We start from the raw sequence: 55,825 nt of genomic DNA, 5'->3' as shown, positions 1-55,825 counted from the left end.
GGTGTTCGACGACTCGCTGCACGACCGCTGGTACACGGCCGAGGAGGCGCGTACGTACGGGTTCATCGATCACATCGTCGAGACCTTCGACCAGGTAATGCCACGACAGCCGGCCCAGGCAGGAGCGAACGGATGAACAACTACATGATCCCCAACGTGATCAGCCCGCACCCGCGCGGCGAGCGCATCATGGATGTCTACTCGCATCTGCTGACCGAGCGCATCATCTACCTCGGTACTGCGATCGACGCCGGCGTCGCGAACGCCCTGATCGCCCAGCTGCTGCATCTGGAGGCGAGTGCGCCCGACCAGCAGGTCAACCTCTACATCAACTGCGAGGGCGGCGACCCGACCGCGATGCTCGCGATCTACGACACCATGCAGCTCATCCGTCCGCCGATCGCCACGTACTGCGTCGGCCAGGCGATCGCCGGAGGCGCAGTACTCCTGGCGGCCGGTGCGCCCGGGCGGCGCGCGGTCCTTCCGCACAGCCGGGTCGTCCTGCACCAGCCCGCCGCTCGCGGCCAGGGCACCATTCCCGACCTGATCCTGCAGGCCGACGAGCTGGTCCGGGTCCGCAGTCAGCAGGAAGCGATCCTGGCCGCTCACACCGGCCAGCCGATCGAACGCCTGCGCCACGACACCGACCGGGACCACGTCCTGACCGCGCAGGAGGCCTGCGACTACGGCATCGCCGACGAGGTGATCCAGCACAACTCCGCGGTCACTCCCTTCCCCGAAACCCCTGCCCTGACGGCCTGACCCGAGCCGTCATCCGCCTCTACGGCTGAGGAACTCACCCACCGGGTAGCTGTACGTCGCCGCTATCCCGCGATGCGCCATCGCGGATAGCGGCGCCGGTACTGCGCTGTCAGTGAAGTGCGTCGCGGTGAAGCTCCCGTCCGGCGCACACGTCAGCGGTGGATTCGCAAGCAGAAAGGCACGCGTCGCAGCCGAATCCACCCGCGCGGAAAGCCACAACCGGTACGCCGACAGCCCCGGCGCATGAGTGACCGTGGCCCCCAGGAGCACCTTCGCCTGAAAGGTGCCGTTGCGAAGAAACGGCTCACACCCCTGAAAGTCGACGCTGCGATAGCCAGCTTCGCAAGCCCACTCCAGCAGATACCGCCCAGTCGCCTTCAGTACGCCGTTCCTGAAGTGTTCCGGCGCCCCACCCAGTACGCCGACCAGCCGGCCCATCACTTGCCCACGCTCGCGATCCAGGAAGTTCGCAGTACCGCCGACCGATCCGTCCTCGGTGCACACCAGCAGCAGATTGCCCTTCCGGAACACCCGTTCCAGAGCTTCCTTGGCCCCCACGGATCGCGCGTTCTCCGCATGGCGCGCCCGCATCGTGGGCGCGTACATCCGCTCGTAGAACCACAAGAACTCGCCCTCGTCCTCAGTGACCCGATAGGTGTACCCATGCTCCCGGATCTGCCGCCGCACCCGGGCCCGCTCCTTGCGCGGCACCAAACCATCCAGCTCCTCAACCGAGCCAGGCAGCTCGGTGACCATATGGACGTGCATCGGCAACACCACCGAAGCCTCCCGCGGCAAGACCCACACCTGCTCAGCGTTGCCCTCGACAACGACCAGATCCGCCCCGTCCCACTCCGCAGGGTCGAGCGGATCGTCGATCGCCCGTTCGCTTGCCGCAGCGCCAAGCAGCTCCTGCAGATAAGGCACGATGCACAGGCGCCCAACCGCCGTACCGAGGAACCTGACACACAACGGCAACCCGTCGACCGACCCGCGCAACGTCACGGCAACCGTCGGCCGGTTCATCGTGAGCCTGCCCAGTACGCGAGCCCACCCGGCACACTCGGTACGTCGATGGTCGCCACCACCTCGACGCCGTCGAGCACGGACACCGACGGCCCACCGGTGTTCGCCACGAAGACCTCACCACCGCCGGCCACCACATTCTCCGGCCGCACCCCGACCCGTACGGCGCCCTGACACCGACCGGTGACCGTATCGAGCACGGTCACCGAGTTGTCGTAGTAGTTCGCCGCGTAGAGCCGATCGTTGCCCAGAGCAACCCCGAAGCAGCCCTCACCGACCGCCAGATTGCCGACCACCTCGAAGCCTTCGAGCACCGACACCCGCCGCTCACCGCGACCGGAGTTCGACACGTAGACCCGTCCGTCCGGCGCAATCACCACGCCGTTCGGATGGGTGCCGACCGGGATCGTCGCGATCACCCGGCAGGTCGTGGGATCGAGCACCGACACGTCGTCACTCTCGAAGTTCGTCACGTACACCGCGTCCGCACCAACCGCCAGCTTGGCCGGATTCTTGCCGACAGCAACCACCGCGACGACCTCACCGCGCTCGATCACCGACACGCTGTGACCGTGGTAGTTCGTCACGTAGACCCGCTCGCCGGCCACCGCCACGTCCCCTGGTGCCGCGGCGACCTCCACCCGCCTGAAGACCTGGTCCAGCGCCGGATCGATCACGTGAACGGCGGTTCCGCCGAAGTCGGTGACATAGATCCGGTCAGCCGCTGCTGCGACGCCGTACGGGCGGCCGCCGACCGGGATCACCGCGACGAGTTCCCGGCCCGGTACGTCGATGACGTAGACCTCGCCGGTGCGCAGGCTGGCGACATAGAGCAGTTTCATGCGGCGTCCATCGATCCGGCTGACCAGAGCCGCGCGTAGTGGCCGTTCTTGTCGAGCAACTCCTCGTGGCTCCCAACCTCGACGATGCGACCCTGCTCGAGTACGACGATCCGGTCCGCCTGGGCCGCGGTGGAGAGCCGATGCGCGACTAGAACGGTCGTTCGCCGTCCCGCTAGCAACCGGCTGTCGGTCCCACCGTCCAAAGAGGCGGTCGCTTCATCGAGCAGCAGCAGGTCAGGATCCACCAGCTCTGCACGGGCCAGCGCGACCAGCTGCCGCTGCCCGGCTGACAGCCCGCGTCCACGCTCACCAACCGGCTGCCCGAAGCCACCCGGCAGACCGGTGATCATCGGCAACGCCCCGACCTTGCGCGCCGCCGCCTCGACCAGCTCCTGCGACGCAGTGGGCCGTGGATACCTGATGTTGTCGGCCACCGACCCGCTGAACAACTGCACCTCCTGCGGTACGACGCCCAGCCGCTGCCTGTACTCCGCCAGCCGGTACTCGCGCAGATCCACCCCATCCACCAGCACAGACCCACTCGCCGGGTCGTAGAACCGTGCCAGCAACTTCACCAGCGTCGACTTGCCCGCTCCCGTGCCACCGACCAGAGCGACTCGCTCCCCCGCCTCGATCCGCAGCGAGATCCCTTCCAGCACAGGCCTCTCGCCGTACGCGAAACTGACGTCGACCAGCTCGACAACTCCTCGCAGCCGCCCCTCGATCGCCACCTCCCCAGTGGGAGTGACCGGTGTAGCGAGCACCTCGCCGAGCCGCTGCAGCGCCACCCGGGCCTGCTGGTGGTAGTCGAGCAGACTCGACAGCTGCTGAATCGGGGCCGACAAGCGGTTCAGGTAGAGCAGGAAGGCGATCAGTACCCCGGGTGTCAGCCCGCCAGACGCCAGACGCCCAGCAGCTAGCCCCAGCACGACCACCTGAGCCAGGTCCACCAGCAGCGTCATCACTGCGATCCAGCCAGCCAGGTAGCGCCGCCCCCGCAGTCGCGACCGGCGGTACTCATCACTACGCCGCACAAAGCCTGCTGTCGCCCGGACAGTCGCACTGCCGGACTGAGAGACCCGTACTCCGACCAGGTTCTCCTGCAGGTCGGCATTCACCGAGGTGCCCTTGCGATCCGCCTCTGTGTGCGCATCCAGGCTGGTACGACGGAACAGCCAGGTGGTGATCACCAATGGCGGCAGCAACCCCAGTGTGACGAGCGCCAGCGGTAGATCCGTCACCAGCAGGATCACGCCGATCCCCACCACCGTCGGCAGACTCACAGCCAACCCGGTCAGTGCTGTCGGCAGGTAGATGCCCAGTACGGCGGGGTCGCTGGTCAGCCGGGTCATGATCCGCCCGGCCGGCTCTCGGTCGTAGTACTCGAGTCCTAGCCGCTGTAGACGGGCGAAGACGCCCAGACGCACGTAGTACAAGGTCTTCTCGACACCGGCCGCGCTGGCCAGGTTCCGGCCGACGACGGCTAGTCCCTGCGCGCCCACGACGAGGAAGCCCAACGCCGCAAGGGCCCAGAGGACCGGCGCCCGTCCTGCGAGCACTCCAGTGTCGAGCGCCCTGCTGATCAGGGTTGGCAGGGCCAGTGCCGCCAGGGCCTCCAGCACCATCAAGCCAGCAGCCCCTGCCAAGGTCCACCGCGCAGGCCGCAGCCAGTGGCCGACCTGATGGTCTGGCTCGAGCTCCTCTGCCACAGCCAGCTCACCAGGCGTCGACAGCCTAGAAGGCTCGATTTCAGCTCCGTCCAGTAGTGACGCCAAGAGTGGCTCAAGCTCCGCCACAGTGCCTTCGTCCACCACGCGCCCCTGGTCCAGTACTACGACCCGGTCCGCCAGCGCCAGGGTCGATCGCCGATGCGTGACCAGCAGGGTGGTTCGACCCCGGGTCGCGCCGGCCAGCGCGGTGTTGATCGACGCCTCGGTCACCGTGTCGACCGCCGAGGTGGCGTCGTCGAGCACCAGGATCCTCGCGTCGGCCAGCAGCGCGCGGGCCAGCGCGAGCCGCTGCCGCTGCCCACCGGACAACGTCAGCCCTCGTTCACCGAGCACGGTGTCGAAACCGTCGGGCAGTTCCATGATGAAGTCGTAGGCGGCCGCGGCCCGGGCAGCGGCTTCGACTTCCGCCGTCGAGTAAGCACGTCCTTGGGTGAGGTTCGCCGTGACCGTGTCCGCGAACAGGAACGCATCCTCGTAGGCGACCCCGATAGCCGACCGCAGGCTCGCCAGCCGCAGATCGCGTACGTCGGTGCCGCCGACCCGGACTGCGCCCGCCTGCACGTCGTAGAAGCGTGACAGCAGCAGGGACACCGTCGACTTCCCCGATCCCGCAGTACCGACCAAGGCGACACACTCCCCCGGGTGCACCATCAGCGAGAGGCCGTCGAGAACAGGCTCGCCCGGCAGGTAGCCGAAGCTCACCTCGGCGAGCTCCACCGACAGCGGGCCAGCCGCCACGTCTACTGCCGACGCGGACTCGACTACTGCCGGCCGGGAGTCGACTAGCTCGAACACCCGCTCGGAGGCGGCCCGGGCGAGCTGCATCGTGAGCATGGTCGACGACAGTGTGCCGATGGGTCCGACCAGGATGGCGATGTAGCTGGAGAAGGCCAGGAAGGTTCCCAGGCTGATCTGGCCCTCCATGGCCAGCCAGCCGCCGAGCGCGAGCATCCCCACCTGGCCGAGCCCAGGCAGTACGGCCAGCAGGAACGACGGCTGGGAGGTGAGCCTGACGACCTGCAGCCGTGCCGCAAGGAGCCGCCGGGCGCGCTGCCGGAAGCGGGCGATCTCCCGGTCCTCCTGCCCGAACGCCTTAACCACCCGTACTCCGGCCACGGTCTCGTCGACCTGCTGAGCCAGCTCGGCGGCCTGCTGCTGAGCTACTCGGCTCGCACCGGCCAGTGTCTGCCCAGACCTCGCAGTGACCACCCCGACCAGGACAAGCACGACCAGCGCGACCATGGCGAGCAGTGGCTGAAGTACTGCCATCACAGTGAACGCCACGAGCGCCAACACGATCGTGCCCAGGGTCAGGGGCAGCGCGCAGACCAGCCCGTAGACGACCTGCAGGTCGTTGGTCATCCGGGACATCACGTCGCCGCCACGCAGCCGGTCCTGCTGCCCACCGTCGGACCGCTGGATCACGGCGAACACCTCCAGTCGGAGGTCGTGCTGGACGTCAGCCCCCAGCCGGTCAGCGGCGTACCGGGACAGGAAGGACCCGGCGAAGCGCACGATGGCGATCACCACGAGACCGAGGAGTAGTGGGATCAGCCCAGCAGTACCGCCGGCCACGGCTTCGTCCACGACCTGTCGCGCGATCAGTGGGGTCAGTGCGGCTACTCCGGCGAACAGAACAGCGGCACCGACCGCCAGCAACGCAGTACCGAGGTGTCGGCGGCAGACCCCGGCTAGCCGCCCAAGCCAGCTCACCAGGTCACCGGCAACGCAGTGACCCCCTGCAGGCCAACTGCTCCCTTGATCGGCAACTCCTCGGCCGGTACTGCGAGGCTGAGGCCGGGCAGGCGGTCGAAGAGCCGGGTGAAGACGACCTCGAGCGCAGTACGGGCAAGGTTCTGGCCGAGGCACTGGTGGAGCCCGTAGCCGAAGGCGACGTGATGCCTGGCCGCCCGGCCGAGGTCCAGCTCATCCGGGGCAGGGAAAGCCTGCTCGTCGCGGTTGGCGGCGGCTGTGCTCAGGACGACGCCTTCACCGGCCAGGATCGTTTTGCCGCCGATCTCGATGTCGGCGATCGCCACCCTGGGGATGGTGTCCGCGATCGACACGTAGCGCAGGAGTTCTTCGACGGCTGCCGCCGGATCCGCCCGGAGCTTGGCTTGCTGGGCCGGATGGTCGAGCAGCGCCAGGGTTCCGAGCCCGATCACGTTCGCGGTGGTCTCGCTGCCCGCGACGACGATCATCATGGCCAGGTTGATCAACTGCCGCCGGTCCAGCTCGTCGCGGGCTCGCAAGGCGGACAGCAGGTCATCACCGGGCTCCTTCGTAGCGGCGAGCCGGTCGAAGTAGCGCGCAAGCGTGGGCAACCCAGCGCCGTTCTTCTCCTTCACCGCCGCGGTGAACGCGGGCCGATCAGCCGCCGGCACCCCGAAGAGCTCCGCGAGCAGAAACGCCGGTACATCGAACGCGAGCGACTCGACCAGATCAGCGGGCGGCCCGGCGGCGACGATCTGATCGAGCAGCGACTCCACGGCTTGCTCGATCCGTGGTCGCAGGGCGCGGATCCGGCGCAGGCTGAAACTCGGAATCGCCATCCGGCGGTGTTCGCCGTGCTCGGGCTGGTCCATCTCGACGAATGTGCGGACCGCCCGGATCGCCTCCGGGTCGGCCCGGCGTCCGGTCAGTTCGGGATAGTGCGGATCGGCCCGATCGGCGGACAGCCGCGGATCGGCGAACAGCGCGCGGGCTTCGGCGTACCCGGTCACCACCCAGGCCTCCTGGCCGCTGAGTAGCGTCACCTTGGCCAGCGGGCCGCCGAGCTCGCCGTACCCGGCTGGCGGGTGGTAGGGACAGCCGCGTGGCATCGGGAAGCCGGTCATCGCCCACCCCAGGTGACCGGGAGCCGGGTGATCCGATGCACGCCGACCCCACCGTCGATCAGTACTTCGTCCGCCGGTACTGCGAGCCGCAAGTCGGGAATGCGGGTCACCAGCGCACCGAACGCGATCTCCAGCGTCGCCCGCGCGAGGTTCTGCCCGACGCACTGATGGACGCCGTATCCGAAGGCGACGTGATGCCGCGCGGACCTTTCAACCTCGAGTTCATCGGGATTGGCGAAGGTGTTGCCGTCACGGTTGGCCGCGGGCGTGGCCAGCAGGACGCCGTCGCCGGCCCGGATCACCTCGCCGGTGATCTCGACATCCGCGAGTGCCACTCGGGGCACGCTGTCGGCGACGGACAGGTACCGCAGCAACTCCTCCACCGCCGCGGGAACGCGACCCGGATCGGCGACCAGCGCCTCCCACTGATCGCGATGAGCCAGCAACGACAACGCACCCATGGCCAGCATGCTCAGCGTCGATTCGTTGCCTGCGACAAGCGTCTGCAGCGCGAGGTTGAGCACTCGCCGCTGGGTGACCTGGTCGGCTCGCCGCCCACTCATCAGCCCGCTGAGCAGATCGTCGCCGGTTCCGTCCCTCGACCGGAGCAGGGTGTCGAGATAGTCGCTCAGCTCACTCAAAGCCCGGCCGCCGAAGCGTCGATCAGTCGCGGCCTGCTGCACCCGCTGCTCGAAGTACTGGCGATCCGGGATGCCGTACAGCAGGGAGAGCATGATCGATGGGAGTGGAACAGCTAGCGCGGGGACGAGGTCAGCTGGCGGTCCCGCTGCGAGCAGGTCGTCCACGATGTCGTCCACTGCCGATTGCAACGCGGGCCGAAGCGACTTGACGCGGCGGACGGTCAGGCTCGGGATCGCCAGTCGCCGGTACGCCGCGTGCTCGGGATCGTCCAACTGGTTGAAGCTCTGGGTCTCCCGCAGCTGCTCGAGCTGCTCGGGCGTCGCGGCGGCCGAGCCCGGATAGCCGGGGTTGGTGCGGTCGACGGACAGCCGCGGATCGGCGAAGAGCGCGCGCGTCTCGGCGTACCCGGTGACGAACCAGACGATCTGCCCGTGCGCCATCGACACCTTGGTCAGCGGCCCAAGCGCTGCGGCTTCGGCGTACCCGGGGTGTTGCCGGAACGGGCAGGTACCGCGCGGCATCGGGAAGTCAGGCATGGCTGATCGCCCCCGCCGGACAAAGGTGGACGGCGTCCCGCACGGCGGCGTCGTCGGGATGATCCGGCGCGGTCACCACGACCAGCCCGTCGTCGTCCTGGTCGAACACCTCCGGCGCGGCGAGCACGCACTGCCCGGCGCCGACGCAGACCTCGCGGTTCGCACTGACTCCCATGCTCTTCACCAACTCACCGGCAACGCACTGATGCCCTGTACGCCGATCGCGCCGCGCACCGGGATCTCCGTCATCGGCACGGCCAATCGCAGCCGCGGCAGCCGGCCGAACAGCCCGATCACCGTTGCCTCCAGCACCTCCCGGACAAGATGTTGCCCAAGGCACTGATGGACGCCATGCCCGAAGGCGAGGTGGTGGCGCGCGGGCCGGCCCAGGTCGAGCCGGTCCGGATCGGGGAACGCCCCGGCATCCCGATTGGCGGCCGCGACCGGCAGGATCACGCCGTCACCGGGCTGGATCCGTTCGCCGGCGATCTCGATCTCCGCGATCGCCAGCCGGGGAACGGTGTCCGCGATCGACAGGTAGCGGAGCAACTCCTCTACGGCGGCCGTCGGGTCCTTGCGCAGTACCAGGCGGTGCTCGGAGTGTTCCAGCAAGGTGAGCGTGCTCAGGCCGATGAGGTTGAAGGTGTTCTCGTGGCCGGAGACCAGCAGGGTCATGCACATGTTGAGCAACTGCTTCTGGGTCAGCTCGCCGTCCTTCAGCGGCCCCGCGACGAGCGTGCTGAGCAGGTCGTCGGCAAGCTCCGCCCGCCCCTCGGCCAGCTCGGTGATCCGGCGGTCGAAGGACTCCTGGATCTGGTAGAGCGCCTTGCCGGACGTCATCCGCTCCGCCGCCAGCCGCATCAGGTCATGGAACCGTCCGGCCTCCCTCGCCGGTACGCCGAACAGCCGCGCGAACACCTTCGCCGACAACGGCACGGCCAACTCGGCGAACAGATCCACGGGCGGTCCGAGGACCAGCAACCGGGTGACCAGCTTCTCCACGTCGGCGTCGATCGCCGGCCGCAGCGCGCGAGTACGCCGTACGGTGAAGCTGCCGACGACCATCCGCCGATGCGTCGCGTGCTCGGGCTCGTCCATGTCGACGAAGGTCTGTACGGCCTTCATCGCCGCCGGATCGACCGGGCTGTGCGCGAGTCGCGGGTAGTCCGGGTTCGACCGGTCGACCGACAGCCGCGCGTCCGAGAACAGTTGCCGCGCCTCGGCGTGGCCGGTGACCACCCAGACCATCCGGCCGTCGAAGAGTTGCGCCTTGGTGATCGGGCCGGCTTCGCGCAGTACGGCGTACTCGGGCGGTGGCTGGTACGGGCAGGTGCGTGCCATCGGGAACTTCATCGCGGTTCCACCTTCAGCAGGACCCGGTGATAGCCGGGCGGGTAGGGCTCGCCGACATCGCGGCCTTCCGCGACCACCCAGGCGTGCGCCCCGAACGGCGGAGTCACCCGTACGCCGGCACACCAGGTCGGGAACGTGCCCTGCAACCGGCAGAGCACCGCGGTCGCGATGGACCTCGGCAGACAACCCTCCGGGCCGGTGCAGAGGAGGCTCGTGCCGACCACGAAGTCCCGGGCCCGGGCGGCCTCGTCGTACCCGGCGGGTCTTGCTCCCTTGGAGAGGCGTCGCAGGACGGTCTGGATCTTCTTCGGCGGTTTGTTCTTGAGCCACCGCGCGACGAGGACGGCGAGGCGGGCGGCGAGTTTGGTGCGAAAGCTGAAGGTGGTGTCTTCCGGCATCACCTGGGAAATACTCATGCGAGCACCAGAATTCCGGCTTTCAGTAGCTTCTGGAGAACCTCGTCGGCGTCGGCGGTGGCCATTTCGGAATCCACGGCGAATTCCCGCATCACGGCCGCGGCGGCGGATTCCACCGTGCCCGTGGCTAACAGGGCGTCGAAGACCAGCGCGCCGCTAGGGTTGAGATTCCAGAACTTGCCCGTCGCCTCGTTCAGCAGCACAACCCCGTAGTCGGTCCTCGCCACCGAGTGCTCATCAGCCAAGCTGTACACGGCTCTCCTCCTGGTTGCGTAGCCACAGTTCGCAGCCGAGCGTCGGCTCGAGCCTGCGGTGGGCGGTCTGGACGTCGATCGGGCCGGCCACCACCGCGCGCAACCGGGCGTCGTCGATCAAGCCGAACTGGGCCAACCGGGAGTCGTCGACCGCGCCGATGATCTGGTCTCGGTGCTGACGACTTCCCAGTACCGCGGCGGCCGCCGTCTCGGCCTTGGTCACGCGGCGCAGGGTGGCGTCCGGCACGATCCCGCGCATCGCCTCGACCAGCAACGGCTTGTACGCCGCCGGGTCGTGGCGGGCCGCGATCCGGACCGACAAAGTTGCCTCAAGCACCTTGTCGTCGAAGAACGGCGCCGAAGCCCTGATGCCGTGGAAGTCCGCTAGCTGCTGGAAGCCGCGCGCGACCTGCGCGCCGGAGTACACAGCGGCCAGGTTGTGGTGGAGTCCACGGTCCGGCGAAAGGCCCGGATCGGTCGACGCGGCGGTTAGCAGCTCGGCGCGGACCGCCTCGACGATCTCCGGCGCCACCCACGCAGGGAGTAGGGGCGGAGTGCTCCAACCAAGGTAGAGCTCACGACGTTTCGGCTGCTCCAGCTCGGCTGCGGCGGTGCGGAGCCAGTCGGAGTACGTACGGTGGCGCAACAGCCCACGCGCTGCGCGGGTCAGCGGCGTACGGTGTCGCGCGGCGGCTGAGCGGATCGCTCGGAGGCCGGTCAGCGGCGATTGCCTGGCGATCGTGGCGAGCCAGGCCGGGCCGGGCGCGCACAGCTCGTCGCCGCCGAATCCCATCAGGTGCAGGCTTGGCGAGTACTGCTCGCCGCGTTCGAGGATGTGCACGAACCGGCGCCGGTTGTGGACGTAGAGGAACGGCTCGTCGAAACGGTCGCCGGTCGTCAGCAGTCCGTCGTACACCAGTGGACACTCGTCCGCGGGGATCACGTCATGCTTGACGGTGTGGCCGGATTCGCTGAGCGCGGCGACAGTCCGGCCGGCCCAGGTGACGTCGTCGTCCATCGCGTCCGGCTGGGCGGCGGTCAGCGCGACCACCTCGGCGCCTTCGTGGACCGCGAGCGAGCAGACCGAGCTGGAGTCCAGGCCGCTGAGATGTGAGACCACTGTGCGTCCGTCGAGCTGCCTCGCGCGAGTAGCGTTGATCAAGGCCGCACGCAGCGCCTCGCCGCCTTGCTTCAGGTCGAGTCGCGCCTCGGGCGGCTGCCACCAGCGACGCTCCTCGGGCGGACCGGCAGGCCGCAGTACTGCGAAGTGGTCCGGCCTGACCGCGTGCACAGCCGGCCAAACGGACTGCCACCCCAGCGGCCAAGGCGCACCGGGGAACAGGAGTCGGGTGGCGAGCCGAACGCGGTCCACTGACGCATCGAGCAGCTCCGCCAGTACTGCGGCGTTGTCACTCGCGATGGGCAGACCGTCAACAGTGGCGGTGAAAACGCGACGCAAGCCAGTCGCGGTACCGCGTACTGCGACGCTGCCGTCGATCGCGGTGATCAGATGCGCACTGCCGTCGAAGGTCTCCCGCGGATCGAGGTCGAGCATCCGCTCAGCGACCGCGTCGAGAGAGCGGACATCGTGTTCACCGAGCAGGGCAACCGCCTTGCCGCTCGCCCTACCGACTATTAGTTGCTGTGAGCAAAGGATCCACGGCCGACCGGACGGATGATCCACTCGCTCCGGCGCAGCCAGCCGGGCCGCCAGGGTCTCGCCGCGCTCAGCGTCCGGGAGGACCACAAACCAGTTCATCGCGATCCTCCTCGAACGCCGGCACTCAGTTGTAGAACGCGCGCAGCAAGGCGCCCTTACGCGGGACCCAGCTGCACTCGAAGGCGGACCAGGTGCCCCGGTGGCGGCCGTACTCACCGGCGCCGACGCAGTCCTGCATGGTGGCGAAGTAGGCCACGTCGGCCCAGAAGCCCAGCACGCCGACGGTCGAGTCGGAGGTGGTCTGGATGGCAGCCTGCGGCGCCGGAGCGGCCGAGGCGGGAGCGGCAAGCATGACCGGCGCCAGCACGGCACCGACAACGGCGACGCCGCTCAGCAGAAGCTTCTTCACAGTGGTTCCTTTCTGCGAGGTGTGGTACTGATGCGGATGGTGGGCGGCGAGTAGGGTTCGCCGCCCACCACCTCAGCCGGAGGGGTGGTTCACCAACCCCAGGCGTCGATCCACTCCCAGTTGTGGCCACCGGAACCAGCGGTCTCCTGACCGAAGTCGCCGGCCTCGATCACCGTCGGGCGCTCGTACTCACGCATTTTCTCCACCTCCCCACCGTTCTCGGTTGATGGAGAAAGCCTATTCAGCAAGGCTTTCGGCCCGCTTTCGTCCGGCCGTCGCCGGCATTCGGCGCACGAAAGCCACCGAGGTGACAAGGAAGAGAAAGTGAATAGCAGGAGTTCAGCAAGCCTGCTGGTCGCGGTTGTCGACGTGTTCGGTCAGCACCGGCATGATCAGATCGCTCAGCCGCGCGGCCACCTCGTACTCACCACCGCGGAAGCAACGCAGGATCGTCGCGGCCAACTGCTCCTTCTCCGTGATCACCCAGCCGAGCGAGTCCTCCCGCACGCGCCGCGCCACCGACTCACTGACCGCCAGCCCCATGGCCGCCATGCGATCACCGAAGGCCAGCTCGGCCAGCCCCAGCTGCGCTTGGTGGTAGCGGGCGATGGCCGGGCCGGTCTCCTCGTCGTCCGCGGCCAGCTCGGCAGCGAATGCGGCCGGCAGCGGGCTCAGCCGGTACCGCGGTACGCCCAGCCGGTCGAGACCCGTCGAGGTGAGCAGATTCGCCTGCACCAGCAGGTCGAACGGATGCTCATCGGCCAGGTCGCCGAACATCGCATCGGCCGCCCAGCTCGGCACGCTGGTCATCCCGAGCGGGCCGAGTCGCCGGAACGCCTGCTGGGCCAGCGGATCCAGGGCGCAGTACGTCTGCTCCAGGATGGCGCGGACGCCCAGGTTGTCGATCGTCAGCTCCGACAAGATGCGGCGCTCCACCAGCCGATCCGCGAACGACTCCACACTGGCCGGATGCCTGGCCAGGACTCGCGCTCCCGCGATTCGCAGCGCCAACGGGAGTCCACCGCAGGCCGCGTTGATCCGGAACACCGCGGTCCGCTGCTCGGCGATCCAGTCGGGGTCGGTCATCCGGCCGAGCAACTCGACCGCCTCGTCATCGTCGAACGGGTCCAGCCGCACTTGATGCGCACCGGCCAGCCCCGCCAGCAATGACCGGCTGGTCACCACGACGGCGGCGGACGGCGTACCGGGCAGGAAGGGACGGACTTGCTCGGTGGATGTCGCGTCGTCCAGGAGGAGCAGTACGCGACGGTCGGCCAGCGCGGCGCGGAGGGCGGCCGAGCGCTGATCCAGGCCATCGGGGATCGTGGAGCGTGGTACGCCGCAGGACGCCAGTACGTCGGCCAGCCGGTCCTCGATCGAGCCGTGCAACTGGACGTAGAGCTGCCCATCGGGGAACTGTGGCCGCAACCGCTGCGCGAGATGTACCGCGAACGCGCTCTTGCCAACGCCCGGCATCCCCGAGATCGCGGCGATCCGCACGGCAGGGCTGGTCTCGGCGAAGAGGCCGGTGAGGTGCTTGAGCGGCTCTTCGCGGCCGACGAAGTCGACGGTGTCCGCCGGTAGCTGGTACGGCGTCGGCCAGGCAGCGGGTGCGTCACGTACTGCCGGAGCGAAGACCGGGGAGATGCTGTGGCTCAGGACTCGCTGGTGCAACTCACTGAGCTCAGCGCCGACGTCCAGCCCGAGTTCCTCGCGGAGCGTCTCCTCCACCTTCCGGTAGACCTCGAGCGCCTCCACCTGCTGGCCACAGTGGTAGAGAGCGAGCATCAGCTGGACACTGAACCGCTCGCGGGTCGGGTACTGCGTGACGAGATTGCGCAGGTCGCCGACGATGTCCTGGTGATTCCCGAGCGCCTGCTCGACGTCGAAGCGCCGGTGCAGAGCCTGGAACCACTCCTCCTCCAACTGCGGGACGATGTCGCGCTGCAAGGAGTCCGACGCGATGTCGGCCAGCGGGCGGCCCTTCCAGAGACTCAGCGCCGCTCGCACCAGCTCGGCTTCACTCGCTATATCGCCGGCCGAACGAGCGCGGCTCATCCGGTCGCGGAAGTCCAGGATGTCGAGCTCGCCGACGGCCACCTCGATCAGATAGCCGTCCTGCTCGGTCCGGATCGGGGCCGAGTCACCCAGCGCGGTCCGCAGCCGGCTGAGGTGGATCTGCAGTGCGCCCCGCGCGTCCGACGGCTCGGAGCCGGCCCACAATCGATCGATCAGTTCTTCGGCCGGTACCACCCGGTTGGCCGACGACAGCAGCGCTGCCAGCAGAGCACGTTGTTTCGCGGCACGAATCCGCACCGGCCGCCCAGCGGCCTCGACTCGCAGCGGCCCGAGCAGCGCGAACCGGATCGTCATCAGGAACCCCCAGCCCCTTATGAACCCCACCGGGGCCGATAGCCCCCCAGCGCCTGCGACTATGCCTGATCCGCAGGGTCCTAGCAGACCCTTTCGATCCTGCCGCAACTCATCACCCAGTGACTTAGGCCACCCACCTGAACGCCCGGCAAACACCGCATGACCCGCACCCGAGAACCCCCTGAGAAACAAAGGATTTGCCGTCCGGGGCCGCAGGCGCGAGGGTTCGGGGGTGACAATCTCTCATCAGGTAGTGGGGACCGGGCCGGCCGTGCTGCTGGTCCATGCAGGCGTTTGTGATTCGCGGATGTGGGCGCGGCAGGTGGCAGATCTGCGGGTCGACCATCGGGTGATCACGGTCGACCGGCGCGGGTACGGCGAGACGCCGCTCGAGGCGGGGGCGAAGTACGCCGACGCGGCGGACGTGCTAGAGGTTCTCGACGAGCTCGGGGTGGAGACCACGTCGGTGGTCGCCGCGTCGTACGGCGCCTATGTAGCGCTGCAGGCGGCGAGCAGGCAGCCGGAGCGGTTCAGCCGGCTGGTGCTGATGTCGCCGCCAGCCGACGGGGTCGTGCCGACCGACGACCTCCGGGCGTTCGGGGCCGAGGAGGACCGGCTACTGGAAGCCGGCGATGTCGGCGGTGCCACCGAGCTGAACGTGCGGGCCTGGGTCGGGCCGGAGGCGAATGACGAGGCGCGCGAACTGGTGCGGATGATGCAGAAGCACGCCTTCGAGGTCCAGCTGGCCGCGGGGGACGTGGACAACGACGAATGGGAGGTCGGCGGCATCACGGCGCCGGTCAAGCTGTTCACCGGCGCCCACGAGTTCGCCTTCTTCGCGGCCTGCGCGAAGCAGCTGAGCGAGATCCTGCCGAACGTCGACCACACCGAACTCGCCTGGGCCGGCCATCTCCCGTCGCTCGAACGCCCGGACGAGATGACCGCGCTGATCCGCGCGGCACTCACCGCAACAGCCTGACCGCCCAACTCCCTGATCATTCGCCCCCTTTTCACCCTCGTCATCCTCCCCACGGGACCGGATAGTCCGCAGGAGGGTGAAAAGGGGGCGAATGATCAGGGAGTTGGCGTAGTACGGGTCAGTCGGCGAGGGCGCCCATCGGGTCCCACGCGGGGAGGACGATCGGGGCCTCGTCGAGGCGGGCCTGCAGGTCGGCCGGGAGGGCCGACTTGCGGACGGCGATCTCGAAGACGTGTTCGGCGAACCACGAGTCGTTCATGGTCCAGAAGCCGTTGTCGGCCTTGTCGTCGCCCCAGCTGTTCTCGACCCGCCAGCGGCGCGGCTTGCCGTCGACCAGGTCGACGCCGGTGAACAGCATCGCGTGCGTCATCAGCGTCTCGTGGTGCAGCAGCCGCTCGGCCTTGTCCAGGCTGAACTCGGTGTCGTAGACGGCGCCGAGGTCGTACAGGTTCGCGTCCCAGTAGCCGAGGTCGGCCGACATCTGCTTGCCGACGTCGCACCCGAACCAGACCGGCTCGCCTGCGACGATGGCGTCCTGGGTGAGCTGCTTCATCAGGTCGATCTCGACGTTCAGGTAGACCACCGGCGGCGCGTCGATGACGTTGCCCAGGTAGTCGACGGTGAAGGTCTTGCCGGCCGGGCTGGACTCCCGCGGGTCGTGCACGATGCAGACGTACTCGTCGACCGGCAGCGTCACGTACGCCGCGGCGAACTCGGCCGGGGTGGTCCAGCCGTCGCGGTGGAAGCCCTTGTCGCTGTCCTTCCACTGCCACAGGAACTTCTGCGGCGGCGTCCCGAGGTGGATGCTCAGCACCCGGTGGATGGTGGTCAGCAGTTCCTGCTTGTGCGCCCGCTGCGCCTCCGCGCCGTCGATCTTGCGCAGGTCGCGCGCGCCCTGGCGGAGCAGCTTGCGCAGGCTGTCGTTCAGCTGGGCGGTCGCCGACGAACTCTCGGTCTCGGGCATCGCGGACTTCGGCACCAGGCCGTGCTTGCGAACCAGCGCGACGAACATGTTCCACTGCCCGCCGTCACCGATCGGGTCGGACAGCAGGTGCGCGACCGTGCGGTCGTCGACGTCGCGGCCGGCGGTCTCGATCATCGCCTCGAGGAAGAAGTTCGCGCGCTCGAACTTGTCCCAGAACAACAGGTAGTTCTGGGAGAACTCGAAGTCCTTGACGCCGAGCTTGTCGGCGGCGCCGGCGCGGAGCAGGTTCAGGCCGGCGAACAGCCAGCACCGGCCGCTCTTCTTCTGGTTCGTCACCTTCCAGTCGTCCAGCAGATTCGACACCGAATGGTCGATCGAGGTGACAACCTGGCGATCCAGGGCGATCTTGGCGATCGGCGTCTCCGTGACGGCGTTCTGCATCACCCGGTACTGCGGGTTCGACGCGAACTCCTTCTCGAAGAGCGCGAGCTGTTCAGCTGTGAGATTCCGCTCCATGAGAGTCGACGGTATAACAGTCCCAAAGCCCGCTGCGCGGCTGTCGGGGTGGCGAATTTGTGCCCTGGCCGGATCTCGCCACCCGCCCGCACTTGCACCGGCCAGCCGCATCGGACCGATCCGGTCAGTCGATCAGCCCACGCTGGTACGCCTTGACCAGCCGCCGCGGTACTCGCAGTTGCCGGCCGTTGACCGTGATCGGCACCAGATCGACCGGCGCCGCCTTCCACTGCGCCCGCCGGCTGCGGGTGTTCGACCGGGACATCTTGCGCTTCGGTACCGCCATGGACCCAGCTCCTTCGTCGACGTCAGCAACGGCTATGCTAGTTGAAAACGATTATCAACAGCAAGAAGGGTTCGACGATGGTACGACGTGACAAGGCGGCCGATGGGCGCGGACGTAAGCCGAAGCAGAATCCGTTCAAGCGCGACGGCATCGAGTTCGTCGACTACAAGGACACGGCGCTGTTGCGGAAGTTCATCTCCGACCGCGGCAAGATCCGCTCCCGCCGCGTCACCGGCCTCACCGTGCAGCAGCAGAAGCAGGTCTCCCGTGCCATCAAGAACGCTCGGGAGATGGCCCTGCTCCCCTACAGCTCCACCACGCGCTGAAGGGGTCGGGGCTCAGACCAGGCGGCGGTCGGTGGCCCAGCGGGTCAGTTCGTGCCGGTTGGAGAGCTGGAGTTTGCGCAGTACCGAGGAGACGTGGGTCTCGACGGTCTTGACCGAGATGAACAGTTCGCGGGCCACTTCCTTGTAGGCGTAGCCGCGGGCGATCAGCCGCAGGACCTCGCGTTCGCGCTGGGACAGCCGGTCCAGGTCCTCGTCGACCGAGGCGATGTCGATCGCGCCGGAGAACGCGTCCAGGACGAAACCGGCCAGCCGCGGCGAGAAGACGGCGTCGCCGTCGGCGACCCGGCCGATCGCGTCGACGAGTTCGGTACCGCTGATGTTCTTGGTGACGTAGCCGCGGGCGCCGGCCCGGATCACGCCGATCACGTCCTCGGCCGCGTCGGACACCGACAGCGCCAGGAACTTGATGTCCGGGTGCCGCTGGTGCACCTGCTTCATCACCTCGATGCCACCGCCGCCGGGCAGGTGCACGTCGAGCAGCACCACATCCGGCTCGGTCCCGGCGATCGCCTTCACCGCGGACTCCACGTCGGCACCCTCGCCGACGATGTCCACCGAGGCGCCGATCTCGCTGCGCACACCCGCCCGGAACATGTCGTGGTCGTCGATGACCACCACTCGCCTCTGCGTCATCTGTCCATCTCCAGTCGCACTTCGGTGCCTGTTTCCGGGTTCGACCGCACCGTTGCGCGGCCGCCGTGCCGTTCCATCCTGCCCATCACGCTGTGCCGCAGCCCCAGCCGGTCCTCCGGCACCCCATCGGTGTCGAAGCCCTTGCCGCGGTCCCGGACGAACATCTCGGCCCGGTCCCCGTCCACCTCGACGAATACGTCGATCTTGTCAGCTCCGGAGTGTTTGGCGGCGTTCACCATCGATTCCCGCGCCGCCCGGACCATCGCCGACAGCCCTTCGGTCAGGTCGCAGTCGCCGACGGTCACCACCTCGACCGGTACGCCGTGGGAGTCCTCCACCTCAGCGGCGGCCCGCTTGGCCGCACCGGACAGCGTCTGGTCGGTGTTGTCGTCCTCGTCGTACAGCCAGGACCGCAGGTCACGCTCCTGCGCACGAGCCAGCCGTACTACGGCCCGCGGGTCGTTCGCCTGCTTCTGGATCAGGGCCAGCGTCTGCAGTACCGAGTCGTGCAGGTGCGCGGCCATGTCGGCGCGCTCCTGCGACCGGATGCGTTCGCCGCGCTCGGCATTGAGGTCACGGCTGAGCCGGTGGATCCACGGCCCCGCGATGACGCCGATGCCGACCACTGCGAGCAAGAGAGCGACCAGCACGTCGCCGGCCTGGGACAGCCGGCCGTTCTGCACCAGGAACACGGTGACCGCGGTCCCGAGCAGGATCAGCCCGACCGTAACCCGGATGACCGACTTCCAGCCGCCCTTGCCGAACAGTGCGCCGAGCGTCGGAGCCTTGCCGACCCAGGCATTGCGCTGGCCTTCGTCGGCCTGCCGCCAGATCAGTGCCAGCCCGGTGCCGGCGAACACGAGCGGCCAGAACATCTTGCCGGCCACTCCGAACCCGGCCACGTTCAGCAGCAGCAGGACGCCGACGGCAACGACTGCCAGTGCGGTCAGCTGGCCGCGGTTCTTCTCCTTGCGGCGTTCCTTGTGCGCCGACGCCAGCGGCGGTTGCGGAGTCTCGGGCCGCATCCCGCTCCGCGTGGCCGCGGCCAGACCGGGCGCGTTCGGGCCGGTCGGTACCTCCAGCGGCATCAGGAACCACAGTGCCGCATAGATCAGTACGCCGAAGCCGCCGAACACCGTCGCGCCGATGAAGACCAGCCGCACGACGGTGTCGGACACATTGAGGTGGTCTGCGATGCCACCGGCCACACCACTCAGTACACGGCCGTCGGTACGCCGATAGGCGCGGCGTACGGGCGGTGGCTCGGTACCGGGCGGCTGCTGCGAGCCGGGAGTGCCGTACGGCGCCTGCGGACCGTATTGGGTATGCGGACCGCCGACCGGACCCCCTGGCGCAGGGGACCCGCCCGTGGGCGCGGCAGCAGCTGGTTGTGTCATCCCCACGATCGTCACATGCCGGCAGTCCGCGCACCAGCAGGCTTCTCCCCGGCTGACTCCTCAGCCGTCACTCCCTGCGCTCAGGGTCGGCCCGGGGACAACCCCTAGCAGCTACCTCTCGACCGTGTTGTCGCGCTTCCCCGCTTGTCGCCCACCCTGCGCAGAAGTCTCCTGGTCGGCAGCCTCCTGTACGGCCCCTTGCTGCTTCAACGGAGAGGCAGCCGGCCCACCCACCCCAGTAAGCCGCGCAAGCCGAGCCAACTCCGGATCAGCCGCAACGGCCGAAGCCGCCTGCTGGCCAGCCAGCGGCGCTTGAGCTTGGAGCCAGCCGGGCGGGCCGGGGCGGGATGCGAGCCGGGAGGCTTGCTGCGTCGGGAGCGGTCTGAGGCCAGTCGCTCGGCGGTACTCGGCGAGCTTCGGCTCCGCCATCCCATCCAGCCGTTCCAGCCGGGAGTCCCACTCCGGGTGCAGCCCGCTGGGCAGCTCACCCCTCGTCCGCACGAACCACTCCGCCTGCGCGTCGGTCCACGGCTTGTTCCACTCGTTCTGGATGCTCTCGGCAGCGGGCAGCTCCTCAGCCCACCGCCCATCCACCAACTCGTGGTGCGAGACGATCTCCGGCCCACGCCGATAGACGTCGATCTGGTCGGCCAGCTTGTCCTGCTGGACGACGTATGCCGTGTCCAGCAGTCCGAGTGCGAACCGGTGATTGACCTCCGGCGCCGCCTCCCGCCCGAACCCGACCTGCTGCCGCCCGGTCACGAACCGGTCCATCGCCCCGAGCTCGCTCTGCGCCTCGTGCACGGCCGCGACCGCCATCACGACCTGGTAGTCCTCGCGCAGCCGGCCCATCCACTCGGTGGCCAGCTCGTGCTCACCCATCGGGTGCGCCAGGATCAGGTCCCGCCGGCCGTCGATCAGCTGCGTGATCGCCTGGTCGCGCCACTCCCGGATGTCTGGCCTGCACAGCCCGGCCGCGGTCACGTCGTTCTCCCGAGACAGCCGCTGGTAGTACGGATGCAGGTCGAGCAGGTCGTCGCCGTCGAGGAAGTACGCGTCCTCCAAGCCGAGCCGGCGGATCGCATCCTGCTGCATCGTGGTCTTGCCGGCACCAGGCTGACCTGCGACGAACAGCGCCGTCGGCCGCTCACTGGCCGGTCCGACCAGGTGCGGCAGGACGTCCTTCTCGTAGATCGTGCGGAGCTGGTGACCGGTCAGCAGGTGCCCGCCAGGGCCGGGCACTATCGAGGTCTGCTCGCTCAACCGCGAACCCGGGCCAGCAGTGCCGGGAACTCGGCGGAGATCTTGGCGATCTCCGCGCTGTCCTCGATGGTCAGCCGGGCGCGCAGCTCGAGGTACGGCGTCCGCGCCGCGCGCAGGTGGTCGGCCTGCTCCGGGCCGCCGGCCGCGTCGATCCGCTCGCTGTACGCCGCGATCACCGCGCTGACCAGGTCACGCGCCGAGACGAATTCCGCTTCCGCGTCAGGTGTCCAGCCATTGTCGCCACTCACCGTCATCCTGCCCCCAGTCCCAGCGCCATGAATGCGCCTCAGAATTCCAAGGATCTCACTCTAAGCGACGTCCGGGGTCAGCGAGGGTGATCCCCGATGGCGTCACCGCGACGGGAAGGACACTATCGATGGCATGGAGCAGAACTCGAGCGGGGGATTCGACCGCGGACAGCTGAAGGACGTGCAGAGTTGGCGTCGCAGCCGGTCCGACCGGATGCTCGCTGGTGTCTGCGGCGGCATGGGCCGCGCACTGAACGTCGACCCGGTGCTGATCCGGGTAGTAATGGCAGTCCTCGTCCTCAGCGGTCCCGGCATCATCTTCTACGCCGCCGCTTGGGTGCTGATGCCCGACGAGGGCAGTGACCGCTCCGCCGCGCAGGGCCTGCTCGGTGACCGCGTCCGGCACGACCACCCGTGGCTGTGGCCGGTGGTGATCGGCCTCTGCGTGTTCTCGGCCATCGCACTGATGTCCTCCTTCAACTTCGGCAAGCTCATCCCCGGGCCGCTGGTGGTGCTTGGGTTGCTCTGGCTGTTCGTGTTCCGCCGCAAGGGCCGCAACCACTGGGGTCACCGCAGTGGCCAGTGGGGTGAGCGAGCCCAGCGCACCGCCGAGCGCGCCCAAGCCAATGCAATGCGCAGCGCCGAGCGAGCCCAGGCCAGCGCCATGCGGAGCGCCGAACGGGCCCAGGCCAGCGCCATGCGCAGTACTCGCTGGGCCGGTCAAAGCGCCCCTCAGACCGACGGACCCGCCCAGACTGGCCCGCTACCTCCCCCAGCGGGCCAACCGTCCTCGGCCACGCAGCGCCCCCAGGACCGGGTGACCGAGCCTGTCCAGCCTGTGTGGACCGAGGACGACCCCCTCGGCCTGTACGTCGACGAGCCGTCGGCCCCGGCCACCCAGACGGCCGCAGCACCACCGGTGAAGGGCTACCGCGGCGTGAAGCCCGCGATTCTCCTGCTGACGGGTGCCGCCCTGACCATCGCCTGGGCGGCCGGAGCCCAGACCACGCTGATGCTGGTGATCGGGCTGGCCACGCTCGGCGTGGGCATGCTCATCGGCGGGTTCCTGGGCAAGACGCTCGCGCTGTTCCCGCTCGGCCTGCTGCTGGCCCTGTGCATCGCGGCGAGCACGATCTTCCCGGAGGTCCCCCGCGACTTCGCCGACGTGAAGTATGTGGCCCCCGCGCAGAGCACGATCGACGCGACCAATACGGCGTACCGGTTCGACGCGGGCTCGGTGCACCTGGACCTGACCAAGGCGACCTTCGCGAAGGGCGCCAAGGTGTTCGTCAACGGCGGTGCCGGCGAGGTCGTCGTCAAGCTGCCGCCGAACGTCGACGTGACCGGCAACCTGGTCGCCGACGCCGGTCAGGTGGACGCCTTGGGCAAGACCAAGGGCGGGCACCCTGCGAAGATGACGGTGACCGACCTGGGCGCCGACGGTACGACAGGACCGCAGTCCGTCGTCCTGGACGTGCACCTCAAGCTGGGCAGCATCAAGGTGGAGCGCTGATGAGGAAGATCAAGCCGGACGTCCCGGGCATCATCGCCGGCACCGTCCTGTCCGGCGGCGCCACCATCTGGATCCTGAACGACAACGGCGTGGTCCAGACCGACGACCTCGGCCTGACCGCGGCCCTCCTGTTGGTTGCCGCAGGCATCATCGGCCTCGCCGCCTCCCACCGCAGCTAGTGTCCTGTGCTTCTCGCACGTTGTATCGGGCGCTGAGTTAGTCTTGTTGACCGCTCGGTCAACCGGTTCACCGGTGCCGGGCACCCGAGGGGTCCGGTCAGCGGGTTCCGTTGAAGGTTTACGGGAGTTGGTATGGTGCGCGGCACCGTGAAGTGGTTCAACGCCGACAAGGGCTACGGCTTTCTCGCCGTCGACGGCCAGGACGACGTGTTCGTCCACTGGAGCAAGATCGTCTCCGACGGGTACAAGACGCTCGAGGACGGCCAGCAGGTCGAGTTCGAGGTCGTGGACGGACCCAAGGGCCGCGAGGCCGACGCGGTGAAAACGGTCTGATCGACTCGGCGGCCCTGCCGAGCCGGAGCGGAGTACCGGCGGCCAGGGCTTTTCCTACCTGCGCGGAGCGTGGTCAACCGGTAACCTGACCTCTCACCTTGGGAGGGGTAACAACGTGACCGACGAGCCGGTGCATGTGATCCGCAAGCTCGAGCAGGCGCTCGCCGACGACGACTTCGCCTGGTCGCTGGTGCTGACCGGCGAGGATCAGACCGACAAGCTGGCAACGTTGACCGGTGACCTGCGCGGGCCGTTCTCGCGGACCGGCGACGGCAAGCAGATCACCTCGGGCTTCTCCTACTGGGGTATCGGCCCGACGATCGCCTGGGCGAACGCGACCAAGGACCCGTTCTACCTGGTGATGAAGGCCGGCGCGGAGTCGTTCCTGCGGCACTGGCGCCGGGTCCGGCCGCACGTGGACCGGGGCGGCTTCCACTTCGTCAGCCTTGGCGTCGGGACCGGCGTGAAGGATCGCACCATCCTGTCCGACCTGTACCAGCGGAACCCGAACATGTTCTACATCCCCGTCGACATGAGCTCCGAGATGCTCCGGATGGGCAGCCTGGAGCCGGTCCGTGGCGTCGGCTTCCCGACCACGCAGGTGCTGCCGGTGCAGCTCGACTTCTCGATCTGGGACAACATGAAAGAGCTCGGCGAGATGCTGAGCCGGCTGGTCGGTGACGATCCGATCCTCTACACGCTGACCGGCAACACGCTGGCCAACTTCGAGAGCGACCAGGAGATGCTGGCCACCATCACCCGGGCACTGCGGCCGCAGGACCGGCTGTTGCTCGAGGTCGCCAGTACGAGCAGCCTGGACCAGGCGGCGGCGAACGCGGCCGCCGACGAGTACCACCAGACGCGGGCGTTCGCGGAGTTCGTCACGAGTACGCTGCGGTACAACACGGATCTGAAGATCGACTACGACCGGATCGACTTTCGCGGCGAGGTCGAGAACAACGACGCACTGCGGGTCAAGATCGTGTGGCACAACAACACCGACGAGCCGATCGTGATGGGACTGCCCGATCACACCGAGGTGGTGCTCGATCCGGAGGACACGATCCTGCTCTACACCACCCGGAAGTTCTCCACCGAGCGGCTGAAGAAGCTGACCGCCGAGTGCGGCCTCACCCCGATCGAGCACGCCCACTCCGGCTTCCGCTACACCCACCGCCCCACCCCGTTCGGCCTCGACCTCCTCCTGCTGGCTCCCGGCACCGCCGCCGAAACCATCAACACCCTCGCCGACGACATCTGGGCGCAATGACCCAAGACCCCCGTACGCCGAAACCCGACCCGGCAGCCTCGCAAGGCGAGAGCAACGCCGGTGGCGCGACCGGAGCCGGAGGCGGCGCGGCTGGCGGTGCTGCGGCTGGGGTTGAGAGTGCCGTGGCTGACGTTGGGAGTTTGCGGCGGGATCGGTGGCGGGTGCTTGCAGGTTTGCGGGTGCTGCTGGGGGTTCTTCGATCCGCGCGAGGAGATGCGCGGTGGGCGGGGTATCGGCGGACGGTGGTGACGGCGGTCAGCTATGGGTTGCTGGCTTTGGCGTTCGTACTGGGCGTCAGCTGGTTCTTCTGGCCGGACAACAGTCGCTGGGAGCCGGCGGTCAACTCGCTGACCCTGGTGGCTGGATTGACCGGCATCTTCGTCGAGCGGCTGACCGCGGAGGCGGAGCGGCGTACCGGCGTACTGCGGGCTGTGGCTGACGAGTTGCAGGAGAACACCCGGTTGCTGTCCGACGAGCGGTTCGCCCCGCGGACCCCGACCCAGCGCCAGGTCTATCCCCGGCTGGTCGTCTCGGCCGTCGACCTCGCGCTGGTGTCCGGCGCGCTCAGCCGGCATCGCGACGCCGACCTCGTCACGTTGCTGCACCGCTGGCGCGACACCGTGCACCTGTTCAATCGCCGCCTCGACCTGACCGAGATCAGCACCTTCTCGAACACGATCTCCCCCGCCGAGCTGGCCGCCTTCCACCGCGCGCTGACCCGCGAGAACAGCTACTTCGCCGCCACCCGGGAGATGCTCGAACGGCTGCTCAGCCGCCTCCCCAATCCCTGAGCCACTCCCCGGCCCAATCCCCGGGCACTTATCGGCCGAGGCCGAAAACCCGGCGGTCCAGGCGATCAACGGTCGTCACTACTGGTCGTCATCGAAACCTTGACTCGATCACCGACCGGAGCTGTACTTTCGGACAAGACCGTTATTCATTTCCCCTGGAGGCATCCCCGATGCGATCAGCGCGTGCGCTCCTGACGACGGCACTTGCCGTCCTGCTCATGGCCCCCCTGACCGCGGCGGAAGCAGGTAACCCACCACCGCCGCCCACCGCAGTACCGCTGGGGATCCCACTCTCCGACGTGCTCCTGATCGGCGGCACCGTTGCCCCCGGCCCGAACGGCAAGGCAGCCATCTGGAACATCTCCGCCGGCAAACCGGGCTACCTGAACGCAATCGACCCGGCCACCGGCGCCAGCCTGGTCTCGGCACCGCTCCCCGGCGCCGACGCCGGTTACGCCGTCACGGCAGCCCCCGACGGCACGATCTACGCCGGCACCTACAACAACGGGCACCTCTACCGTTGGCGTCCCGGCAGCGGCAACACCGTCGAGGACCTCGGTCGCCCGATCGCCAGCGAGGGCTTCATCTGGCGGCTGACCACCGACCCCCAGGGCAACGTGTACGGCGGCACCTACCCGGGCGGCCGCATCTTCCGGTACGACGCCGCCAGCGGCGCGGTGCGCGACTACGGCCAGATCATCGCGGGCCAGCCGTACGTCAAGAGCATCGACTATGCCAATGGCAAGGTCTACGCCGGCACGAACCCCGACGCCCACCTCGCCGAGCTCGACCCGGTCAGCGGCGCAGTGACCGAAATCCCAACCCCACCAGGGCTTCCGGACATCAAGAACGTCGCCGTCTACGACCTCAACGCCCGCGCCGGCAGGCTCTACGCGCGCTTCAGTACGGCGTACCCGGGTCCGACCTTCGTCTACGACCTCGCCACCCGCGCGTGGGTCGACGAGATCCCCGCGTCGCACGGCCTCGACATCTCGCCGGTCGGCGACAGCGGCGAGATCTACCTGATCCAGCAGAGTGAGCTCAAGCGCTACGACCCGGCGACGAAGACGCTGACCGGCACCGGCCTCACCTTCACCGGCCGGATCCAGAACGCCCGCGCGATCGGCTGGGCCGAGCTCGGCCTGCCCGACTACCCGGGCAAGAGCATCGTCGGGACGCTGTGGCGCGGCGAGCTGTTCCGCTACAACCCGCAGACCGGAAAGTCCGAGATCTTCCAGTCGGCGGTCCGCCGCGAACCGATCGAGATCCTGTCGGTGGCCGGCGGCAAGGAGTCGGTGTACGCCGGCGGCTTCCTCAACGGCGGTGTCGCGATCGTCGATCCGGCGACCGGCGCGTCCACCTTCAACCGGTTCTCGCAGACCGAGGCGATCCTGGAGGCGTCCGACGGCAAGGTCTGGATCGGCAACTACCCCGAGGCTCGCGTCTACTCCTACGACCGCACCAAGCCGTGGAGCAGTCCGGAGTACTCGCCCGGACCACCCGGTACGCCGGACAACCCCAAGCTCCGGGTCAACATGAAGGCAGACCTGCAGATGCGGGCCCGGACGATCGTCGAGGTGGACGGCAAGATCGCGATCGGCACCGTCCCCGAGGGCGACCGGCTCGGCGGCGCGCTGGCGATCCACGACCCGGTGGCGGGCACGACGCAGGTCTTCCGCAACGTCGTCCAGGACCAGAGCGTCTTCGGCCTCGCCGCCGACAGGAACATCGTGTACGGCGGTACTTCGATCACCGGCGGTCTCAGCACGACCCCGCCGACCCGGACCGAGGGCACCGTCTTCGCCTGGGACGTACGGCACTCGCGCAAGCTCTGGGAGACCCCGATCACCGGCGCCGGCACGGTCAGCTCGGTCGCGCTGGGCCCGGACGGGCTGCTCTGGGGTGTGGCCGGCAAGACGATCTTCGCCGTCGACACCCTCCGCGGCCGGCTCAAGCGCCGCTTCGACCTGGGCACGACCACGGCCGGCGGTGACATCGTGGCCACCCGCGACGCGCTGTACGCCGGAATCGACGGCAACCGGATCTACAAGCTCCAGCCCTGGCAGCGCACCACGCCGCCGGTCTTCATCACCCACCCGAACCGCCGCCTCGCGGTCCGCGGCAACAACCAACTGTTGGTCACAACCGGGGCACAGCTGTTCCGGATCGATCTAAATCGTTGACAGCTTAAAACCCGCCCCAGTAGTTTCGGCCAGGACCGTTATTAGTCCGGGCACTCGTCAGTCGGTTCATCTCTGGACAAAAGGGGTCCGATGAAAACCAAAGTCAGCCGCTACCTGGCTCCGCTCACCGCGTTCGCGGTCGCGGCATCGCTCACGGCCTGCGGCGGCTCCGAGGAGTCGCCGTCGTCCTCCGGCACCGTCACCGTCTGGATGTATCCGGTGATCGCCGACCAACAGGCCAGCAGCGCCTACTGGTCCCAGATCGAGAAGGACTTCGAGGCGGCCAACTCCGGGACCGACCTGAAGATCGAGCAGCAGCCCTGGGACCAGCGTGACCAGAAGCTCGCCACCGCCTTCTCCGGCGGCAAGGGCCCGGACGTCGTCGTACTGAACCCCGACCAGGTCCCGCAGTACGTGAAGAACGGGTCGCTGTCGCCGGTCGACAAGGTGCTCGAGCCGGCCAAGAGCAACTTCCTGCCCGGCGCGATCACCGCGCTGACCGTCGACGGCAAGGCCTACGCCGCGCCGATCTACCACACGGTCACCACGACGATGTACAACAAGAAGTTGCTCGACAAGGCCGGGATCACGACCCCGCCGCAGACCTGGGACGAGATCAAGGCGGCCGCGCCGAAGCTCAAGGCGGCCGGCGTCGCCACGCTCGACTACTCGGCCTCGCCGAGCGCGACGCAGAACCTGAACTTCTACCCGCTGCTCTGGCAGGCCGGCGGCAAGGTCTTCTCCGACGACGGCAAGAAGGCCACCTTCAACGAGGCACCGGGCGTCGAGGCGCTGACCTTCCTGACCAGCCTGTTCAACGAGGGCGCGATCCCGAAGAGCGCGCTGACCAACGGCAACGTGGTCGCCGACGCGGCGCTCGGCAAGCAGCAGGTGGCGATGGGCTTCACCAACACCCCGTCGGACGCCAAGATGGCAGCCACCACCTGGGGCGCCGACAACGTCATCATCGGGATGCCGCTGCAAGGCAAGAAGCAGGTCGGCTTCGGGTTGCCCGGTGGGCTGGGCGTGAACGCCGCGTCGAAGAACATCGCCGGCGCGGAGAAGTTCCTGTCCTTCATGATCGACCCCAAGCAGGTGGTCAGCCTCGGTACGACGGCCGGCTTCCTGTCGCCGCGGACCGACGCGAAGGTACCGGCCAAGGACGCGGTGGCGGAGAAGTTCTCCTCGGCCCTCGAGTTCGCCTTCCCCGGTGAGCCGAACGCGGTCGCCCGGCAGGTGAACTCGCTGCTCGCGGCCGAACTGCAGGCCGCGCTGACCGGCAAGAAGACGCCTCAACAGGCCCTGGATGACGCTGCGAAGCAGGCAGACGAACTGCTGTCGAGACAGCGGTGAGCCCGAGGGGAGGTCGCGCGGCAATGACGGAGGGAGGCCGCGCGGCACCCCCTGGGGGCGAGAGCCAGGCGACAGGCCCGGCCGCGAGGGCGGCGCGCCGGGACCTGTCGCCGTGGCGGCGGTCGCTGGCCGGATTGTTGTTCGTGGCACCGATGCTGGTGCTGTTCGTGATCTTCCGGTTCGTCCCGGTCATCGGCGCGTTCCTGCTGTCACTGACCGACTACCGGCTCAGCGGCCAGTGGACTTTCATTGCCTTTGACAACTATTCGCGACTGCTCGAGGACAAGCTCTTCCACGAGAGCCTGCTGGTCACCTTGACCTACACGGTGATCTTCGTTCCGCTCACCGTCCTGCTCTCCCTCGGTACCGCGCTGCTGCTGCAGCAGGTGGTCTGGAGCCGCGGCTTCTTCCGCGGCGTCTTCTTCCTGCCCTACGTCACCAGCATCGTGCTCGCGGCCGTGATCTGGAAGTGGATCTACAACGCCGAGGACGGCCTGCTCAACGGCCTGCTCGGCTTGGTCTCGCTCGGCCCGTTCGACTTTCTCGGAGAGGCCGGTACGGTGCTGTCGTCGATCGCGGTGACGTCTGCCTGGAAGGGTTTCGGGTACTCGATGCTGATCCTGCTGGCCGGCTTGCAGGCCGTCCCGCGCTCGTACCTGGAGGCCGCGATGATCGACGGCGCCGGGATCTGGCAGCGGTTCCGCTACGTCACGTTGCCGCAGTTGCGGCCCGTGCTGTTCTTCGTGCTGGTGATCGAGACGATCGGCGCGTTCCAGGTCTTCGACGCGATGTACGTGATGACCGCCGGCGGCCCGGTCCGGGCCAGCTACTCACTCGTCTACCTGCTCTACGACTCCGGCTTCAAGTTCTTCGACTTCGGCTACGCGAGCGCGATCGGGCTGGTGCTGTTCTTGATCGTGCTGATCGTCTCGCTGATCCAACGCCGGCTGGTCGGGAGGGACGACTGATGCGGCCTGCCCGGCTCACCCTGCCGACGTTGCTCGTGCTGACCGCGGTCGTCACCATCCTTCCGTTCGCGGCGATGGTGCTGGTGGCGTTCGCGCCGCCGAGCGGCCAGACCTTCCCGGACGCGCTCAATCCGTCCCGGTGGACGTGGCAGAACTTCTCCAACGTGCTGTCCAGCTCGGACATCCCGCGCTGGACGGTCAACTCGCTGATCTACTCGCTCGTCTCGGTGCTCTTCATCCTGCTGTTCGCCGCGATGGCCGGCTATGCCTTCGCGAAGAAGCGCTTCCCGGGCCGGGAGCTGATGTTCTGGGCCTTCCTGGCGACGCTGATGGTGCCGTTCCAGGCGACCCTGATCCCGTCGTACATCCTGGTCTCGAAGCTGGGCTGGGTGGACGGCTACTGGGGGCTGGTGGTGCCGACGCTGGCGAACTCGCAGGCGGTCTTCCTGATGCGGCAGTTCATCAGCCAACTGCCGGACGAACTGTTCGAGGCGGCCGAGATCGACGGCGCCTCGGAGTGGCGGACGTTCAGCACGATCGTCCTGCCGCTGGTCCGGCCGGCGCTGGCGACGCTCGGCATCTTCGTCTTCCTCTGGCACTGGAACGACTTCCTCTGGCCGCTGGTGATCGGCCAGTCGGCGCAGATGCAGACGCTGACCGTCGGCCTGGCCAGCCTGCAGAGCGAGGCCGTACCGATCAACCAGGTGATGGCCGGCGCGACCATCACCGTCATCCCCAGCCTGCTCGTCTTCGGGTTGCTGCAGCGCTACCTGACCGACAGCATCGCGATGACCGGGCTCAAGGCCTAGCCACCCATCTCTTGCGTTCATTCGCCCCCTTTTCACCCCTTCGATGGCAGATCATCGGCGGGCTGGGTCAAGTAGGGGTGAAAAGGGGGCGAATGAACGCCGGGTGAGGCTTGGGCGAGAAGGTTGCCGAAGGCCTCGATCGAGCGGAGGGCGTCGGCTTGGGACATCCCAGGCGGCTGGATCCGGAGAATGATGCCGTCGGCACCCATCTCTTCGTAGTACGAGAGCCGCTCGGCGCATTCGGCCGGTGAGCCGATCACGCTGCGGGCGGCGATGTCGTCCCAGCCCTGGCTGTACCGCGAGCCGTCGGCCGAGGTCCGCTTCCAGCCGGTGTAGGCGTCGTACAGGTCGCGCAGCGGCTCCTCGAGCGTTTGCCGCGCTTCCTGCGAGGTCGGGGCGCAGAAGCCCTCCCGGCAGATGATCACCTCGGCGCCGAGCGTGCCCTCGCCGCGCGGATAGGACCGGTACTCCGCGATCTTGGCCGGCAGGTCGGCGTCCAGCTCGTTGAACGACGTGGTCCAGCCGTCGCACATCCGCGCGGTGCGTTCGAGCATCGCGGAGACCCGGCCGCCGTTCCAGATCCGCGGTCTTGGGTTCTGCACCGGGCGCGGCGACAGGAAGGCGTCCTCGATCTGGGTGAACCGGCCTTGGTGGCTGACCTTGTCCTCGGTCCAGAGCTTGGTGAGGATCTCCAGACACTCCTCGAACCGCGCGACCCGCTCGGCCTGCGTGACGCCGTAAAGGGCGAACTCCTCCGGCCGGTAGCCGAGCACGAAGCCCGCGGTCAGCCGCCCGCCCGACAAGACGTCCAGATGTGCGAGCGTCTCGGCCAGTACGACTGGCTGGTAGAGCGGCGCCACGATCCCGGCGGTGGCGATGCCGATCCGCTCGGTCTTCGCCGCCAGCCAGGTCAGCGAGGTGAGGATCTCGTGGTAGCCGGCGCGGTGCAGATGCCGCTCACCCAGCACGACCCAGTCGAAGCCCGCCTGCTCGGCCAGCCGGGCCTGTTCGACCCCGTCCTCGAGCGACGGCCGGTCGCCGTCGGCGCCGTACAGGTTCAGATAGAGACCCAGCCGCATGGCTGCCGCCTTCCCGTCCATTGACATCGACCGACCTGGCTACTTACGGTCTTGACCGTAAGTCCTTTTCTCGCGTGGCGCGACCTTTAGGAGCAGATTCGTGAGTGTCGCATCGCAGCCAGTGGGATTGCCGGCCGCCGCGGCCGCCGGTTCGATCGCCCAGATCCGGACCCGGGTGGTGCGCGCGCCGTACCGGCGGCCGTTCCGGATCAGCAGTGGCGTGAGCAACGAGCTCATCAGCTTGGTGGTGGAGGTCGAGACGACCGACGGTGTCATCGGCGTCGGCGAGACGTCACCGATGACGGCGTACACGGGTGAGACACTGGCCGGCGTCAGGACGGCGATCGAGGACCACCTCGCGCCCGCCCTGATCGGCCACGACCCGCTCGACCGGGCTGGGGCGCACCTGGTGATGGACGTCGCGCTCCGCGGGCAGCACGTGGCCAAGGCGGGCCTCGACATCGCCCTGTACGACCTGGCCGGGCAGCTCAGCGGCTGGCCCGTCCACGTCCTGCTCGGCGGCAGCATCCGCATGCGGGTGGAGACGGCCTGGGTGGTCGGGCTCGGCACGCTGGACGAGATGGCGGCGGAGGCCGCGGAGTACGCAGAGCGCGGGTTCCGGCACCTGAAGGTCAAGGGCGGCGAGGACCCGGCCAGGGACATCGAGCTCGTCCGGGCAGTGCTGGCTGCGCTCCCGCCTGGCGCGGAGCTGTGTCTGGATGCCAACGAGGGGTACGACTCCGCTACTGCGCTGCCGGTGCTCGCCAAGATGGCCGACGCCGGTCTGGCGCTCGTGGAGCAGCCGCTGCCGCGCTGGGACCTGGCCGGCCTGGTGAGACTCCGGGAGCGGCTCGACCTGCGTGTGATGGTCGACGAGAGCATGCAGTCGCTGCAGGACGCGTTGGAGATCGTCCGGCGGGGTGCGGCCGACGTACTGAACATCAAGATCCTCAAGGTGGGTGGTCTGCACCGTGCTCTCCAGATCGCCCATCTTGCCGAGGCAGCCGGGTTGGCGGTGAAGGTGGGGTCGATGCCCGAGCTAGGGGTGGCGACACTCGCCGCAGTACACCTGGCAGCGGCAGTGCCGGGTGCAACCGTCCCGGCCGACCTGGTTGGGCCACTGCTGGTCCGGGAGGAGCCGCTGGCGCCGAAGACCTTCGCTGACGTCAATGGTTGGGTAGAGGTACCGACTCGGCCAGGACTGGGACACGACCTCTGATGCACGCACTGGTAGAGCAACTCCGCGGCACACTCCTCCCTGCTGTCGTCACACCGATGGACAGCGAGGGTGTCGTCGCATACGACGCCCTGGCGACGTACGCCTCGCGGATCGCGTCCGGGCCTATCGGCGGGGTGGCCGTGTGGGCTCATACCGGGCGCGGGCTCTACCTGAGCGAGGCGGATCGCGGGAAGGTGCTGGCGACTTGGCGGGCCGCTACTAGTGCTCCGCTGGTGGCAGGGGTCGGCGTGCCTCGCAGTACTGGGGTGGAGACCTTGCAGGAGGCTGAGGACGCCACGGTGACGATGGCTGTCAACGCGGCCGGTCTCGGGGCCGACGCGGTGATGGTCTATCCGTTGGCCGCCTATCGAGAGTTGGCGGACGGACAGGCTGCAGCCGTGCGGCTGCATCAGCGGGTGGCTGCTGAGAGCAGGCTGCCGCTGGTCGGCTTCTACCTGCATGGGGAGGCTGGTGGGTATCCCTATCCGCCGGAGTTGATCCGGGAGTTGCTGTCGCTGCCGGAGATGCTCGGCGTGAAGACGGCGACTCTGGACCAAGCCGTCGCCTGCCAGGATGCGATCTGGGCGGGGCGTAGCACGGGGAAGCTGTTGATCACCGGGGAAGACCGGATGTACGGGCCGTCGATGATGTGGGGAGCCGACACCGCGCTAGTCGGCATCGCCGCGGCCCAGGTCGAGCTGTCAGCCGCAGTACTGCGGGCTTGGACCGCTGCGGATCATGCTGGCTTCTTGCACGCCTCCGATCGCCTGGACCGCTTCGCGGCAGCGACCTTCTACGCCCCCATCGAGGGCTACGTCCAACGAATGCTCTGGGCCGCCGTCTGGGAAGGCCTCATCCCAGAGGAGGCTGCTTGCGACCCTTACGGTCCCGCATTGCCCGCCGCCGAGCGCGACGCCGTGATCCGCTGCCTCGAGTCTCTGTAGCCCCCGGACCGCCACCACTCACAAACCCCCTAGCACCCCCGCCATCCCTGCTCTGCCCACGCTCAGCCGGGCCCAACGCGGCCCGCCCCGCCGAGGTTTGTGAGTGGTGGCGGTCCGGGGTCTACAGGCCGAACAGCCTGCTGGCGTTGGTGGCGAGGACCTGCTCTAGTTCCTCCGGGGTGAAGCCGGCGTCGCGGATGACGCCGAGGGAGATGCAGGGGTCGATCAGAGTCGAGTCGGTGCCGAAGAGGAACTGCTCCATCGGTACGCCGACGCTGCGGGCGAAGGTGATGCGGCCGGCGTCCGTCACCGTGCGGCAGTGCTCTAGGTAGATGCGGTCGCACTCGACGGCCGCCCTGGCTGCCTCTCGCCAAGCGTCTCCGCCTGCATGCCCGGCGATGACCTTGAGATTGGGGCGGTTCTCCAGCATCTCTGGGAGGAGCGAGACGTCGGTGCCCCAGGTGTGCAGGAGCAGCGGTACGCCGACCTCGTCGAGCATGTCGAAGGTGTCCGCCATCAGCGGCGACCCGATCGGCACACCTGGGTAGGTGGTGTGGATCTTGGCGCCCACGAACCGGCCGGTGCTCAGGCAATCCCGCAGATCCTGGGCGCTGCGCTCCAGCCGGTTGGCGTTGACGACGGCGTACCCATGAAGCCTCGGCTGCTCTTGCAACACCTCGGCAAGCTTCGCGTTCCCCGCCACCGCGTCGTACACGACCGCCTCGGCCGCGGAGACGATCTGGAGCTCGATCCCGTACCGGTCCATCAGTTCGAGATTGAGTGCGACATCCCCGACCTCCATGTGGAACGGCCAGGGTCCCCAGTGCGCGTGGACGTCGATGATCCGCATCAAACCGCCTTCTCCAGCAGGGCCTTCATGTTGCCCCCGGCAATCAACGCCCGGTCCTCCGGGCTGATCCGCGCGTACCGCAGCCGCAACGTCTGCGGCGAGATGTCCATGAACGGCGTCCGCGACCCGAACACCAACTGCCGCGCCCCGACCGTCTCCACCACCCGCTCGATCCCATCCGGACTCGACAACATCCGCGTAGTCGCCCGAAACCCCGGCTCGCTCTTCGCCATCAGCAGGAAGTCACCCAGCAAGTACACATGCAGATCCAGAAAAATCACCTCAGCCCCCCGCCCCGCCAGCACCTCCCCGAACCGCCGAGGATCCCCATCCTGCAACAACACCATCCCCCGCCGGACGGCTTCCCCCACCACGTACTTGTACGCCGGCGTCTCCCCCAACACCCCTTGCACCCCAGTAAACAACCGCAAACACCGAACCCCGTTCCCCACCAGCCAGTCCAACTGCTCAGCGGCCCCCACCGCATCCCGAAGATCCACAGTCCCCACCGGCACTAGCCCAACTGCCGGCTGGCCACCTTGCTGCTCCGGCGCCACTCGCCCTCCGCCTGCACCAACCGCGCCATGCACCTGCCCGGCCCGCGAGGTCGGCGAAGCCGACGAGCCCGGTACGCCGCCGCTGCCGCCGCCTGCAGCATCCGGCCCGCGCTCTTGATCCGAGCGCGAGGTCGGCGGAGCCGACGAGCTGGTGTTGGCGAGGGCTGTGAGGGTTTCGGTGTTGCCGGCTTGGTCGGAGAAGAGGGCGCCTTGGGTGGAGAGGATCAGGGCGTTCTGGATGTGGGATCGGGCCAGGTGGGATTTGACGGTTGCCAGGTCGGAGTCGGTGGGGTGGCTCGGCCAGGGGCCGAAGAGGACGTCAACGTCGTACAGGATGTGTTCTTCGGGTGACCGGGTCAGCCAGTCAGCCATCGGTGTGCACCTTCCGGATCGCGCGGGCGATGTCGTCGACGTCAGTCTTCGTGTAGCCCTCGTTCCAGGGCAACACCACGAGTGTCCGCTCGATCAGCCGCTCGGCGTTCGGGCACAACCCAGCCGGGTACTCCCGATCCAGCGGATACCGCGAGGTCCCGTAGACGGGCGCCCCGGTGAAGACCGGGTTCGCGTACAGCGGCCGGTCCAGATAGCCAGCCGACGCCGGCATGCCCTCCGCGGTCAGCCCGTCCGCCCACAACCGGTTGTCCCCAGCAACGACCAGCGGGAACAGCCAGAACGCATGCCCCGCCACCTCCGGCAGCCTAACCCCAGCCAACCCATCCCCGGGCCCATCCGGCCAACTCAGCCCAGACACCTGCCCAGCCCGCCCTGCCGCTCCCGACGCCGGCCCGGTTGCTCCCAACGTTTGACCAGCCGGACCACCTCCCAGGGCGACGATCAGTTGCTCCGCGGACTCTCGCCGTCGCTTGACCACATCGGCGACCTTGCCCAGCTGAGCTCGGGCGACAGCGGCAACCAGCTCAGTCATCCGATAGTTCAGGCCGAGCATGAGATGCACCCGACCACCCGAGCGGTCCCAGCCCTTGTCCATGAACAGCCGCATCCGCGTCGCCAGCTCCGGGTCAGCCGTGATCGCCAGCCCGCCATCCCCCGCGGTGATGTGCTTGTACTGCTGCAGGCTGAAGCAAGCGATATCGCCAAACGTCCCCAGCAAGTCACCCGCTGCCGTCGTCCCGAGCCACGCCTGGGCGCAGTCCTCGATCAGCACCAACCCATGCCGATCAGCGACAGACCGCAACGCCACCACATCAGCCGGCGCCCCGAACAGATGCACCGCGATGATTGCCCGGGTCCGCGGCGTGATCGCCGCCTCGACAGCCTCCGGATCGAGGTTCCCCGTGACCGGATCCACATCGGCGAACACCGGTACGCCGTTCTGCGCGAGAATCGGCGCGACCGTCCCGAAATCCGAGATCGGCGTCGTGATCACCTCGTCGCCCGGCTCGAACCGCACGGCCGCGACGGCGAGATGCAGCGCCGCAGTACCCGAGCTGCAAGCCACCGCGGTACGCCCGTAGAGCGACTCCATCTCCGCTTCCAGCGCTCGCGCCTCACCGCCGAAGGTGCTGCACAGAACCGCCGAGTCGAGCACTCGCAACACCGCCGCGCGCTCCTCGGCGCCGATGGTCCGCCCGGCCGGTTCGAGCACCCCCGGGAGCGGCGTACGGCGTACCGGTGCACCGGACATGAGCGGCTCCCCGCAATCTGTGGCAATTTAGGTCTTGACCGAAAACTAGGAGACAGCGTCAGATGTCGTCAAGGGCTGCATCAGATCGCGCAAGCAGTGCGCTATTGTGCGATTTGAGGGCCGGACCAGAATTTTTCAAGGATCCCAATGAGGAGTGCACCGCAGTGATCAGCGTCGGGATCATCGGCCCGGAGGACCTGGTCCAGCGCGTCCTCGCCGTCGGTACTGCGAACCACCCGGCGACGCTGGTCCCGCTGCCCTACCGGCACGAGAACGAGACGGTCCAGCTGGTCGACCAGGTCCACGAGCAGGTGGACGCGATCCTGTTCACCGGTGTCGTACCGTTCACGATCGCCACCGAGGCCGGCGTCATCGACCGTCCGGCGATGTACGTCTCGTACGACGGCGCCACCCTGCTGCGCGCGCTGGTCGAGTTGCTCCGCCTCGGCCACGACGTCACCCGGCTGTCGATCGACACGCTGCGCCGGACCGAGGTGTTCGAGACGCTGATCGAGGCCAAGCTGCCCACCGACGACATCCACGTCCTGCCGTACCGGGCCGGCCTCACCTCGGACGACATCGTCGCGTTCCACCGCAGCGCCCAGGAGCAGCACGACACCAAGGTCGCGATCAGCTGTCTCGGTTCGGCGTTCCACCTGCTGGAGAACGAGATGCCCTCGGTGCGCCTGGCGCCATCGCGGTACTCGATCCAGTCCACCCTGCAGGCCCTCGTGCTCACCACCACCGGCCAGCACGTCGGCGATGCGCAGGTCGCGCTCGGCGTCATCGAGCTGCCCGAGCCGGACGAAGCGCTGGCTCGGGATCTGATCACCCTCGGCGGCAGCCTCGCAGTACTGCCCGACGGCCGGAACCTCGTCGTCACGACCCGAGGCCTGCTCGAGCAAGCCACCGAGCAGTTCACCCGGATGCCGCTGCTCGACGCGCTCGCCGCCCGCCACGCCACTGCCCGCGTCGGCTTCGGAGTCGGCCGTACTGCGGCCGAAGCCGAGGCGCTCGCCCGTCGCGCCGTCAGCCGCGCCGCGTCGATGGGCCCGGTCGCGGGCGTGGTCTCGATGTCGGACGACGTCGAGATCGTGATCGAACCGTCCAGCGATCAGGACCAGCCGGCCGTCGACCGCGGCCCGGAATCCCTGCCGCTGCTGGCACGCCGCGTCGGCCTCAACACCCAGACGCTCTCCCGGATGCGCGAACTGGTCGCCACCCTCCCCGACGGCCTGACCACCCAAGACGTCGCCGAACACCTGGCCGTCCAGCTCCGCACCGCCCGCCGAGTCCTCAAACGCCTGGAACGCGCCGGCCTGGCCGACCCCATAGGCAGCCAACAACACGGCCGCACCGGCCGCCCACCCACGGTCTACCTCATCCGCCTCTAGCTCCGCTACGCCAGCTGCATCGCCCGTGGCGCTGGCGCTGGCAGGTTCTGGCTCGCGGCGCCGACTCACCCGTGGTTCAGCCCACAACTGGCGTGCTTGGCGGGGCGCACGCTCAAGGTGTCATGACGGTGATGCCGGCCGGCGTGCCCTTGCTCAGCGCCGCGAGCGCAGCCGGCCCCTCCTCCAGCGTGATCGTCCGCGTGATCAACTCGGCAGGGGCGAGGTTGCCGGAGGCAACGAGCCCGAGCATCTCAGGGTAGGCGTGGGCGGGCATGCCGTGACTGCCGAGCCATTCGAGTTCCTGGCCGATCAGGCGGCCGACGTCCAGCTGCACCCCGGACGGCAGCAAGCCCACCTGGAGATGCCGTCCGCGCGGTCGCAACGACCGCAAGGCGCTCTGGACGATGTCACTGGAACCCAGCGCATCCATCGTCACCTGCGCACCACCGCCGGTCAGTTCCAGCAACTCCGGTACGACGTTCTCCGACGCCCGCACCACGTCAGCAGCACCGTATGAACGGGCCAGCTCCAACGCCGCCGGATTCGTGTCGACCGCGATCACCCGAGCCCCAAGCGAGGAAGCGATCATCACCGCCGACAACCCGACGCCACCGCAGCCGAAGATCACCACGTTCTCCCCCGCGGCGACCCGCCCGACCTGCCGCACAGCGCGATAGGACGTGGCAAACCGGCAGCCGAGCCCAGCCGCAGTACCGAAGTCGAGCTCATCGGGGAGCCGGATGAGGTTCACCTCGGCGAACGGCAGCGCGACGTACTCCGCAAACGACCCCCAGTAGTTGAAGCCCGGCTGCAACTGATTCGGGCACACCTGCTGATTGCCCTCCAGACACTGCTCACACGTGCCGCAGGCGCAGATGAACGGCGACGTCACCCGATCGCCAACCGCCCAGCCCCGCACCCCCTCGCCCACCGCCGCGATGGTCCCAGCCAGCTCATGACCCGGCACGTGCGGCAGCACGATGTCAGGGTCATGCCCCTGCCACCCGTGCCAGTCACTGCGGCAAAGCCCGGTCGCCTCGACCTTCAGCACCACCCCACCAGGCTGAACCTCAGGCTCCGGCACCTCCCGGACCACGGGCAGTACGCCGTACTGGTCGATCACGATCGCGCGCATGAAGGCCATCCTAGCGACGCGGTTTGCATGATCATGCATTCCGCTGCATACTTATTCCTATGTCCAAGGTCATCACGTCTCTGCCCGTCGGTGAACGGGTCGGCATCGCCTTCTCCGGAGGGCTCGATACGTCGGTCGCGGTCGCGTGGATGCGCGACAAGGGCGCTGTGCCCTGCACCTACACCGCCGACATCGGCCAGTACGACGAACCCGACATCGACTCGGTCCCCGGCCGCGCGAAGGCGTACGGCGCCGAGATCTCGCGGCTGGTCGACTGCCGCGCGGCGCTCGTGGAGGAGGGGCTGGCCGCGCTGACCTGCGGCGCGTTCCACATCCGCAGCGGCGGCCGGGCGTACTTCAACACCACCCCGCTGGGCCGGGCCGTGACCGGCACGCTGCTGGTCCGGGCGATGCTCGAGGACGACGTCCAGATCTGGGGCGACGGCTCGACCTTCAAGGGCAACGACATCGAGCGGTTCTACCGGTACGGGCTGCTGACCAACCCGAACCTGCGGATCTACAAGCCGTGGCTCGACGCCGCCTTCGTCACCGAGCTCGGTGGGCGTAAGGAGATGAGCGAGTGGCTGCTCGCCCACGAGCTGCCGTACCGGGACAGCACCGAGAAGGCCTACTCGACCGACGCGAACATCTGGGGCGCGACGCACGAGGCGAAGACGCTGGAGCACCTCGACACCGGGGTGGAGACGGTCACCCCGATCATGGGCGTGAAGTTCTGGGACCCGGCCGTCGAGATCGCCACCGAGGACGTCACGATCGGCTTCGTCCAGGGCCGGCCGGTGACGATCAACGGCAAGGAGTTCGGCTCCGCGGTCGACCTGGTGCTGGAGGCCAACGCGATCGGCGGCCGGCACGGGCTGGGGATGTCGGACCAGATCGAGAACCGGATCATCGAGGCCAAGAGCCGGGGCATCTACGAGGCGCCGGGGATGGCGCTGCTGCACGCGGCGTACGAGCGGCTGGTGAACGCGATCCACAACGAGGACACCATCGCGGCGTACCACAACGAGGGCCGGAAGCTCGGCCGGCTGATGTACGAAGGCCGCTGGCTGGACCCGCAGGCGTTGATGATCCGGGAGTCGCTGCAGCGGTGGGTCGGCTCGGCCATCACCGGTGAGGTCACGCTGCGGCTGCGGCGGGGCGAGGACTACTCGATCATCGACACCACCGGACCGGCGTTCAGCTACCACCCGGACAAGCTGTCGATGGAACGCACCGAGGACTCCGCCTTCGGCCCGGTCGACCGGATCGGTCAGCTCACCATGCGGAACCTGGACATCGCCGACTCCCGCGCCAAGCTGGAGCAGTACGCCGGCCTGGGCATGATCGGCACGGCCCACGCCGAGCTGCTCGGCGCCGACACCACCCTGATCGGCGAAATGACCCAGGGCGGCGCCGACGCGATCGCCTCCCGCGGCCAGGTAGACACCGACGACGAACTCCTCGACAACGCCGCGATGGAATTCGGCACCGACTGACCCCTCTCGTGGGCCAAGCCCACCACTGGCGGGCTTGAACACCAACCGACAGCCGGGTCCGAGCCCACCACATGTGGGCTCGGACAGTAAACGGCGGCCGTGAACAGGAAGGACCTTGTTCACGGCCGCCGTTTGTTGTTCAAGCCCACATGTGGTGGGCTTGCGCGCCGGAGGTTCAGCCGCCGGCGACGGCGGGGATGATGGAGACCTGGCCGCCGTCCTTGATGGACGTCTGCAGGCCCTCGGAGAAGCGGACGTCGTCGTTGTCGACGTAGATGTTGACGAAACGGCGCAGTTCACCCGACTCGTCGAGCACCCGGCTCTTGATTCCGGGGTACGACGTGTCGAGGGACTCCAGTACCTCGCTCAGGGTCGAGCCGTCGACGGAGACCTCGGACGCGCCCTGGGTGTAGGGACGCAGGATGGTCGGGACACGGACGCTGACGCTCACTGCAGACCAGCCTTCACGAAGGCGTCGTACGACGCGGGGATGGTGACCTTCGGGCCGACCCGGTCGGCCACGGCGTCGAGCGTCTTGAGCCCGTCGCCGGAGTTGATGATGACGGTTTCGGCCTCGGGGTCGAGCTGGCCGGTCTCGATCAGCTTCTTCAGCGTCGCGACGGTCACCCCGCCCGCGGTCTCGGTGAAGATGCCCTCGGTCCGGGCCAGCAACTGGATGCCCTCGACAACCTCTTCGTCGCTGACGTCCTCGATCACCCCGCCGGTACGCCGGGCTACGTCGAGCACGTACGGTCCGTCGGCCGGGTTCCCGATCGCCAGGGATTTCGCGATGGTGTCCGGCTTGACCGGCTTGACCACGTCGTGGCCGTCCCGGAACGCCTGCGCCACCGGCGAGCATCCGGTCGCCTGCGCGCCGTAGATCTTGTAGTCGGTCGCGTCGACCAGCCCCAGCTTGCCGAGCTCGGTGAACCCCTTGTCGATCTTGGTCAGCTGCGAACCGGACGCGACCGGGATCACCACCTGCTGCGGGATCCGCCAGCCGAGCTGCTCGGCGATCTCGAACGCCAGCGTCTTCGAGCCTTCGGAGTAGTACGGCCGGACGTTGACGTTCACGAACGCCCAGCCCTCCTCCTCACCGGCGATCTCGGAGGCGAGCTTGTTGACGTCGTCGTAGTTGCCCTCGACGGCCACCAGCGTGCCGCCGTACACGGCAGTAGTGATGATCTTGGGGCGCTCGAGGTCCTGCGGGATGAACACGACCGAGCGGATCCCGGCCCGGGCGGCGGCCGCGGCGACCGCGTTCGCGAGGTTGCCGGTGGAGGGGCAGGCGAAGACCTTCATGCCGAGCTCGCGGGTGGCACTGAGCGCACTGGCGACAACCCGGTCCTTGAAGGAGTGGGTCGGGTTGCCCGAGTCGTCCTTCACCCACAGCTTGCGCAGGCCGAGCTCGCGGGCGAGGTTGCCGGCGTCGATCAGCCGGGTGTAGCCGGGCTCGGTGTTCGGGAAGCTGGCCACGTCGACAGGGACAGGCAGCAGCGGCTGGTACCGCCAGATGTTCTTGGGTCCGGCCTCGATCTGTTCACGCGTGATGGCCGGGAACTCGTACCCGACCTCCAGCGGACCGAAGCACTCCATACAGGCGTAGAACGGACCCAGTTCGGACTTCGCGCCACAAGCGCGACAGCTCAGGTGGGTTCCGTTGCCGAAGGCACCTTCACGGATGGTGTGGGTGGTCGGCGCGGTGCTCAGGCTCATGGCGGAGTTTTCCCTCCTCATCTTCCCCGCACCGGCTCTCGGTACAGGACGGATTTGGCACCGTTCCGCCGCCGGAAGCCTCGGATCGAGACGCCGAACGGGGAGGGTTGCCGGGACTTCAACGGGCCGTTTCCCTCAGTCCCTCTGGATGAGCACTGCCGAGGTTACCCAATCGGGTCCATATCGTGTCTTCCGTTCCCACCATGCGAGACAGCCGATCTCAGCTCCGGGCTGGCTTAGGCTGGGCTGTTGCAAGGGCCGGCGTCAGCTCGCCTGGCGTTCACGGAAGGTCCGCCGGTACGCCGACGGCGAGGTCCGCAGCACCTTGCCGAAGTGGTGCCGCATCGTCACCGGAGTCGCGAACCCGGCCGCCAGCGCGATCTCCTCGACCGGCGCATCCCCGGTCTCCAGCATCGCCAGAGCCGCCTGCACCCGCTGCGCGATCAGCCACTTCGCCGGCGTAGTACCAGTCGCTCGGATGAAGTGCCGCAGGTAGGTTCGCGGCGACAATCCGGCCGCCCGCGCCAGATCCGGTACGCCGATAGGCTCGGCCAAATGCTCCAGAGCCCACTCGAGACTCCGGGCGACCGGCGAATCGTCCGGTTCGGGCGGCACAGGTGATTCGATGTACTGCGCTTGCCCGCCGGCCCGGTACGGCTGGATCACCAGGCGCCGGGCGACCGAGTTCGCCACGGCGGCACCGAAGTCCTTGCGTACCAGGTGCATCGCGAGATCCAGCCCGGCGGCGCATCCCGCGCTGGTGAGCACGTCGCCCTCATCGGTGTAGAGCGGCTCCGGATCCACCAGGATTCGCGGGTAGCGCTCGCGCAACTCTTCGGCGTACCGCCAGTGGGTGGTCGCGCGGCGGCCGTCGAGCAGGCCGGCGGCGGCGAGCGCGAAAGCACCCGAGCAGATCGACACGATCCGGGCGCCGCGAGCGTGGGCTTCGCGGAGCGCCTCGATCAGTTCGGGTGAGGTCTCGCCGCGCGGGCTGGCGACACTCGGGATGACGACCGTGTCGGCGGCGGCGAACTCGGCCAGGCCGTGCGGGCTGCTCATGGTGGCGCCGCCGATCACCCGGATCGGCTCAGGCGTCTCGGTGCAGACCTTCAACTCGTACCAGGGCTCGGCGATATCGGGCCAGACGAATCCGAACACCTCGATCACGATGCCGGCCTCGAACGCCGTCATCCCGTCGTACGCGAGCACAGACACAGTGGGCCGGGTCATGTGTCGTAATCTTAGCGATAGTCGTCTTCTGCGCCACTTTTGTGGCCGGTCTCAGGCTCGGACGATGGAGTCATGTTCGAGAAACTGAAGGAATTCGCAGCCGGGATCTCCGCCGCCGAAGCCATCAAGCACGGCGCCGAACCACCTGCGCGCGCCGTCACGCGTTCCGGCGGAGATCGAGCATCCGCATCATCGGCGTCGCCGCGACGCCGTGGACGGCAACACTCAGAACGACGGTGAATCCGACCGTCGCCCACAACCATGGCAGATCCGTACCGAAGTCGGCGCCGGCGAAGGCGAGATAGAACACCGACCCGACACCCCGTACGCCGAACGCGGCCGCGACCCACCGCTCGGATCGCCTCAGCGGCATCCCGCTGAGCGAGATCCAGGCGGTGAGCGGACGGATCACCAAGACGAGCAGGATGCCGAGGGCGGCGCCCGCCCAGGTCAACGGCTTCAGCAGCCCGCCGGTGATCGCCACTCCGAGGAGCAGCAGGATGCCCCAGGTGAGGATGTGTTCGAGCTGCTCGATGAAGCTGTGCAGCTCCTCGTGGAAGTCGTGACTGCGCTCGGCGGCTCGCAGCGTCAGCGCGGCGACGAACACGGCGATGAAGCCGTAGCCGTGCAGCACGCCCGCCAGTCCGTAGACGCCCAGCGTCATCGCCAGCGCTAGTACTGGTTCGCGGGAATCAGCCAGCCGGAAGGTACGCGACGGCGCGGAGAAGGCCATCTTTCCGAGCAGCCAGCCGGCGCCGGCTCCGATGGCGACGCCAATCAATGTCTTGCCGATCAACTCCCAGGCGAACCACTCAAGCGCCCAGTTCCCTACCTCGCCCTTCGTGACGGCGAACACCGCGGCGTACACGAACGGGAACGCTAAGCCGTCGTTGAGGCCGGCCTCTGAGGTGAGGGCGAACCGGACCTCGTCATCCTCTTCAGGCTCGGCACCCTCGCCCGTCGTCGGCCCTTGCACCTGTACATCCGACGCAAGCACCGGATCGGTGGGTGCCAGTACTGCGCCGAGCAGCAGAGCCGTCGCGGGAGCCAACCCGAGCAACCAGCCCGCGCCGGCGACTGCGGCGATACAGGCCGGCATGGCGACGAGCAGCAGCCGCCAGGTCACCTTCCACCGCTGCCAGCCGATTGGCCGATCGATCGCCAGCCCGACGCCCATCAGTGCGATCAGGATGGTCAACTCGGCCAGGTGCTCGGTCAGCTCGGGCTCCGCGATCGGACTCAACCGGCCACGATCGACGACCAGCCCGAGCAGCAATCCGGCGCCCACAAAGGCGATCGGCGCCGAAACAGCAGCCCGCCGCAACAACCGCGGCAACACGGCCCCGACCAACAAGGCCGCCCCGGCAACCAGGTAGAGCCCATCCCCGTCAATCTCCATGTTGGAAACCCAGTGCCCAGTTCTCCCACCTTCACCAGGAGGTACGCCGTGTGGAGCGCCGGGTGTCCTGAGTCAGCGGAGGCGGTGGGTGGCGCCGGGGGTGTGGGTTGGGAGGGACTTGCGGGGGCCGTAGCGGGGGTGGCCGATGCCGGCTAGTTCCAGCAGGGCCTGAACGCGGTAGCGGTGGCCTCGGTAGGGCTCGATGAGTTCGGCGCAACCGTCGTCATCCAGCTCCTCGCCAGTGAGCGCGTAGGAGACGTTGCGCGAGACGTGATAGTCAGCAAAGGAGAACGCATCGGCATCACCATGCGCCCGCTGCCGGACCTCAGCCGCAGTCCACACCCCAACCCCAGGCAGCGACCGCAACCGCCGCTCCACCTCAGCGCCGTCGGTCAGCTCCAGCGTCCGCTCCAACGCGGCAGCCCGCGTCGCTGCCGTGATCACCACCCGCGACCGCCGCCCCTCGACCCCGGCCCGCAACCACTGCCACGAAGGAATCAGCCGCCACTCCTCCGGCTTGGGCGGCACCATCATCTTCCGCCCATCAGGAGACCCCGGGCCAGGCGCCGGCTCGCCGTACTCGCGCAGCAGCATCCGCCATCCCGCAAACGCCTCCTTGCCGGTGACCACCTGCTCAATCCCCGCAGCAGCCATCGCCTCGAACACAGCTCGCGTCCTGGGCACCCGGAAATCCGCGAACCGCCGCGCGGCATCCACCAACGGCTTGTGCTTCGGCAACGGCTCGAACCCGTCCCAGCTGTCAGCCTCCCCCAGCAACTCCGGCACCCCGTCCAAGGCCCAGTCCGCCCCCGGCCCCCACGCCTCGGCCTCGACCTCAGCCACCCCGGCGTACGGCGACAACCGCAACAACACCGGCCCGTCCGGCGTCCTGGTAGCCCGCCAAACAGTCCGCCGTCCCGCCTCGAACACATACGCCGGATCCCCGGGCCCCTTCCGCAACCCGCCGATCACCAAATGCGGATCCACCACCCGCCCCGCCCGCCACCGCCGCACCACCGAACTCACCCCGCCAGTCTGCCCCACCCCACCGACAGCGTCAGGGTCGGCTCCAGCCGGTCGGCGGCCGACTGGCTGGTCGTTGGACCGCTAACGGCCTGCCCACCCGCGGACATCCAGCCCATCAATGGCCACCCGATGCGGGCTTCGCCAGTCGTCCTGAGCGTGAAGACGAGCGGCGGCCTCGACGATTGATGATGTGGCGGTCCGCCCTCCACCAACGTGCTCCCCCCGAGGTGGCGCTCAGGGTGCACACCGATGTCCTAAGAATTGCGACATTAGGACATTGCGCCAGCGGGGTCGGGATCGGTTGATACTGATGGTGGGAGGTGGGGCGATGTCGGGTTGGCACGTGGTGAAGTTGGTGGGGAATGTGGTGAATCTGTCGACGCTTGCGGGGGTGGTCGTCGGGGTGATCGGGCGGGCGAGGTTCAGTCGGGGGCCGCGGGGGTTGTTCTACGCGACTGGGTACAAGCTTGGGTTTCCGGTGGCCAGTGCGTTCACGGTCGGGAATCTGATCGTGAGCAAGCACGACCGCCAGTACTTCGAGGAGCGGCCGGTGCTGGTCAAGCACGAGGAGCGGCACTCGTGGCAGTACTTCTGCCTGATCGGCCTGCCACTGCTGCCGCTCTATCTGATCGCGGCAGGCTGGTCCTGGCTGCGGACCGGTGACTTCGCCTCGCGGAACCTGTTCGAGCGCCTCGCCGACCTGAAGGACGGCAACTACGCCGAGCGGCCGGTTCGGCCCATCGGTGACACCCTCGCCGCCGCGTTCCGCCGGCGCTGACACCCTCCGGTAGATCGATGCCTATTGCGTGTGGTGGTCCAGCAGGCGGGTGAGCAACTGCACGAACTGGTCGCGCTCGGCAGCGGTCAGCGGTGCGAGCAGTTCGTCGTGGAGGTCGTCCAGGACCTTGTCGAGGCGGCGAAGATGCCGGCGGCCCTGGGCCGTGATCGTGATGACGTTGCGGCGACGGTCATCGAGGTCCGGCACCCGCTCGACGAGGTCACGTTCGGCCAGTTCATTGAGTACGCCGACCATGTCGCTGCGGTAGATGCCAGTACGCCGGCTCAGCGTCGCCTGGCTGCCCGGGCCGTGCTCCTGCAAGGAGGCGAGCACGGCGTAGTGCCACTTGCGGGCGTCGACCCGGCCCAGCCCCTCGTTCATCAGCCGATCCGACTGCGTGGACACCTGCGACAACAGCCGGCTCGCCCGTCGGCGCAGCCTGTCCGGCGTCTTCAGCTCGCCGTAGTGCATGTCCGCGGCTTCGGCCTTCCTGGTCATGGCACCGATCCTACCCTGTTGCGTTAGTCCGGCTAACGATATAGATTCGCTCACATCAGAAACGTTAGTGAGACTAACGTTAGTACAGAAAACGATTGGATCCCGTGATGGCAACCAGTACGCAGGCCTTCGGTCCCTCGCTCATCGGCCAGACCGAGAAGACCCTCAACGCGATCCTGGACCGGCAGCTCGCCGGGACCGGCATCACCGAACCCCAGTGGGTGACCCTCACGCTGGCAGTGGTCGGCGGCGGGACCATCGACCGCGCCGAGCTCATCCGCCGGGTCAACGGCGCCACGAAGTTCAGTGAGGCGTCAGTGGCCGAGCGCATCGCCGAACTGACCGCCGCGGGATACCTACGCGACGGCGGCGAGGGCCACGTCCAGGTCAGCGACGCGGGGCAGGCGCAGTGGACAGAGGTCCGCACTGTCCTCGGCCCGATCACTCAGGGACTGTGGGGCGACCTACCCGCCGAGGACCTGGCCGCCGCCGGCCGCGTCCTGAACACCATCCTGAACAGAGCCAACGCCGTACTGGCCAACGCCTGATCCCAGTCAGCGAGCGCTTATGGCATCCGAGAGGGCGGTCAGGACCGTGACGACGCCGGCTGGGTCGTCTACGACTATGTCGGCGGCGTCGGTGAGTGCAGTCGCGCCTGAGGAGCGGGCGGCTACTAGTACTGCGTACAGGCCGTCTGCGCGGAGGGCGTCGAGGGCGCGGAAGGCTGCCAGGTCGCCTAGGTCGTCTCCGGCGTAGAGGACAGAGCGGACGCCGGTGGTGGCGATCAGGCGGCGCATGGCCACGCCCTTGTCGATACCGGGCGGGCGGAGCTCCAGGACCAGGTTGCCCGGCTCTAGACGGAGGTCGACCGACTCGGCTAGGTCGGTCAGCGGCTGGCGCAGTACCTCCAGAGCGGGCACAGGGTCGGCCAGGCGGCGAGTGTGGACTGCCAGGGAGCTGCCCTTGTCTTCCACAAACGCATCTGGGAAGCCCGCGTCCTGCAGGAGAGCCGGCAGCTTCTCCCGAGCAACGGCAACCCCCGCAGGCACCGGGTCGCTGGTGACGGCACCTGTCGACGCCTCCCACCGCTCAAGCCCGTAGTGACCCAGTACTACGAGACGCCCGAGCCCAGGATGACCCGTGACCCCGGCGAGCTCCGTGGCAACCAGTGCCGGCCGGCCGGTCACGATCGCTACCTGCTTCACCGAGCGCGCCAGCCGGGCCAGCGCATCCAGAGCGCCGTCGACTGCACGCGACATCGCCGGGTCCTCGACCAGAGGTGAGAGCACGCCGTCGAAGTCGGAGGCGATCACCGCCCCGGCTGGATCCTCGACGATCGCTTCCCAGCCCTCCCGCCCGGCTGCGGTCGCCAGCTCTGGAGTGCTCATCCGGCGTAGTCCGTGGTCAGAATGACGCTGAGACGGTCCTTCTTCATGTTCGGCAGGGCGTCCTTGGTGCTGAAGATCTCGATATCCTTGGCGAGTTGGGCGGCCTCGGCCTGCATGCCGGCCGGGAAGTACACCGTGCTGGTGACGATCTTGCCGTGCCAGTTGTCCTTGCCGGTGACGATCCAGCCGGTCTTGCGGGCGCGGATCGCGACGTCCTCGGCGAGGCCCTTGCGCGCGGTGTTGTTGTAGACCTCGACGGCCGGCCGCTCGGAAGCTGGGATCGATGCCGGAGCGGTCGGCACCGAAGAAGGCGCTGAGGAGGGCGTTGCGGAAGGCGTCGGTGTCGGCTCAACAGGCGCGGACGTACTGGGCTTGGCCGGCGGCGTCTCGACCGGCGCACTCGTCGGAGCGCTGGTCGGTGTGCCACCAGACGGCTTCGAAGGAGTGCTCTTGGGTGCCGGCTTGGCCTCGTCCGCCACGCTGTTGTTACCGCGAGTGCCGAACAGCACCAGCAGACCGCCGACGATCGCGACGACGGCGAGCACGGCAACGAGGGACGAGAGGACCTGGCCCCTGTCGTCCACGCTTCTCAAGATTCAGACCTCGATGCCCAGGCGACGGGCGGATCGGGCTCGCTGGCGGGCGGCGCGGAGGCGGCGCAGGCGCTTCACGAGGAGTGGGTCGTGGGCGAGGGCCTCGGGCCGGTCGATCAGGGCGTTGAGCACCTGGTAGTACCGGGTCGCCGACATCTGGAACTGGTCCCGGATCGCCTGCTCCTTGGCACCGGCGTATTTCCACCAGTGGCGCTCGAAGCCGAGGATGGCACCGTCCCGGTCCGACAACCCAGCGACAGCCGGCTGGGCTGCTTCGGCGGGGCCGGAAGAGCTGGCGTTGGCGCTGTCCATCTGCTGGTGACTCCCGTGCGGTCGGTGATCGTCCGTCCGCATTCCACCCTACGCGGTGAACAACACACGTGTCATTCACCGCGTCAACTACCGAGCGTGTGTCGCGCTGCTGCTGACCCGGACACCAGGCGGACGGCCGGGCAGGCTCAACTCTGGCAGGATCGACGGTGTGAGCTCAACTCGACAGGGCCCCGGCGACTTGTCGCCCGGTCCGCGAACCGCCGTCGCTACGGTCGAGGAGCTGCAGATCCGGTACTCCGAGGTGAATCCTCTGGTGAACGCCGTCTGCACCCCGAATCCGGCCGCCCTGACCGAAGCCGCTCGCCTCGACACGGAGCGTGACGACGGCCGGGTGCGCGGTCCACTGCACGGCCTGCCCGTCCTGGTGAAGGACAACATCGACACCGCCGACCTCCCGACGACCGCGGGCTCCCTGGCGCTGGCCGGCCAGCCGCCACCCCCGCACGACGCCCCACTGGTCCGGCGCCTGCGTGAGGCAGGCTGCATCATCCTGGGCAAGACCAACCTCAGCGAGTGGGCCAACTTCCGCGGCTCGGCGTCTTCCTCCGGCTGGAGCGCGTTCGGCGGGCTGACCCGCAACCCCTACGCGCTGAACCGTTCCGCCGGCGGCTCGTCCAGCGGCTCGGGCGCAGCGGTCGCCGCCGGACTCGCCGACCTGGCCATCGGCACCGAGACCAACGGCTCGATCGTCTGCCCGGCCGCGCTCAACGGCATCGTCGGGCTCAAGCCGACCGTCGGGCTGATCCCGCAGCAGGGCATCGTCCCGCTCAGCCACTCGCAGGACACGGCCGGCCCGATGACCAGGACGGTCCGCCAGGCCGCTGCGCTGCTCACCGTGCTGACCGGCGGTGGCACGGACTACGAGGCCGGCTGCCAGTCGGAGGACCTCACCGGCACTCGCATCGGAGTACCGCGGGGGCCGTTGTGGGGGTATTCCACCAGCCTCGATCAAGTCACGGAGGAAGCGCTCAGCCTGCTGTCCGCCGCCGGCGCGACCATCGTCGACAAGCTGTCGCTCCCGTCGCCGGGCAGCGAGGAGGACCAGCTCGCGATCCTCGCGTACGAGATGAAGGCCGGCCTCGCCGCCTATCTGGCCACCCGCCACCCGGGCGGTCCGCGCACCCTCGCCGACGTGATCGCCTTCAACAAGGCCCACGCCGACATCGAACTCCGGTACTTCGGCCAGGAGCTGTTCGAGCGCTCCGAGCAGACCGACGGACTCGACTCGGCGATCTACGTCGCGGCCAGGTTGTCCGCATTGCGAGCCGGCCGTGACGGCATCGACAACCTGTTGCGAGACAATCTGCTCGACGCCCTGGTCACGCCGTCGTACTCACCGGCCTGGGCGATCGACCTGATCAACGGCGATCACGTGCTCGGCAGTTCGTCGACCCATGCCGCGCTGGCGGGCTATCCGCTGCTGGCGGTGCCGTCCGGGCTGGTCGAAGGCCTGCCGGTCGGGATCACCTTCAGCGGTACCGGCCGGAGTGATGCCACCCTCATTCGCTTGGCGCACGCGTTCGAAGCCGCGAGAATCAAGGCTCACGGCCCGTTCCCGACCCCGGAGTTCAGACAGTGGGTATAGATCGAGTCCGCTGGGGAATCGTTGCTACTGGCAACATCTCCACTTCATTCACCAAAGACCTCGGCCTGCTCGGCGACGAGGCGGTGGTGACCGCCGTCGCCTCGCGTTCGCTGGAGAACGCGAACAAGTTCGCCGGCCAGTTCGGCATCGAGCACCGCTATGACGACTATCGCCGGCTGATCGACGACGGCTTCGTCGACGTCCTCTACATCGGTACTCCGCACCCGCAGCACTACGCGGTCGCGCGAGCCGCCCTGCAGGCCAAGATCGCGGTGCTCTGCGAGAAGCCGGTCACGCTGACCGCCAAGCAGGCGCGCGATCTCGTCGCTGTCGCGAACGAGAACAACACGCTTTTCGCCGAAGCGATGTGGATGCGCACGAATCCCGTCATCCAGGCCTTCTTCGCCGATCTGGACAAGGGCGTGATAGGCGAGCCGATGGAGGCGCTTGCGGACTTCGGCTTCTACAAACCCGATCTGCCGGCCCGCCTGCTCGATCCGGCACTGGGCGGCGGGTCCCTGATGGACGGCGGCATCTACCCGATGACGTTCGTGCACATGGCACTCGGCAAGCCCGCCGAGCTCAAGGCCGTCGGCTCGCTCACTGAGGACGGCGTCGACCTGAACGTCGCGATGGCCTGGCGCTACGACTCGGGCGCCGTCGCCGCGCTCACCTGCGGACTCCGCTCGCAGAACCCCTGGACCGCCTCGGTCAGCGGTTCGGAGGGCAGCCTGCTGCTCCCGAGCCGCTTTCACCATCCCGACTACTACGTCCGCAGTACGGCGGCAGGCCAGGAGCGCGTCGAAGTACCGGCGCATGGCCTTGGGTACCACTATGAAGCAGCCGAGGTGATGCGGGCCGTGCGCGCCGGGCAGGTCGAATGCCCCGCCCTCCCACACGCTGCCACGACCGAGATCCTCGAACTGCTCGACGAGACGCGTAGACAGATCGGGGTCAGCTACCCCGGCGATGACGAATACCTGGGTGGATAACAGCTGATGCCGAGCGGACGCAGTTCCTTCGTGGTGGTGGCCAACCGGCTGCCGGTCGACCGGATCGAGATGCCCGACGGTACGACGGCCTGGCGGCGCAGCCCAGGTGGACTGGTGACCGCGCTGGCCCCGGTGATGCAGCGGCACCAGGGCGCCTGGATCGGCTGGACCGGCGGCGCCGACGAGAAGCTGGACCCGTTCGACGAGGGCGGCATGCATCTCGTCCCGGTGACCCTGTCGGCCGAGGACATCCGCCTGTACTACGAAGGCTTCTCGAACGCGACGCTGTGGCCGCTCTACCACGACGTGATCGTGGCGCCGGAGTTCCATCGCGAGTGGTGGGAGTCGTATGTCGCGGTGAACCGCCGGTTCGCGGAGGCCGCGGCCGAAGCCGCCGATGAAAACGCGGTGGTCTGGGTACACGACTACCAGCTGCAGCTCGTCCCCGCGATGCTGCGCCGGCTGCGGCCCGACGTACGGATCGGATTCTTCCTGCACATCCCCTTCCCGCCCACCGAGCTGTTCGCGCAGATGCCCTGGCGGCGGCAGATCCTCGACGGGCTGATGGGCGCCGATCTGGTCGGCTTCCAGCGGCCCGGTGCCGCTTCGAACTTCGCCCGGCTCGCGCGCAACCGGATGGGCCTGCGCACCCGCGGCGACCGGATCCACCTGCCGGACGACCGGATCGTTCGCGCCAAGGCGTTCCCGATCTCGATCGACGTCGGCGAGTTGGAGCAGCTCGCCCGCCAGCCGGAGACCATCGCCCGCGCCGCCGAGATGCGGCAGGAGGTCGGCAACCCCGCGCACATCCTGCTCGGCGTGGACCGGCTCGACTACACCAAGGGCATCCGGCAACGGATGCGCGCTTTCGGTGAGCTGCTGGACGAGGGGCGCGTGTCGGTCGACGACGCCGTCTTCATCCAGGTGGCGACGCCGTCGCGCGAGCGGGTCGAGCAGTACCGCGTACTGCGTGACGAGATCGAGCTGCTGGTCGGCCGGATCAACGGTGAGCACGGGCGGATCGGTACGCCGGCGATCAACTACCTGCACACGTCGTACTCGCGTACCGAGATGGCGGCGCTCTTCCGGGCCGCCGACGTCGCAGTGGTGACGCCGTTGCGCGACGGGATGAACCTGGTCGCCAAGGAGTACGTCGCCTGCCGGTACGACGACACGGGCGCGCTGGTGCTGAGCGAGTTCGCCGGGGCGGCGGATGAGTTCCGCCAGGCCTTCCTGGTGAACCCGCATGACATCAACGGCATGAAGGACACCATCGTCGACGCCATGAACACCGACGACCGCCAGCTCGGCCGCCGGATGAAGGCGATGCGCAAACACCTCGCCTCCCATGACGTGAACGTCTGGGCCGCGTCGTTCCTCAAGGCCCTGCATGCGGAAGACTGACGGCCAGATCCTTGCCCTTGATCTAGGTACTTCGTCCGCGCGTGCACTGGTCCTCTCCGACGACGCTGCGCCGATTCCTGGGGCGCTGGCGCGGCACAAGGTCAGTCCTGTGTACGGCGCCGCGGGTGAAGCGACTCTTGATCTGCATGGCTACGTCGAGGGTTTGCTCGGCTGTCTCGATGAGCTTCAGCAGAACGGGCATCTGAACGGAATCAGCGCCATCGTGCTGTCCTCGCAGTGGCACTCGATCGTTGCTCTGGACAACAAAGGCGCGGCACTCACGCCGGTCATCCCCTGGGTCGACACGCGCTCGGTCGAGCTCACACTGGACCAGACCTTCGACGAACACGCCTTCCATGCCCGTACCGGCGCGTGGCTACACCGCCTCTACTGGACCCGCCGCATCCCCTGGCTCCGGTCGGTCACCTCTCCCGCGAGCTATGCGGGACTCCCCGACCTCGTCCTCGAGCGTCTGACCGGCGAGCGCGTCACGTCGGTTTCCATTGCCTCCGGCACCGGAACACTGAACCTTGCCAAAGGCACCTATGACGACGAGGCGCTAGCGGTGGCAGGCGTTTCGGCCGACCAGCTCCCGCCGATCGTGCCAACCGGCTGGACCGGTGCGCTGTCCGCGGAGTACGGGCGCCGCTGGCCCGGCCTGGTCGGCGTACCGATTCATCCGCCGACAGGTGATGGCGCAGCCTCCAACGTAGGCACCGGCGCCTACGACGCAACCACGGCAGCCGTGACAGTCGGTACGTCGGCCGCCGTGCGCGTCGTACACCCGATCGACGGCGCGCCCGAGCTGCCGTGGGAGCTGTGGCGCTATCGCGTCGACGACCAGCGTGCAGTGACCGGCATGGCATTCTCCGCCGCGGGAAACCTGCACGCCTGGCTGACCGGCGTACTGCAACTCGACAGCCCCGAACCGACCGGCGTGGAGATCGGTTCGTCGCGAGTGATCGCGATCCCCTTCCACGCCGGGACCCGGCCGCCGGAGACCGTCCCGGGCGGTTCAGGCGTGTACTTCGGTCTCTCGTTCGACGACACCGCCGCCGACTTGCTGGCCGCGTCGCTGCAAGGTGCTTCCCTCGAGATCGACCGCGGCCTCCGGATGCTCGACGAGCTCTTCGGGCAGCCTTTGCAGGTCGTCCTGGGTGGCGGGGGTATCGACGCGTCCGCGTGGTGGCGACGCTGCTTGACCGCGACCTTCGACCGGCCGACGGACGTCTGCTCGGAGGCCGAGGTCGGCGCGCGCGGCGCCGCGGCGGTCGCACTGGACCTGTCACCGGTGCCCGGTGGCGAACACCTGGAGCCCGTCCCCGCCGAGGTCGAGCGCATCACCCTCCTCCGCCCCCGCTACGCAACCTTGCGCAAACTCGCCGTCCAGGCCGCCACTTCTTCAGAATCGACCAGTTGATGCGCCCTGAGCCCGGTTGACGGTGGCTTCGTGACGCGCGTACTGCGTACGTAGTACCGGCTGGATACGGCCGATGGACGACGTGTCCGCCGGCCGTGAACACGTAGGGTGAGGGAATGGCGGCAGGTCCGCGGTTCGCGGGGTTCAAGATGCATCCGGTGGCGTGCGATCACGCCATCGTGCTCACCGTGCTCGCCATCAACCTGCTGCAGCCGGGCGCCAAGCACGGCGCCCCGCAGATCGAACTGACGGTCACCGGCACGATCATGATCCTGATCGCTTGTCTGCCGCTGGCCTGCCGCCGTCAGGCT

General features: G+C 68.2%; 57 protein-coding genes, 1 pseudogene and 1 riboswitch (2 of these 59 cut by a window edge). Of the genes and pseudogenes, 24 read left to right on the top strand and 34 right to left on the bottom strand.

Annotated features, from left to right (window positions below):
• Positions 1-136: the 3' end of a ClpP family protease gene (locus A3ES_RS0111780; protein WP_026162784.1), read on the top strand. It extends 473 nt beyond the left edge of the window; 136 of the gene's 609 nt are visible here — the last part of the coding sequence; its start codon lies off the left edge, out of view; it ends in the stop codon at positions 134-136.
• A complete protein-coding gene (locus A3ES_RS0111775; RefSeq protein WP_020387013.1) occupies positions 133-762 on the top strand; it encodes a ClpP family protease in 630 nt (209 codons plus the stop codon). The genes A3ES_RS0111780 and A3ES_RS0111775 overlap by 4 nt, the downstream gene beginning before the upstream one ends.
• Before the next feature lie 9 nt (positions 763-771).
• On the opposite strand, the gene A3ES_RS0111770 is transcribed toward A3ES_RS0111775, so the two are convergent.
• From A3ES_RS0111770 to A3ES_RS46970, 14 genes and pseudogenes are all read right to left on the bottom strand, one after another.
• Positions 772-1,788: a GNAT family protein gene (locus A3ES_RS0111770; RefSeq protein ID WP_020387012.1), complete on the bottom strand. Its 1,017-nt coding sequence runs from the start codon at positions 1,786-1,788 to the stop codon at positions 772-774.
• Positions 1,785-2,630: a YncE family protein gene (locus tag A3ES_RS46990; protein WP_020387011.1), complete on the bottom strand. Its 846-nt coding sequence runs from the start codon at positions 2,628-2,630 to the stop codon at positions 1,785-1,787. Before A3ES_RS46990 ends, A3ES_RS0111770 begins: the two co-directional genes overlap by 4 nt.
• Positions 2,627-5,185, bottom strand: a complete 2,559-nt coding sequence (locus A3ES_RS46985; protein ID WP_420323134.1) for an ATP-binding cassette domain-containing protein — start codon at positions 5,183-5,185, stop codon at positions 2,627-2,629. The genes A3ES_RS46990 and A3ES_RS46985 overlap by 4 nt, the downstream gene beginning before the upstream one ends.
• A gap of 42 nt (positions 5,186-5,227) precedes the next feature.
• Positions 5,228-6,073: pseudogene (locus A3ES_RS57025) on the bottom strand (ABC transporter transmembrane domain-containing protein); the annotation flags it as partial.
• Positions 6,070-7,197, bottom strand: a complete 1,128-nt coding sequence (locus tag A3ES_RS0111755) for a cytochrome P450 (protein ID WP_020387009.1) — start codon at positions 7,195-7,197, stop codon at positions 6,070-6,072. The pseudogene A3ES_RS57025 and the gene A3ES_RS0111755, both read right to left, overlap by 4 nt.
• Positions 7,194-8,375, bottom strand: coding sequence for a cytochrome P450 (locus tag A3ES_RS46980; protein WP_020387008.1), 1,182 nt, complete (start codon positions 8,373-8,375; stop codon positions 7,194-7,196). The genes A3ES_RS0111755 and A3ES_RS46980 overlap by 4 nt, the downstream gene beginning before the upstream one ends.
• Complete coding sequence (locus tag A3ES_RS0111745; RefSeq protein ID WP_026162783.1) at positions 8,368-8,550, bottom strand: ferredoxin; 183 nt, start codon at positions 8,548-8,550, stop codon at positions 8,368-8,370. The genes A3ES_RS46980 and A3ES_RS0111745 overlap by 8 nt, the downstream gene beginning before the upstream one ends.
• A 5-nt stretch (positions 8,551-8,555) precedes the next feature.
• A complete protein-coding gene (locus tag A3ES_RS0111740; RefSeq protein WP_020387006.1) occupies positions 8,556-9,728 on the bottom strand; it encodes a cytochrome P450 in 1,173 nt (390 codons plus the stop codon).
• Entirely contained in the window at positions 9,725-10,144 is a 420-nt protein-coding gene (locus A3ES_RS0111735; RefSeq protein WP_026162781.1) for a lasso peptide biosynthesis B2 protein, read from the bottom strand. Before A3ES_RS0111735 ends, A3ES_RS0111740 begins: the two co-directional genes overlap by 4 nt.
• Complete coding sequence (locus A3ES_RS0111730) at positions 10,141-10,398, bottom strand: lasso peptide biosynthesis PqqD family chaperone (RefSeq protein WP_020387004.1); 258 nt, start codon at positions 10,396-10,398, stop codon at positions 10,141-10,143. Before A3ES_RS0111730 ends, A3ES_RS0111735 begins: the two co-directional genes overlap by 4 nt.
• A complete protein-coding gene (locus A3ES_RS46975) occupies positions 10,382-12,157 on the bottom strand; it encodes an asparagine synthase-related protein (RefSeq protein WP_020387003.1) in 1,776 nt (591 codons plus the stop codon). The genes A3ES_RS0111730 and A3ES_RS46975 overlap by 17 nt, the downstream gene beginning before the upstream one ends.
• A gap of 25 nt (positions 12,158-12,182) precedes the next feature.
• Positions 12,183-12,467, bottom strand: a complete 285-nt coding sequence (locus A3ES_RS0111720; protein ID WP_020387002.1) for a hypothetical protein — start codon at positions 12,465-12,467, stop codon at positions 12,183-12,185.
• Positions 12,468-12,556: 89 nt separating this feature from the next.
• Entirely contained in the window at positions 12,557-12,664 is a 108-nt protein-coding gene (locus A3ES_RS53960) for a keywimysin-related RiPP (protein ID WP_020387001.1), read from the bottom strand.
• 142 nt (positions 12,665-12,806) lie between these two features.
• Positions 12,807-14,840: an AfsR/SARP family transcriptional regulator gene (locus tag A3ES_RS46970; protein ID WP_020387000.1), complete on the bottom strand. Its 2,034-nt coding sequence runs from the start codon at positions 14,838-14,840 to the stop codon at positions 12,807-12,809.
• Positions 14,841-15,072: 232 nt separating this feature from the next.
• On the opposite strand from A3ES_RS46970, the gene A3ES_RS0111705 reads away from it, so the two are divergent.
• Positions 15,073-15,819 carry an alpha/beta fold hydrolase gene (locus A3ES_RS0111705; protein ID WP_040454469.1) on the top strand — a complete coding sequence of 249 codons (747 nt, stop codon included), beginning with the start codon at positions 15,073-15,075 and terminating at the stop codon, positions 15,817-15,819.
• A gap of 118 nt (positions 15,820-15,937) precedes the next feature.
• Here A3ES_RS0111705 and A3ES_RS0111700 read toward each other — a convergent pair whose 3' ends face one another.
• Entirely contained in the window at positions 15,938-17,260 is a 1,323-nt protein-coding gene (locus tag A3ES_RS0111700; RefSeq protein WP_020386998.1) for a C1 family peptidase, read from the bottom strand.
• Positions 17,261-17,384: 124 nt separating this feature from the next.
• A complete protein-coding gene (rpmF, locus tag A3ES_RS0111695; protein ID WP_020386997.1) occupies positions 17,385-17,546 on the bottom strand; it encodes a 50S ribosomal protein L32 in 162 nt (53 codons plus the stop codon).
• A 77-nt stretch (positions 17,547-17,623) separates the two neighbouring features.
• On the opposite strand from rpmF, the gene rpsR reads away from it, so the two are divergent.
• A complete protein-coding gene (gene rpsR / locus A3ES_RS0111690; protein WP_020386996.1) occupies positions 17,624-17,872 on the top strand; it encodes a 30S ribosomal protein S18 in 249 nt (82 codons plus the stop codon).
• 12 nt (positions 17,873-17,884) lie between these two features.
• Here the strand turns inward: rpsR and A3ES_RS0111685 are convergent, their stop codons facing one another.
• The 4 genes from A3ES_RS0111685 to A3ES_RS46965 all read right to left on the bottom strand — a co-directional run bounded on the left by A3ES_RS0111685 (position 17,885) and on the right by A3ES_RS46965 (position 21,434).
• Positions 17,885-18,526, bottom strand: a complete 642-nt coding sequence (locus tag A3ES_RS0111685; RefSeq protein ID WP_026162779.1) for a response regulator — start codon at positions 18,524-18,526, stop codon at positions 17,885-17,887.
• Positions 18,523-19,923 (bottom strand): ATP-binding protein, encoded by a 1,401-nt coding sequence (locus A3ES_RS0111680; RefSeq protein ID WP_063745942.1) that lies wholly within the window; start codon positions 19,921-19,923, stop codon positions 18,523-18,525. Before A3ES_RS0111680 ends, A3ES_RS0111685 begins: the two co-directional genes overlap by 4 nt.
• 111 nt (positions 19,924-20,034) lie before the next feature.
• Positions 20,035-21,186: a zeta toxin family protein gene (locus A3ES_RS0111675; RefSeq protein WP_083933378.1), complete on the bottom strand. Its 1,152-nt coding sequence runs from the start codon at positions 21,184-21,186 to the stop codon at positions 20,035-20,037.
• Complete coding sequence (locus A3ES_RS46965) at positions 21,183-21,434, bottom strand: hypothetical protein (RefSeq protein ID WP_020386992.1); 252 nt, start codon at positions 21,432-21,434, stop codon at positions 21,183-21,185. The genes A3ES_RS0111675 and A3ES_RS46965 overlap by 4 nt, the downstream gene beginning before the upstream one ends.
• A 133-nt stretch (positions 21,435-21,567) precedes the next feature.
• Here A3ES_RS46965 and A3ES_RS0111665 point away from each other — a divergent pair, with 133 nt between their 5' ends.
• The 9 genes from A3ES_RS0111665 to A3ES_RS0111625 all read left to right on the top strand — a co-directional run bounded on the left by A3ES_RS0111665 (position 21,568) and on the right by A3ES_RS0111625 (position 30,833).
• Positions 21,568-22,947: a PspC domain-containing protein gene (locus tag A3ES_RS0111665; RefSeq protein WP_020386991.1), complete on the top strand. Its 1,380-nt coding sequence runs from the start codon at positions 21,568-21,570 to the stop codon at positions 22,945-22,947.
• Positions 22,947-23,126 carry a hypothetical protein gene (locus tag A3ES_RS0111660; protein WP_020386990.1) on the top strand — a complete coding sequence of 60 codons (180 nt, stop codon included), beginning with the start codon at positions 22,947-22,949 and terminating at the stop codon, positions 23,124-23,126. Before A3ES_RS0111665 ends, A3ES_RS0111660 begins: the two co-directional genes overlap by 1 nt.
• A 132-nt stretch (positions 23,127-23,258) precedes the next feature.
• Positions 23,259-23,459, top strand: a complete 201-nt coding sequence (locus tag A3ES_RS0111655; protein ID WP_020386989.1) for a cold-shock protein — start codon at positions 23,259-23,261, stop codon at positions 23,457-23,459.
• A gap of 115 nt (positions 23,460-23,574) precedes the next feature.
• Positions 23,575-24,729, top strand: coding sequence for an L-histidine N(alpha)-methyltransferase (locus A3ES_RS0111650; protein ID WP_020386988.1), 1,155 nt, complete (start codon positions 23,575-23,577; stop codon positions 24,727-24,729).
• Between the two features lie 122 nt (positions 24,730-24,851).
• Complete coding sequence (locus A3ES_RS0111645) at positions 24,852-25,520, top strand: hypothetical protein (protein ID WP_169501767.1); 669 nt, start codon at positions 24,852-24,854, stop codon at positions 25,518-25,520.
• Between the two features lie 170 nt (positions 25,521-25,690).
• Positions 25,691-27,703 carry a ligand-binding sensor domain-containing protein gene (locus A3ES_RS0111640; RefSeq protein ID WP_020386986.1) on the top strand — a complete coding sequence of 671 codons (2,013 nt, stop codon included), beginning with the start codon at positions 25,691-25,693 and terminating at the stop codon, positions 27,701-27,703.
• 90 nt (positions 27,704-27,793) lie between these two features.
• Positions 27,794-29,056, top strand: a complete 1,263-nt coding sequence (locus tag A3ES_RS0111635; RefSeq protein WP_020386985.1) for a sugar ABC transporter substrate-binding protein — start codon at positions 27,794-27,796, stop codon at positions 29,054-29,056.
• Between the two features lie 23 nt (positions 29,057-29,079).
• Positions 29,080-30,024 carry a carbohydrate ABC transporter permease gene (locus tag A3ES_RS0111630; protein ID WP_083933376.1) on the top strand — a complete coding sequence of 315 codons (945 nt, stop codon included), beginning with the start codon at positions 29,080-29,082 and terminating at the stop codon, positions 30,022-30,024.
• On the top strand, positions 30,024-30,833 hold the full coding sequence (locus A3ES_RS0111625) for a carbohydrate ABC transporter permease (protein ID WP_020386983.1): 810 nt from the start codon (positions 30,024-30,026) through the stop codon (positions 30,831-30,833). Before A3ES_RS0111630 ends, A3ES_RS0111625 begins: the two co-directional genes overlap by 1 nt.
• A gap of 32 nt (positions 30,834-30,865) precedes the next feature.
• Here the strand turns inward: A3ES_RS0111625 and A3ES_RS0111620 are convergent, their stop codons facing one another.
• Entirely contained in the window at positions 30,866-31,939 is a 1,074-nt protein-coding gene (locus tag A3ES_RS0111620) for an LLM class flavin-dependent oxidoreductase (protein WP_202806483.1), read from the bottom strand.
• Positions 31,940-32,012: 73 nt separating this feature from the next.
• Here A3ES_RS0111620 and A3ES_RS0111615 point away from each other — a divergent pair, with 73 nt between their 5' ends.
• Entirely contained in the window at positions 32,013-33,131 is a 1,119-nt protein-coding gene (locus A3ES_RS0111615; RefSeq protein ID WP_202806482.1) for a mandelate racemase/muconate lactonizing enzyme family protein, read from the top strand.
• Positions 33,131-34,075: a dihydrodipicolinate synthase family protein gene (locus A3ES_RS0111610; protein WP_020386980.1), complete on the top strand. Its 945-nt coding sequence runs from the start codon at positions 33,131-33,133 to the stop codon at positions 34,073-34,075. The genes A3ES_RS0111615 and A3ES_RS0111610 overlap by 1 nt, the downstream gene beginning before the upstream one ends.
• A 121-nt stretch (positions 34,076-34,196) precedes the next feature.
• Here A3ES_RS0111610 and A3ES_RS0111605 read toward each other — a convergent pair whose 3' ends face one another.
• The 3 genes from A3ES_RS0111605 to A3ES_RS0111595 are packed head-to-tail and all read right to left on the bottom strand — an operon-like array spanning position 34,197 to position 37,127.
• Positions 34,197-34,925, bottom strand: coding sequence for an amidohydrolase family protein (locus A3ES_RS0111605; RefSeq protein WP_020386979.1), 729 nt, complete (start codon positions 34,923-34,925; stop codon positions 34,197-34,199).
• Complete coding sequence (locus tag A3ES_RS55480) at positions 34,925-35,854, bottom strand: amidohydrolase family protein (protein WP_020386978.1); 930 nt, start codon at positions 35,852-35,854, stop codon at positions 34,925-34,927. Before A3ES_RS55480 ends, A3ES_RS0111605 begins: the two co-directional genes overlap by 1 nt.
• Entirely contained in the window at positions 35,847-37,127 is a 1,281-nt protein-coding gene (locus tag A3ES_RS0111595) for a DegT/DnrJ/EryC1/StrS family aminotransferase (protein WP_020386977.1), read from the bottom strand. The genes A3ES_RS55480 and A3ES_RS0111595 overlap by 8 nt, the downstream gene beginning before the upstream one ends.
• Before the next feature lie 164 nt (positions 37,128-37,291).
• Here A3ES_RS0111595 and A3ES_RS0111590 point away from each other — a divergent pair, with 164 nt between their 5' ends.
• A complete protein-coding gene (locus A3ES_RS0111590) occupies positions 37,292-38,521 on the top strand; it encodes a response regulator (protein ID WP_020386976.1) in 1,230 nt (409 codons plus the stop codon).
• A 112-nt stretch (positions 38,522-38,633) separates the two neighbouring features.
• On the opposite strand, the gene A3ES_RS0111585 is transcribed toward A3ES_RS0111590, so the two are convergent.
• A complete protein-coding gene (locus tag A3ES_RS0111585) occupies positions 38,634-39,656 on the bottom strand; it encodes a zinc-dependent alcohol dehydrogenase family protein (RefSeq protein ID WP_026162778.1) in 1,023 nt (340 codons plus the stop codon).
• A gap of 59 nt (positions 39,657-39,715) precedes the next feature.
• On the opposite strand from A3ES_RS0111585, the gene argG reads away from it, so the two are divergent.
• Positions 39,716-41,152 (top strand): argininosuccinate synthase, encoded by a 1,437-nt coding sequence (gene argG / locus A3ES_RS0111580; protein ID WP_020386974.1) that lies wholly within the window; start codon positions 39,716-39,718, stop codon positions 41,150-41,152.
• Between the two features lie 175 nt (positions 41,153-41,327).
• On the opposite strand, the gene A3ES_RS0111575 is transcribed toward argG, so the two are convergent.
• From A3ES_RS0111575 to A3ES_RS0111555, 5 genes are all read right to left on the bottom strand, one after another.
• Positions 41,328-41,603, bottom strand: coding sequence for a ubiquitin-like small modifier protein 1 (locus A3ES_RS0111575; RefSeq protein ID WP_020386973.1), 276 nt, complete (start codon positions 41,601-41,603; stop codon positions 41,328-41,330).
• On the bottom strand, positions 41,600-42,868 hold the full coding sequence (thrC, locus tag A3ES_RS0111570) for a threonine synthase (RefSeq protein WP_020386972.1): 1,269 nt from the start codon (positions 42,866-42,868) through the stop codon (positions 41,600-41,602). The genes A3ES_RS0111575 and thrC overlap by 4 nt, the downstream gene beginning before the upstream one ends.
• Positions 42,869-42,882: 14 nt before the next feature.
• A riboswitch (SAM riboswitch) is annotated at positions 42,883-43,023 on the bottom strand.
• A 109-nt stretch (positions 43,024-43,132) separates the two neighbouring features.
• Positions 43,133-44,098 carry a helix-turn-helix domain-containing protein gene (locus tag A3ES_RS0111565; protein WP_026162777.1) on the bottom strand — a complete coding sequence of 322 codons (966 nt, stop codon included), beginning with the start codon at positions 44,096-44,098 and terminating at the stop codon, positions 43,133-43,135.
• A 157-nt stretch (positions 44,099-44,255) separates the two neighbouring features.
• Positions 44,256-45,497, bottom strand: a complete 1,242-nt coding sequence (locus A3ES_RS0111560) for a cation:proton antiporter (protein WP_020386970.1) — start codon at positions 45,495-45,497, stop codon at positions 44,256-44,258.
• Positions 45,498-45,569: 72 nt separating this feature from the next.
• On the bottom strand, positions 45,570-46,523 hold the full coding sequence (locus tag A3ES_RS0111555) for a DNA-3-methyladenine glycosylase family protein (protein WP_040454518.1): 954 nt from the start codon (positions 46,521-46,523) through the stop codon (positions 45,570-45,572).
• Positions 46,524-46,851: 328 nt separating this feature from the next.
• Between A3ES_RS0111555 and A3ES_RS0111545 the strand changes: the two genes are divergently transcribed.
• Entirely contained in the window at positions 46,852-47,301 is a 450-nt protein-coding gene (locus tag A3ES_RS0111545) for a hypothetical protein (RefSeq protein ID WP_020386967.1), read from the top strand.
• Between the two features lie 21 nt (positions 47,302-47,322).
• Here A3ES_RS0111545 and A3ES_RS0111540 read toward each other — a convergent pair whose 3' ends face one another.
• Positions 47,323-47,799: a MarR family winged helix-turn-helix transcriptional regulator gene (locus tag A3ES_RS0111540; RefSeq protein ID WP_020386966.1), complete on the bottom strand. Its 477-nt coding sequence runs from the start codon at positions 47,797-47,799 to the stop codon at positions 47,323-47,325.
• Between the two features lie 107 nt (positions 47,800-47,906).
• Between A3ES_RS0111540 and A3ES_RS0111535 the strand changes: the two genes are divergently transcribed.
• On the top strand, positions 47,907-48,347 hold the full coding sequence (locus A3ES_RS0111535) for a helix-turn-helix domain-containing protein (RefSeq protein ID WP_020386965.1): 441 nt from the start codon (positions 47,907-47,909) through the stop codon (positions 48,345-48,347).
• A 6-nt stretch (positions 48,348-48,353) separates the two neighbouring features.
• Here A3ES_RS0111535 and otsB read toward each other — a convergent pair whose 3' ends face one another.
• From otsB to A3ES_RS0111520, 3 genes are read right to left on the bottom strand one after another with little or no spacing between them, the layout of a single operon-like run.
• Complete coding sequence (gene otsB, locus A3ES_RS0111530; RefSeq protein ID WP_020386964.1) at positions 48,354-49,187, bottom strand: trehalose-phosphatase; 834 nt, start codon at positions 49,185-49,187, stop codon at positions 48,354-48,356.
• A complete protein-coding gene (locus tag A3ES_RS0111525; protein ID WP_020386963.1) occupies positions 49,184-49,771 on the bottom strand; it encodes a LytR C-terminal domain-containing protein in 588 nt (195 codons plus the stop codon). Before A3ES_RS0111525 ends, otsB begins: the two co-directional genes overlap by 4 nt.
• 12 nt (positions 49,772-49,783) lie before the next feature.
• Positions 49,784-50,092 carry a DUF3263 domain-containing protein gene (locus A3ES_RS0111520; protein ID WP_026162776.1) on the bottom strand — a complete coding sequence of 103 codons (309 nt, stop codon included), beginning with the start codon at positions 50,090-50,092 and terminating at the stop codon, positions 49,784-49,786.
• 169 nt (positions 50,093-50,261) lie between these two features.
• On the opposite strand from A3ES_RS0111520, the gene A3ES_RS0111515 reads away from it, so the two are divergent.
• The 5 genes from A3ES_RS0111515 to A3ES_RS46960 form a co-directional block, all read left to right on the top strand.
• Positions 50,262-51,698: an amidase gene (locus A3ES_RS0111515; RefSeq protein WP_157630460.1), complete on the top strand. Its 1,437-nt coding sequence runs from the start codon at positions 50,262-50,264 to the stop codon at positions 51,696-51,698.
• Positions 51,689-52,690 (top strand): Gfo/Idh/MocA family protein, encoded by a 1,002-nt coding sequence (locus A3ES_RS0111510; protein ID WP_020386960.1) that lies wholly within the window; start codon positions 51,689-51,691, stop codon positions 52,688-52,690. Before A3ES_RS0111515 ends, A3ES_RS0111510 begins: the two co-directional genes overlap by 10 nt.
• A gap of 6 nt (positions 52,691-52,696) precedes the next feature.
• Positions 52,697-54,094 carry an alpha,alpha-trehalose-phosphate synthase (UDP-forming) gene (locus A3ES_RS0111505; protein ID WP_020386959.1) on the top strand — a complete coding sequence of 466 codons (1,398 nt, stop codon included), beginning with the start codon at positions 52,697-52,699 and terminating at the stop codon, positions 54,092-54,094.
• Positions 54,081-55,514: an FGGY family carbohydrate kinase gene (locus A3ES_RS0111500; RefSeq protein ID WP_020386958.1), complete on the top strand. Its 1,434-nt coding sequence runs from the start codon at positions 54,081-54,083 to the stop codon at positions 55,512-55,514. Before A3ES_RS0111505 ends, A3ES_RS0111500 begins: the two co-directional genes overlap by 14 nt.
• Before the next feature lie 116 nt (positions 55,515-55,630).
• A protein-coding gene (locus A3ES_RS46960) for a sensor histidine kinase (RefSeq protein ID WP_020386957.1) crosses the window boundary here: on the top strand, positions 55,631-55,825 show its 5' portion. Its footprint extends 1,092 nt past the window's final position; the window shows 195 of its 1,287 coding nt (coding positions 1-195); it begins with the start codon at positions 55,631-55,633; its stop codon lies off the right edge, out of view.

Source organism: Kribbella catacumbae DSM 19601, assembly GCF_000372465.1.
Lineage (GTDB): Bacteria > Actinomycetota > Actinomycetes > Propionibacteriales > Kribbellaceae > Kribbella > Kribbella catacumbae.
Note: the sequence above shows the minus strand (reverse complement) of the source record. Positions and strands in the feature narration are given on the sequence as shown.

Bases quoted from the DNA above. Each gene is read 5' to 3' on its own strand.
- A3ES_RS0111775 (WP_020387013.1), top strand. From the start codon at position 133: ATGAACAACTACATGATCCCCAACGTGATCAGCCCGCACCCGCGCGGC.
- A3ES_RS0111770 (WP_020387012.1), bottom strand. From the start codon at position 1,788: ATGAACCGGCCGACGGTTGCCGTGACGTTGCGCGGGTCGGTCGACGGG.
- A3ES_RS46990 (WP_020387011.1), bottom strand. From the start codon at position 2,630: ATGAAACTGCTCTATGTCGCCAGCCTGCGCACCGGCGAGGTCTACGTC.
- A3ES_RS46985 (WP_420323134.1), bottom strand. From the start codon at position 5,185: ATGCAGCTCGCCCGGGCCGCCTCCGAGCGGGTGTTCGAGCTAGTCGAC.
- A3ES_RS0111755 (WP_020387009.1), bottom strand. From the start codon at position 7,197: ATGACCGGCTTCCCGATGCCACGCGGCTGTCCCTACCACCCGCCAGCC.
- A3ES_RS46980 (WP_020387008.1), bottom strand. From the start codon at position 8,375: ATGCCTGACTTCCCGATGCCGCGCGGTACCTGCCCGTTCCGGCAACAC.
- A3ES_RS0111745 (WP_026162783.1), bottom strand. From the start codon at position 8,550: ATGGGAGTCAGTGCGAACCGCGAGGTCTGCGTCGGCGCCGGGCAGTGC.
- A3ES_RS0111740 (WP_020387006.1), bottom strand. From the start codon at position 9,728: ATGAAGTTCCCGATGGCACGCACCTGCCCGTACCAGCCACCGCCCGAG.
- A3ES_RS0111735 (WP_026162781.1), bottom strand. From the start codon at position 10,144: ATGAGTATTTCCCAGGTGATGCCGGAAGACACCACCTTCAGCTTTCGC.
- A3ES_RS46975 (WP_020387003.1), bottom strand. From the start codon at position 12,157: ATGAACTGGTTTGTGGTCCTCCCGGACGCTGAGCGCGGCGAGACCCTG.
- A3ES_RS53960 (WP_020387001.1), bottom strand. From the start codon at position 12,664: ATGCGTGAGTACGAGCGCCCGACGGTGATCGAGGCCGGCGACTTCGGT.
- A3ES_RS46970 (WP_020387000.1), bottom strand. From the start codon at position 14,840: ATGACGATCCGGTTCGCGCTGCTCGGGCCGCTGCGAGTCGAGGCCGCT.
- A3ES_RS0111700 (WP_020386998.1), bottom strand. From the start codon at position 17,260: ATGGAGCGGAATCTCACAGCTGAACAGCTCGCGCTCTTCGAGAAGGAG.
- rpmF (WP_020386997.1), bottom strand. From the start codon at position 17,546: ATGGCGGTACCGAAGCGCAAGATGTCCCGGTCGAACACCCGCAGCCGG.
- rpsR (WP_020386996.1), top strand. From the start codon at position 17,624: ATGGTACGACGTGACAAGGCGGCCGATGGGCGCGGACGTAAGCCGAAG.
- A3ES_RS0111685 (WP_026162779.1), bottom strand. From the start codon at position 18,526: ATGACGCAGAGGCGAGTGGTGGTCATCGACGACCACGACATGTTCCGG.
- A3ES_RS0111680 (WP_063745942.1), bottom strand. From the start codon at position 19,923: ATGACACAACCAGCTGCTGCCGCGCCCACGGGCGGGTCCCCTGCGCCA.
- A3ES_RS0111665 (WP_020386991.1), top strand. From the start codon at position 21,568: ATGGAGCAGAACTCGAGCGGGGGATTCGACCGCGGACAGCTGAAGGAC.
- A3ES_RS0111660 (WP_020386990.1), top strand. From the start codon at position 22,947: ATGAGGAAGATCAAGCCGGACGTCCCGGGCATCATCGCCGGCACCGTC.
- A3ES_RS0111655 (WP_020386989.1), top strand. From the start codon at position 23,259: ATGGTGCGCGGCACCGTGAAGTGGTTCAACGCCGACAAGGGCTACGGC.
- A3ES_RS0111640 (WP_020386986.1), top strand. From the start codon at position 25,691: ATGCGATCAGCGCGTGCGCTCCTGACGACGGCACTTGCCGTCCTGCTC.
- A3ES_RS0111635 (WP_020386985.1), top strand. From the start codon at position 27,794: ATGAAAACCAAAGTCAGCCGCTACCTGGCTCCGCTCACCGCGTTCGCG.
- A3ES_RS0111630 (WP_083933376.1), top strand. From the start codon at position 29,080: ATGACGGAGGGAGGCCGCGCGGCACCCCCTGGGGGCGAGAGCCAGGCG.
- A3ES_RS0111625 (WP_020386983.1), top strand. From the start codon at position 30,024: ATGCGGCCTGCCCGGCTCACCCTGCCGACGTTGCTCGTGCTGACCGCG.
- A3ES_RS0111620 (WP_202806483.1), bottom strand. From the start codon at position 31,939: ATGTCAATGGACGGGAAGGCGGCAGCCATGCGGCTGGGTCTCTATCTG.
- A3ES_RS0111610 (WP_020386980.1), top strand. From the start codon at position 33,131: ATGCACGCACTGGTAGAGCAACTCCGCGGCACACTCCTCCCTGCTGTC.
- A3ES_RS0111605 (WP_020386979.1), bottom strand. From the start codon at position 34,925: ATGCGGATCATCGACGTCCACGCGCACTGGGGACCCTGGCCGTTCCAC.
- A3ES_RS55480 (WP_020386978.1), bottom strand. From the start codon at position 35,854: ATGGCTGACTGGCTGACCCGGTCACCCGAAGAACACATCCTGTACGAC.
- A3ES_RS0111595 (WP_020386977.1), bottom strand. From the start codon at position 37,127: ATGTCCGGTGCACCGGTACGCCGTACGCCGCTCCCGGGGGTGCTCGAA.
- A3ES_RS0111585 (WP_026162778.1), bottom strand. From the start codon at position 39,656: ATGCGCGCGATCGTGATCGACCAGTACGGCGTACTGCCCGTGGTCCGG.
- argG (WP_020386974.1), top strand. From the start codon at position 39,716: ATGTCCAAGGTCATCACGTCTCTGCCCGTCGGTGAACGGGTCGGCATC.
- thrC (WP_020386972.1), bottom strand. From the start codon at position 42,868: ATGAGCCTGAGCACCGCGCCGACCACCCACACCATCCGTGAAGGTGCC.
- A3ES_RS0111565 (WP_026162777.1), bottom strand. From the start codon at position 44,098: ATGACCCGGCCCACTGTGTCTGTGCTCGCGTACGACGGGATGACGGCG.
- A3ES_RS0111560 (WP_020386970.1), bottom strand. From the start codon at position 45,497: ATGGAGATTGACGGGGATGGGCTCTACCTGGTTGCCGGGGCGGCCTTG.
- A3ES_RS0111545 (WP_020386967.1), top strand. From the start codon at position 46,852: ATGTCGGGTTGGCACGTGGTGAAGTTGGTGGGGAATGTGGTGAATCTG.
- A3ES_RS0111540 (WP_020386966.1), bottom strand. From the start codon at position 47,799: ATGACCAGGAAGGCCGAAGCCGCGGACATGCACTACGGCGAGCTGAAG.
- A3ES_RS0111535 (WP_020386965.1), top strand. From the start codon at position 47,907: ATGGCAACCAGTACGCAGGCCTTCGGTCCCTCGCTCATCGGCCAGACC.
- otsB (WP_020386964.1), bottom strand. From the start codon at position 49,187: ATGAGCACTCCAGAGCTGGCGACCGCAGCCGGGCGGGAGGGCTGGGAA.
- A3ES_RS0111520 (WP_026162776.1), bottom strand. From the start codon at position 50,092: ATGGACAGCGCCAACGCCAGCTCTTCCGGCCCCGCCGAAGCAGCCCAG.
- A3ES_RS0111505 (WP_020386959.1), top strand. From the start codon at position 52,697: ATGCCGAGCGGACGCAGTTCCTTCGTGGTGGTGGCCAACCGGCTGCCG.
- A3ES_RS0111500 (WP_020386958.1), top strand. From the start codon at position 54,081: ATGCGGAAGACTGACGGCCAGATCCTTGCCCTTGATCTAGGTACTTCG.